Origin of the sequence: Pelagibacterium limicola, assembly GCF_015694405.1 — a bacterium.
GTDB classification, from domain to species: domain Bacteria; phylum Pseudomonadota; class Alphaproteobacteria; order Rhizobiales; family Devosiaceae; genus Pelagibacterium; species Pelagibacterium limicola.
On record NZ_JADQDB010000006.1, the window covers coordinates 278,032 to 325,889 of the forward strand.

The following is a 47,858-nucleotide window of genomic DNA, read 5'->3' on the forward strand; positions in this document are numbered from 1 at the left end:
CGAAAATGCCGAATCACGCCGGTTCAACCAGGCCGCGCTGGTCGCGATGGACACAGAGGGCCGGGTCCGGGCGCTGGTCGGCGGCGTAGACTATACCCAAAGCCAGTATAACCGGGCGGTCACCGCGCGGCGCCAGCCGGGCTCGACCTTCAAGCCCTTTGTCTATCTCGCCGCGCTGCAGCAGGGATACACCCCCGACACGCTGATGATCGACGAGCCGTTCGACTACAATGGCTGGTCGCCCCAGAACGCGAGCAACAGCTATGTCGGCCCGGTTCTGCTGCGCGATGCACTGGCCTTTTCGATCAACACGGTCGCCGCGCGGCTGGCCATCGATATCGGCCCGCAGAACGTGGTCGAAACCGCCTATCGCATGGGCTTTTCCTCGAACTTCATGGCCGTGCCCGCCATTGCGCTCGGTACCCAGGAAGTTTCCCTGCTTGAACTGACCGCCGCCTATGCGCCCTTTGCCAATGGTGGGCATGGCGTCATTGCCAACGTCATCACGCGCATCACGACCACCGAGGGCGAGGTGCTTTATGAGGCTGTGCCCGCCGGGCCGGGTCAGGTGATGACCGACGAGCAGGTCGGCATGATGAACGACATGCTGCGGGCCGGCGTCGAGGCGGGCACCGGCCGCGGTGCCCAGCTGGGCGGCTGGCCGATGGCCGGCAAGACTGGCACCTCCCAGCGCAGCCGCGACGCCCTGTTCGTGGGTTACACCGCGAGCTGGGTCGGCGGGGTGTGGCTGGGCAATGACGACGATACGCCCATGCGCAACATGTCGGGTGGCGCGATCCCGGCCCAGATCTGGCGCAATTTCATGGCCAAGGCCCATGAAGGTCTGCAGGTCGCCAACCTGCCCGGCACCTATGTCCGGCTCCAGGACCGCGTCGCAGACCCCAACACGGTCTATATACCGCAGGAAGGCCAGGCACCGGCCGATGACAATATCGGCAGCCTGCTCAACTCCATTTTCGGCAACTGAAATATAATTGAACGAATTGAACGTTTTCCGTTCAATTCGTTCAATCAAAAATACGCGTCACCCAATTCTCATCAATTGCTGCCCATTGGCCTTGAGCCAACGCCGCCCCTTTTCGTAATCGGGAAGCGCGCGCCCCACCGTACGCCAGAACACGGGCGCATGGTTCATTTCGAGGATATGGGCCACCTCGTGCGCGGCGACATAATCGAGAACGAAAGGCGGCGCCATGACGAGCCGCCAATTGAAATTGAGCCGTCGCGCCGACGAGCATGATCCCCAGCGTGAAGATTGGTCGCGCAGCGAGATGGCGGCAACCTTGACCCCGAGCGTGCCCGCATGGATGGCGCAGGCCGCTTCGAGGTCGGCGCGAGCCTCGGTCTTGAGCCAATCGATGAGCCTGCGCCGGCAATGGGCTTCTCCGCCCGGAACGTGAAGCTCGGCACCTTCGATTCCCCGAGTTGGTGTGACCAGTCCGCGCGCCCGATCGAGGGCGATGATGCGGTGGTCCTCCCCGCGTAGCGGGATAATGGCACCATGCGCGATACGCGGTGCTTCGCCAGTGCTCTCGAGCCGGGCGTCGAGCCACCCCGCATGGCGCGAGAGGAAGGCTTCGGCATCCCTCCAGCGCCCGAGGCGGGGGACGGTGAGAACCGGGCCGTGACGCGGCGAAATGGATAGCCGGTAATTCTTTGCGCGGTCCGAGACCCTGACGGCAACGGTAATCGCACGACCGCCGAAATCGAGATCGACGGAGGCGGGTGGCCGGGGCTGAAAGAGCGTCCTGAGCCCCATGAGGCCACCGGTCCTTTCAAAGGTCTATTGCGAATCGGATTGCGCCCATTATGCCGGGCGCCGGGCATCGGGGGAATAAAAGAACGGCACACGCCGGCGGGAGGGCGCGTGCCGTCAGATGGGCCTCGGAAGGGGGCCGAAGGCCCGGGGTTTTCAGTATTGCCGGTCCTCGTCGGACGGCCGCTGGGTGCGTTCGCGCATGAAGCGGTCGAACTCTTCGCGGTCGCGGGCCTTGTGGAGGTTGGCGAGGTATTCCTCGAACGCTTCGCGTTCCTCCTCGAGCCGGCGGCGCTCCTCTTCGAGGCGCTTCAATTGCTCTTGGCGATAGTCGTCGAAAGCCGCGTTGCCGGTCGCACCGCGATAGCCGCGGTAGTGACCATTGTGGCAATGACGGCCCTTGAAGCTATGCTTACGCTCCTTGAGCCAGCTTTCCGCCCTCTCCTTGGACCCACCGAAATATTCGCCCCAAAGGATATAGGCGAGGACGGCAAAGCCCAGGGGCCAGAAGACGATGAAGCCAAGCACCATCAGCGCGATGGTCAAGGCTGACCATTCGGGTTTGATCAATGCAGTGTTCATAGGGTCTATCCTCCAGTCTCGAACAGGCAATAACTGGGGATCCGCGCCCCCCAATCAAGTGAACCGATGACGATTTCTGCATCTTGAAATCCTGTGCTAGAAGGCCCATGCGCATCCCGCGCACGCCGGTCCCGAGGCCTCCTCATGAGCGTTTTTTCCCCCTCAGAGCCTTTTTCGGCTCCGCGCGCGGCGCGCCCGTTGCGGCTCGGAACGCTTGTCCTCTTGCGCTGGCTGGCCATTGTCGGCCAGCTCGCGAGCGTTCTCATCGTCCACTTCGGGCTGGGATACCGGCTGCCTCTCTTTGAGTGCCTAGTCCTCATCTTCGCCTCGATCACCATCAACACGGGCCTCCTGATCCGCTACGGGCCCGGGCACAGGCCGAACGCAAGGCTGGCATTCTACCAGCTCGCCTATGACTGCGTGCAGCTTGGCGGGTTGCTCTATCTGACCGGCGGGCTGGGCAATCCCTTCGCGCTGCTTTTGCTTGCGCCGGTTTCGGTCTCCGCCTCGACGCTGCCCTCGCGCGAGACGCTTCTGCTGGTGGCCCTGGTGACGATCATCGCAACGCTGCTTGCGCTCTATCATCAGCCCATGCCGTGGGACTCCGCCGTTCCGTTTTCTCCGCACCCGCTCTACCTTCTCGGCGTATGGACGGCGATCCTGTGCGGGGTGGGGTTCATTGCCGGTTATATCAACAAGGTTGCCCACGAGGCGCGCCAGCTCGCGGACGCGCTCACGGTCACCGAACTGGCGCTCTCGCGCCAGCAGCAGCTTTCCGCGCTTGATGGGCTGGCCGCGGCCGCGGCCCACGAACTGGGCACGCCGCTCGCCACCATCGCCCTTGCCGCAAAAGAAGTCCGGCGGGACGCGAGCGATGCGGACCTTGCCGCCGACCTCGACCTTATTCTCGAGCAGGTCGCGCGGTGTCGCGCCATCCTGGGGAAGCTGAGGAGCCTCAAGCCGTCGGGCGCGGACATCTTCGAGGACGTTTCGCTCTCCGATGTCATTGCCGAACTGGCCAAGCCCCACGAGGCCTCGGCGGCCGGAGCGGGCAAGACCATCACCATCACCCGTTCGGACTTCGGGGGTAAGGAGCCCGTCATCCTGCGCGATGTCGGCCTGCTATACGGGCTTGGCAACCTCATCGAGAATGCCGTGCAGTTCGCGCAAGCGACGGTTACTATCGGCGCCGGCTGGGATCACAAACGCGCCGTCATAACGATCACCGACGACGGACCGGGTTTTGCACCCGAACTCCTGAGCCGGCTGGGTGAACCCTTCCTCACCTCGCGCTGGCGAGAGAAGGGCGATGGCGACCCGCGCGACCCCGATGGGGCCGGGGGGCTGGGCCTGGGGGTCTTCATCGCCAAGACCCTGCTCGAGCGGACCGGCGCCAATCTGCGCTTCTTCAATGCCAAGCCCACCGGCCACGCCTGCGTCGAAATCTCCTGGCCGCGCGCAACGCTCGAAGCCCGCCAGGACGACGAGCGCGGCGGGCGAAAGGTGCCGGATCGGGATGGCTTTGACCTTTGAGCGCTTTTTGGCGATAAAAGCGGCACCCTGAAGGAACATGATTATGACCGACCTGTCCGGCCTTGCCGAAAACGATCGTACGCTGCTGCTGGTTGATGATGACCAGCCCTTTTTGAGCCGGCTTGAGCGGGCAATGGACAAACGCGGGTTTATCGTGACGATCGCCGATTCCGTGGCGGCCGGTCTTGCAGCCGTCAAATCCAATCCCCCGGCCTTTGCCGTGGTCGATCTGCGGCTCGAGGACGGAAACGGTCTTGAGGTCGTTTCCGCGCTGAACGAAAGGCGCCCCGAGGCACGCGCAGTGGTACTGACAGGTTATGGCAACATCGCGACCGCGGTGACCGCCGTCAAGCTCGGGGCCGTCGACTACCTTGCCAAGCCCGCCGATGCCGACGATATCGTCAAGGCACTTCTGGCCGACGAAGCGGTCAAGCCCGAGCCGCCCGAAAACCCCATGAGCGCGGACCGGGTGCGCTGGGAGCATATCCAGCGCGTCTACGAATTGTGCGATCGCAACGTCTCTGAAACTGCGCGCCGGCTCAATATGCACCGCCGCACCCTCCAACGCATCCTCGCCAAAAGAGCCCCTCGCTAGGCAATGCCTCGATGACCGTCTCGCTTTCCTTTTTCGGAGCCGCCGGGACGGTGACCGGCTCGTGCTACCGCATCACCCATCCCAAGGGATCGTTCCTCGTAGATTGCGGCATGTTTCAGGGGAACAAGTCGGTCAGGGACCTCAACTACAAGCCCTTCCCCTTCGCGCCGGGCGACATCGATTACGTCCTCCTGACCCATGCGCATATCGACCATTGCGGCTTGCTGCCCCGGCTCTATCGCAAAGGGGCACGTGCGCGCGTCTATGCGACCGCCGCGACCAACAGGCTCTTGGAGTTCGTGCTTGCTGATGCCGCAGGCATCCAGGAAAGCGAAGCCGAGCGCGAAACCAAAAAACGCAAGCGCCGGGGCGAGGCTCCCGCCGAGCCGCTTTATGAACTCAAGGACGCTGAAGAAACGCTCAGGCACCTCACCGACATAGCCTATGACGAATGGTTCGTGCCGGGACCCGGGGTCCGGGCCCGGTTCTGGAACGCGGGGCACATCCTGGGCTCCGCATCCATCGAGATCGAGATCGAGGATGGAAACGGCAGTCCGGTGCGTATCCTGTTTTCCGGCGATATCGGCCCGGATGAAAAAGCCTTTTACCCGTCTCCCGAAGCGCCCGCCGGGCTCGATTATCTCGTCTGTGAGGCAACCTATGGCGGACGGGAGCGCGCAGCCTATACGCTCGACAACCGCCGTGCGGCCCTCGCAGCGGAAATAGCCGGCGCGATGGAACGGGGAGGCAATCTCATCATCCCCACCTTCGCCGTCGAGCGCAGCCAGGAACTGCTGCACGATATCGGCGTCCTCATCAAGCAAGGTACGATCAACCCCAGCCTCGTGGCGCTCGATTCACCGCTCGCCAGCCGCGTGACGGGACTCTTCGGGAAATTTGCCGCCGGGTTCGAGGACGTCGAGTTGAGCGCGGAAGAGCTTTTCGCAGATCCGCGCTTCCGCATCATCGAGGACGTCGAGGAATCCAAGGGGCTCAACGCGATCCATGGTGGGGCCATCATCCTTTCGGCCTCGGGCATGGCCGAGGCGGGGCGCATCAAGCATCATTTGCGCAACAATCTCTTCCGGCACAATGCAACGGTCCTGTTCGTCGGTTATCAGGCGCAGGGGACGCTGGGGCAGATCATCCAGTCGGGTGCCAAGGAAGTGCGCATTCACGGCACGCTCGTGCCGGTCCGGGCGACGATCAGGACCATCCAGAACTATTCGGCCCATGCCGACCACTCTGAACTCCTCGCCTGGATCAAGGCCCGCCAGCCGGTTTCGGGCGCCGCCTTTCTCGTTCATGGCGACGACGAGCCCCGCGCCGCGCTGCGGGCAGCCCTCCTCGCGCTCGGCATGGCGTCCGATCAGGTGATCGTACCCGAACTCGACGACATGGTGACGCTCATGGCAGGGGGGCAAACCGCGCTCGCACACCCCGCCGCCCCGCGCATCAGCCACGCGCAATTGAGTCACGATTGGCACAACGCCTATGCCGAATTCGTCATCGCGCTCTCGGACCGCCTGCGTGGCGCCTCCAGCGACGAGGATCGTGCAAGGATCATGGAAACGCTCAAGCAAACCCTTGAGCGCCGCTAGCCGATTTTATTCGGCAGCGTGCTGGCCCGTTTCGGGGCCCGGCGCATCGGTCCTGGGACCGGCGATCAACAGGCGCTGCTTGCGTTTCTTGCGGGTGATGCGGACCTGACGAACGCGGCGGGCGTCGGCACGGGTGATCTCGAACTCGAAACCCTTGAGTTTGGAGACCACCTCCCCGCGCACCGGGACGCGCCCGACAAGGGCAAAGACCAGCCCGCCAAGCGTATCGACATCCTCGGCGTATTCGCCCGGATCGAAGTCGGGCCCGACGGCGGCGATCAATTCGCTGAGCTCGACCCGCGCGTCCGCAAGGAAAACGTCCTCGCCGACCGTCTTGAGCATCGCGGCCTCGTCCTCGTCGTGCTCGTCCTCGATGTCACCCACGACGGCCTCGAGCAGGTCCTCGATGGTCACCAGCCCATCTGTGCCGCCATATTCGTCGACCACCACGGCCATGTGGATGCGGGTCGCCTGCATCGAAGCCAGAAGATCGGTGACCGGCATTGAGGGCGGCACAAACAGAACCTTGCGCACGAGATCGAGCTTGCCGATCTTTTGCTTGAGGGCCGGGGTCACCAATTTTACCGGGCTTGTCCCGTTTCCATTGCCGTTCCCGTTGGTGCCGGCCGGCGGCTTGGCCTTTTCGGTGATGCGGTCGAGAACATCCTTGATGTGGATCATGCCCACGACATTATCGAGACTTTCCTCGAAAACCGGCATCCGCGAATGCCCGGCTTCCCGGAACCGGGCGATGACCTGACCGACCGCGACCTGGGCCTCGACCGCCTCGATATCGGCGCGCGGGACCATGACGTCCTCGACGCGCATGTTGCCCAGCTTCAGGACATTTTGCAAAATCGTCCGCTCAGATGCCGAAAACCCGTCTTCGGACTTGGCTTCGGGCGCCTCAAGCGCTTCCTGGATCTCATCACGCAGCGAAGGCGCGCGCGCGGCGAGCAGCGCACGCAATTTCGCCCATAGGGACGGGCGCTTTTCGCCATTGGTGGGTATCAAACTGTCGCCCTGTGGGCGATGCGGCCTTTGCGCCGCGGCGCTAGGTTGATCGATATCGGTCATTGCGGGGTGCGGAGAACGGCATCGCGTCCTGTCCGGCGGCACTCCATGTCACATTGCGCAATGTGCCAGAAACGGTGGCACGGCCTCATATCGGCTCCTGCCCATCATAAGGATCGGCATAGCCCATTTCCAGCATAATATCGGTTTCATGCTTTTCCATGACAAGGGCCTCGGACCGTTTCTCGTGATCGAACCCCAGCACATGAAGCATGCCGTGCACCAGAAGATGGACGAAATGGTCCTCAAACGGCTTGGAAAGCGCGGCCGCTTCCTGCACGAGCGTCTCATGGGCCAGCGAGATGTCGCCCAGAAGCCCTTCGAGCGGATCGTCGGGCGCAACTTGCGGAAAGGAAAGGACGTTTGTGGTTTTGTCCTTGCCTCGCCACTCCCGGTTGAGCGCGCGCTGATGGGCGTCATCGGTCAGAAGCACGCTGATTTCGGCAGGCCCGGAAAGCGCGCGGCCCGAACCCGCGAGCGCCGCGCGCAAAGCTTTTTCGGCTAAGCGCTCGAGGGTTTCCGGCCACTCTCCGGCCTCGATCGACATTTCGATATCGAGGGGAAAGCTCAAAGCGCGAGTGGCCCTTCGCCGGCCGGCGGCTTGCCGGTGGCGCCTTCATAGGCCCTGACAATCCGCGCGACGAGTGCGTGGCGCACCACATCCTTGTCCGAAAAGCGCGAGATATGGATGCCATCGACGCCCGAAAGCAGATGCAGGGCCTCGACAAGCCCCGATTTCTCGCCACGCGGCAGGTCGACCTGGGTGGGATCGCCCGTGACGATCATTTTGGAATTTTCACCCAGCCGGGTGAGGAACATCTTCATCTGCACCGAAGTGGTGTTCTGCGCCTCGTCGAGAATCACCGCGGCGTTGGAAAGCGTGCGCCCGCGCATGAAGGCCAGGGGTGCCACTTCGATGGCGCCGGAGGCAATGCAGCGCTCGACCACTTCGGCCTGCATCATGTCATAAAGCGCGTCGTAGAGGGGCCGGAGATAGGGATCGACCTTTTCCTTCATGTCGCCGGGCAGGAACCCCAGCCGCTCGCCGGCTTCGACAGCCGGGCGGGAAAGGATGATACGGTTGATCTCGCCGCGCTCGAGGAGCGTCGCGGCATGGGCGACGGCAAGATAGGTCTTGCCGGTACCGGCCGGGCCGACGCCGAACACCATCTCGAAACGATCCATGGCGCGGATATAGCCGTCCTGGGCTGGGTTGCGCGCGACGATGGTGGCCTTGCGCGTGGCGATCTGGGCCATGCGCACCTTACCCTTTTTCTCCAATGTGGGGAGCGAGAGCTGGCTGTCGTCGGTCTCGATCATGCGAATCACCGCATCGACATCGGCGGGCGCGACGGGCTTGCCCTCCTCGAGCATGTCATAGAGCGATTCGAGTGCGCGGCGCGCCTGGTCGACCGAACCGGGCATCCCTCGCAACATGACGTGATTGCCGCGCGAATTGGCCTCGACCCCCAGACGCTGCTCGAGGAGCGCGAGGTTCTGGTCAAATTCCCCGTAAAGCTGGGATACGAGCCGGTTGTCCTCGAAGGCAAGTTCGAGATGGGCGGCGGTGGACTGGTCGGGTTGCGACCGCAGGTTCCGTGTCAAACGCTTAAAGCTCCGCAGCAGCGTTGCGACTCTAGATAGACGATAACGATATCAGACAGCGATTCGATCCGCTGTGACAATTCTGCCGGTCAGGGAATTTTTCCCCGTCGCAAGGATTTCCACTGGTAGGATCTGCCCGATGAGGTTCTGGTCCGCCTCGATATGAACGGCCTGCAGATAGGGAGAGCGTCCCGCGACCTGACCTGGGTTGCGACCGGGCTTTTCGATGAGCACCGGCAGGGTGAGCCCTACGCATCCCGAATTGAAGCCCTGCGACTGGCGCGTGATTTCCCCCTGAAGGACTTCGAGGCGCTCGGCCTTGATGGCCTCCGGCACCTGATCGACCATCTCGGCGCCCGGCGTGCCGGGGCGGGTGGAATATTTGAACGAGAAAGCCGAGGCGTAGCCGACCTTCTTGACGATATCGAGCGTCGCCTGGAAATCGGCATCGGTTTCGCCGGGGAAGCCGACGATGAAATCTCCCGAAAGCGCGATATCGGGACGCGCGGCGCGGATGCGGTCGATCAATTCGAGATATTGAGCCGCCGTATGCTTGCGGTTCATGGCCTTCAGAATCGCATCGGACCCGGACTGGATGGGCAGATGGAGATAGGGCATCAGTTGCGGCAGATCGCGATGGGCAGCGATCAGCTCGTCATCCATGTCGCGCGGATGCGAGGTCGTGTAGCGGATGCGCGCAAGCCCCTCGATTTCCGCAAGCCTGTGGCAGAGTGCGCCGAGGCCAACGGTTTCCCCATTGTCGCCGAGCCCGTGATAGGCATTGACGTTCTGCCCTAAAAGCGTGATTTCCCTCACCCCGGCATCCGCCAGCGCGCGGGCTTCGCTCAGAACCTGCGCGACCGGGCGCGAAACCTCGGCCCCGCGCGTATAGGGGACGACGCAGAACGAACAGAACTTGTCGCAGCCCTCCTGGACGGTCAGGAAGGCCGTCAGCCCGCGCGAAATGGTGACGTCCCTCTTGGGCGCCGGAAGATGGGCAAACTTGTCTTCTTCGGGAAATTCGGTGTCGATCACCCGCGCGGTCCGGGCCTTGGCCACAAGGCTTGGCAGGCGGTGGTAGGATTGCGGGCCGACGACCAGGTCGACGGCCGGAGCACGGGCCATGATCTCCTCGCCCTCGGCCTGCGCAACGCAGCCGGTGACCCCGATCAGCATCTTTTTTGCGCCCGGACCGCGTTCATCGCGGAAATCGCGGATGCGCCCGAGCTCGGAAAACACCTTTTCCGAAGCCTTTTCGCGGATATGGCAGGTATTGAGCAGCACGAGATCGGCGTCGTCCATCTCGGCGGTCTGGACATAGCCGTGGGCGCCCAGCGCGTCGGCCATGCGATCGCTGTCGTAAACGTTCATCTGGCAGCCATAGGTCTTGATGAAGACCTTCTTGGCCGGGGCGGGGCTGGACGGGTTCTCGCTCATTGCGCCCCTTTACAATAAACCCCCTCGCTTGGCAAAGCCTGCCCGCGATTGAGCGCCACGAGCATCGCACGCACCTGATGCTCAGCCCGGCTCGACACCGTCTTGCGCGCGCCGTTTGCCGGCATCGGAGAGCAGAAGGCGATGGTGACCGATTTAGGGCCCGAGGCGAGGATATGCCAAAGGTTGTCGCCGAGTCCCATGTTTCCGACCCAGGCGATCCTGGGGCGCTCATGGCGCGAAAGCGGAAGGCCGGAGATCGCGGTATAGGCGATGGCCATGGGCTGGATGACGACTTCTTGAGAGCCGGCATCGCCCATCGCCTTTTCGGCAGCGCCGATCAATGCCGATTTGAAGGGCAGCACATGCGTACCGATGCCCGACGTGCCTTCGGCAAAAAGCAGCACCGGGTCGCCGGCAGCCAGCGCATCGCCCATGGCACGCGCGGTGCGTCCCGTATCGGTCCTGCGGGTGCGGTCGACAAAGATCGTTTTCTGCAGTCTCGCGAAAAACCCCACCAGCGCCCAGTTTGCCACGTCGGATTTGGCGACGAAGCGGACCGGGATGACGGAGGCGATGGCAACGATGTCGAGCCAGGAGATGTGATTTGCAACCAGCAGCACCGGCACGTCCGTGGCGGGCCGGCCGTGGACGGTGACCTTGAGGCCGAGCGCGAAGGCAAGGAGCCTGAAGAACAGCCCGGGAAGTACCCCCCAAGCGCGCGGGGCAAATCTCAAAAGCACGAGCTGGAAAGGCAGGCCGACCAGGGCGAAAGGCACCACGACCAGCGCGATGAAGGCCAGTCTCAGGACCATTGACAGCCTAGCCGTCCTTTTCGGCCAGCGGCACCGCGTAGAGTTCGAGCCGGTGATCGACGAGCTTGTAGCCGAGTTTTTTAGCGATCAGTTCCTGGATGGCCTCGATGTCCTCATTGCGGAATTCGATGACCTTGCCCGAGCGGATATCGATCAGGTGGTCATGGTGCTCGTCGGGAATCTGCTCGAAACGCGCGCGCCCATCCTTGAAGTCGTGCTTGGTGACGAGCCCGGCTTCCTCGAAAAGATTGACCGTGCGGTAGACGGTCGAGAGCGAAATTCTGGGATCGATGGCCGAAGCGCGGCGGTAGAGTTCTTCGACGTCAGGATGATCCTCGGCGGCCTCGAGCACGCGGGCGATCACCCTGCGCTGCTCGGTCATGCGCATATTGCGCGTAACGCATTGTTCCTCGAGCGTTGCCTCGCCGGCCGGCCGAATCCCCATGCCGCTCCCGCCTTTGTCGTATCGCTATCGGGTTAGCCGAGATCGGCGCGCATGACAAGCGCGGTGGCTGCCTGGCCGTCGGGGCGGGGATAGTAGCCCTTTCGGGTGCCGATCTGGGAAAAACCGAAGTTTTTATAAAGCGCGATGGCGCTTTTGTTGGTCTCGTCGACCTCGAGAAACAAGGTGCGCACCGGCGTCATCATCAGGTCCGCAAGTCCGGCGGCCAACAGGGCGCGCCCGATCCCCTTGCCGCGCCGGGCCGGATCGACCGCTATGGTCAAAAGTTCGGCCTCTTCGCCCGAAAGGCGCAGCATCATGAAGCCGTGGACGGTGCGGCGGCTATCGACGGCGACATAGGCCGGCGTCGTCGTGGGATCGGCCAGATAGGCCTCGAAATCGGTGCGCGGCCAGCCTCGAAAAAATCCGGCCGCATGGATTTTCGCCATCGCCTCGGCGTCACGGGTTTCCCCGAGCGTGACATGGAGCCCCATCGGGGCCATCCAGATGCTCATTGGCGCGCGACCTTTCCCTTGATCTGCGGCTTGGCATCGGCTGGCCGGATATAGACCGGATCGGGAGGAAAGCGGTCGGCGTCCGCGAGCGCGGCAAATCGCGCCACTTGCGCAATATCGACCCGCCAATCATCGGGAGCGGTGCGCGCGGCGGCTTCGAGGCAGTGTTTGAGATCGGCGAGTTGCGCCGCATCCAACGGCATGCCGGGCGCAGAAAAACTCTGCCGGTAGGCCTCGTTGCGGCCCGCATCGAGGATGATTTCGCTTCCCCCCGGCCGGGAGAGAGAAATGGCAAAAAGGGTCGGCAAACCGATGACCGGAATCGCCCGCGCCAGCCCCAGACCGCGCGCCACCGACAGCCCGATGCGCAATCCGGTGAATGAACCCGGGCCGGTGGTGACGGCAACCTGGTCGAGATCGAGGTAATCGTGCCCGTTCCGCGCCAGCAGCGCGCCGATCCGGTCCATGATGATCTCGGCGTGGCCCTTCGCGATCTCCTCGACTGCCGTATCGACACGGTCATCGCGCATCGCCAGCGCCAGTTGCAGGCGCTCGCGGGATGTATCGATGGCAAGGGTCAGGGGCGAACTCATGTCGTGAGCGATAGTGCCAAAAGCAAAGCCCCGCAAGCCGGTTACGCGGTGCGGGGCCTTGTGCGGGTGTGAGGCCGGAAAGTGCTGGCGCTAAATCTGCTCGACCTGCTCGACGCCGGGGACGAAGTGGCGCAGGAGGTTCTCGATGCCTGATTTCAGGGTTGCAGTCGAGGACGGGCAGCCCGAACAGGCGCCCTGCATGTGGAGAAACACCGTACCCTCGCGATAACCGCGGAAGGTGATGTCGCCGCCATCCATGGCAACGGCAGGCCTGACGCGCGTCGCGAGCAGTTCCTTGATGACTTCGACGGTCTCGGCGTCCTCCTCGTCGAAGAATTCTTCGGCGGAAACGGGCTCGACCGCGGCGCTGTCACCCAGGATCGGCTTGCCGCTCATGAAGTGTTCCATCACGGCGCCGAGAATGGCGGGCTTGATGTGCGACCAGTCGATCGCGTCTTCCTTGGTTACCGAAACGAAATCGGACCCCAGAAACACCCCGGAAACACCGTTGACCGAAAAAAGCGCCGACGCCAGCGGCGAGACGCGGGCCGTCTCGGCGTCGCGGAAATCGCGTGGTTCGCCTTCCAGCACGGAGCGGCCGGGAAGGAATTTGAGCGTGGCCGGATTCGGGGTTGCTTCGGTCTGGATAAACATGGCGGGCCCCTCTGGGCTTCAATCGCATTTAGAATGGTTCCAAAATAGTCTTTCGCCGCGCGATTGCAAGGGGCTTGCTCGGCCCTTTTCAGCACAATGCCGCGAGGTCGCTATCCGAAATCGTGCCTGGCACCACGGTCACCGGCACGCGGAACGCGTTGGCGCCGCGCGCCGCAATGGAGGAGACAAGCGGGCCCGGACCTTCGGCGGAATCGGCGGCGGCCAGGACGAGGATGGCGATATCGGGGTCTTCGGCGATCAAGGCTTCGATGGCGTCGACTTTGCTGCCTTCCTTGATCACCTTTTCGACCTTGATCGAACCGAAGGCCGCGATCCGCGCCGCCTGCCGTGCCTGCAATGTCTCGAGCGCACTCCACGCCTCGGCGCGCATGATTTCCTCAACGCCCAGCCAATGATGGTGATCGTCGGGCTCGATGACCGAGAGCAGGACCACGGTCCCCCCGGTGCGGCGAACGCGCAAGGCGGCAAACGTTACCGCCTTGGCGCATTCCTGGCTGTCGTCGACGATGACGAGAAATTTGCGTTTGTATTCGTCGGTGTAGCGGTCTTCGGTATCGGGCAAGCGCGACTGTCCCCCGCCTGTGCATCCTGAGGTGGTCATGCTGCCACACGGGAAGCCCGCCGCGCAAGCTGGCCGTTAGACAGCAAAATGGCAATGGTCAGCCGATGAAGCCGACGATGCTGCGCACCTCCTGCATGGTCCTTGCGGCGATTTCCCGGGCCCGCTCGGCGCCATTGCGCATAATTGCCTCGATTTCTCCTGGGTCGGCCACGAGGCGCCGCATCTCGTCGGCCTGTGGTCCCAGTACAGAAACCGCCAATTCGGCGAGGGCCGGCTTGAAAGCGCCGAATCCCTGCCCGCCAAATTCGGCTATGACTTCTGCAGTGCTTTTATCGATCAAGGCCGCGTAAATGCCGACGAGATTTGCGGCCTCGGGCCGGCCCTCGAGTCCCTCGGCGGTCTCGGGGAGCGGCTCGGGATCGGTCTTGGCCTTCTTGATCTTGCGCGCGATCGTATCGGCATCGTCCATGAGATAGATCGTCGCCATGTCCGAGGCTGTTTCGGACTTGCTCATCTTTTTGGTGCCGTCGCGCAGGCTCATGACGCGTGTGGCCGGGCCGGCGATGACCGGCTCGGTCAGGGGGAAGAAATCGTCTTCAAAGCCGTTGGCCGCAATCGAGGTGGCATAGTCGTTGTTGAACTTCTGCGCGATGTCGCGGGTGAGTTCGAGGTGCTGCTTCTGATCGTCGCCCACAGGGACGTGGGTGGCCTTGTAGAGGAGAATGTCGGCTGCCATCAGCGATGGATAGGCGAAAAGCCCAAGCGAGACATTCTCGGAATTCTTGCCCGCCTTGTCCTTGAACTGGGTCATGCGCGCCATCCAGCCCATGCGCGCCACGCAATTGAAGATCCACGCCAGTTCCGCATGTTCGGCGACCTGGGACTGGTTGAAAATGATCGATTTTTCCGGGTCGACGCCCGCCGCGATATAGGCTGCCGCAATCTCGTAGGTCCAGCGCTTCAGATCGGCCGGGTCTTGCCAGACGGTGATCGCGTGCATGTCGACGACGCAATAGATGCAGGGCATCTGGTCCTGAAGGGGCACAAAGCGCCGGATAGCGCCCAGATAATTGCCCAGATGCAGGTCACCCGAGGGCTTGATGCCGGAAAAAACGCGATTTGTGGCTGGCATGGTTGGTCTTTGGGTTGGGCGGTTCTTGAAAAGCGAAGCCTAGTTAGCCGCTCTGTCCTTTCGCCGCAAGCGCGAGAAGAGCACGCTGAGCCGCTGGACGCCGGTGAAGTGGATGAGGCCGAAATAGATGGCCATGCCCCCACCCACCAGCAGCAAAAGCGCAAGTGCCTTGACCATGAGCGCTGATTGTGGCGCGAGCCAGGGCGCAAGGAGCGTCGCGAGCCCCCAGACGGCAAGCGCCATCAAAAATGCCGCGATAACGATGATGCCATGCCGCCGCGCCTCGCGCGCCGAAAGCCGGAAATGACCCCGCCGCCAGAGAATCGCAGCAAGCATGAACGCATTGATCCAGGCCGACAGAGTGGTGGCGATGGCGATCCCCACATGCGCGAGGAAGGGGAAAAGCGCCAGCGAAATGGCGATGTTGACGACAACCGATATGGCGGCGAGGACCGTGGGCGTCATCGTGTCCTCGCGGGCAAAAAAGCCCGGCTGGAAGACTTTGATCAGCACAAAGGCCGGCAGCCCCCACGCGAAAGCGACAAGTGCCGCCGCCGTCGCCGCCGTCGCCGTCGCATCGAAGGCGCCGCGCTCGAAGAGAACCGAGACGACCGGAGCGGCCAGGACGCCAAGAGCGGTTGCCGCCGGAAGGCTCAGGAGCATGGAGATCAGCAGCGCCGATTCCTGGGACTGTGTGGCCTCAGCCTCGCGCCCCCTTTTAAGATGACGCGCCAGCTCGGGCAGCAGCACGACCGACACGGCAATGCCGATGATCCCGAGCGGAAACTGATAGAGCCGGTCGGCGTAATAGAGGTAGGAAATGGCGCTTTCGGCCTGCGAGGCGATAATGGTGCCGACGAAAATATTGATCTGGGTGATGCCGCCGGCAAAGATCGCCGGGACCGCAAGGAGCCAGAACCGGCGCACGTCAGGGTCGACGCGCGGGAACCGGAACCGGGGCATGAACCCGGTTTTCCTCACCGCCCACACAACCAGCCAGAGTTGAACGACGCCCCCCGCCATGACCCCGATGGCGACCCAGATGGCGTCCAATTGCGGATCGCCGCTCCGATAGACAACAAGGCCGGCCAGGACAATGATGGTGGCCACGTTCAAAAGCACCGGCGCAAAGGCTGCGGCGAGGAACTTTCCCAGCCCGTTGAGAATGCCGCCATAGGCCGCCATCAGCGACATGCAGGCGAGATAGGGAAAGCAGATGCGGGTGAGGAGCACCGTCAGCTCGAACTTTTCCGGATCGGCGAGGAACCCCGGCACAAAGGGGACGAGGATCCACTCCATGAAGATCTCGGCAAGGATCGTGACGATCACCAGGAAAACGATCAGCCAGGAGATGATGCGGGTTGCAAGATCGCGCGCCGCCGCCTCGCCCTGCTGCTCGAGGGATTTGGCGAAAAGCGGCACGAAGGCGGTGTTGAAGGCCCCCTCGGCGAAAAGGCGCCGGAAGAGATTGGGAAACCGGAAGGCGGCGAAAAAGGCGTCTGCGGCGGGCCCCGTGCCAAGCACGCCCGCCATCATGATGTCGCGCAAAAAGCCGAAAATCCGGCTCAAAAGCGTCAGGGCTGAAACCGAAAGAAAGTTCCGGTAAAGACTCAAGGTCTCATGCCTTCTCGTGACCGGCAGCAAAAACCGCTTCCAGCGCCTCGCGGATGCGCTTCTGGCGGGCCGGTGCGGTGATCTTGGCGCCAGTGAGGTCGGTGACATAGAAAACGTCCACCGCCTTTTCGCCATAGGTGCCGATATGGGCCGATCCGATGGTGAGGTTAAGGTCGGAAAGCGCGCGCGTCAGGTGGTACAAGAGGCCCGTCCTGTCGAGCCCGGAAATCTCGATCACCGTGAACTTGTCCGATAGCGCATTGGAGATGAAAATCTCGGTGGGGACCGAGAAGGGCTTGAGACGCTTGTTGTAGCGCGAATCGTAACCGAGATCGGCGGGAAGATATTTGCGGCCCTCGAGCAGCGACCTCACCGTATCGATGATGCGGTTGGCGCGCAGCTTTTCGTCTTCGTCGGCGGTAAAGGCACGGCGAAGCCTGAAGGTATCGAGCGCGTGCCCGTCGCGGGTGGAAAAGATCTGCGCACCGATGATCGAGGCGTCCGCCATCGTGCAGGCCCCGGCAATCAGCGATAGCAGGCGCGGGTGGTCGGGCGTGTAAAAGGAGACTTCGGTGATCGATTCGAAGGTCTTGATGGCGATCGACCCGGCAAAGGGGGACCCGGACTTCTGTGCGCCTTCGATCATTTTCGCATGGGCGACCTGGAGTTCGGGCTCGGCCCTCAGCCAATAATTGGGGTAGTGGCGCTCGAGATAATCATCGAGCTTTTCGGCCGGCCAGTGTGAAAGCGCTGCGCGCAGGGCATCCTGCGCCTCGATGACCCGGTCGCGCTGGGAGACCTGCGAATGACCGCCGGACAACAGGGGTTCGGTGGCGTAATAGAGGGCGCGCAGGAGGGAGCCTTTCCAGCCCGTCCAGACGCCGGGACCGACCGCGCGGATGTCGCAGGCCGTGAGGATCATCAGGAGTGCGAGACGCTGCGGGCTCTGGACGGTCTCGGCGAAGGCCTTGGCGGTCTCGGGGTCCTGGATATCGCGGCTTTGCGCGATTTCGCTCATCAGCAGGTGATGGCGAACGAGCCAGGCGACGGTTTCGGTTTCCGCCGCCGACAGCCCGAGCCGGGGGCAGAATTTCCGAGCGATCGCTTCACCGGCTTCGGAATGATCCTCAGGGCGCCCCTTGGCGATGTCGTGGAGAAAGAGCGCCACATAGAGCAGGCGCACGTCCGATAGATGGGGCAAAAGCTCGTAGGTCAGGGGCAGTTCGTCCCTGAGCTTGCCGTTCTCGACCTCGGCCATCACCCCGACGGCGCGGATCAGATGCTCGTCCACCGTATAGTGGTGATACATGTTGAACTGCATGAGCGCGACGATCTTGCCGAACTCGGGCACGAACTTTCCCAAAACGCCCGATTCGTTCATCCAGCGCAGCACGCGCTCGACCGATTCAGGCGAGGTGAGGATGTCGAGAAAGCAGGCGTTGGCGTCCCGGTCGTTGCGCAGCTTCGCATCGATCAGGCGCATGGAGCGGGTGATTTGCTTGAGCGCATCGGGGTGGAACATCACACCCTCGCGGCCCGCCACATGGAAAATGCGGATGAGGTTGAGGGGGTTTTGCTCGAAGACGTCGGGCCGGGCCACCGTGATCCGTCCGTGTTCGAGGAGGAAATCGGCCTCGCCCCGGATCGGGGTGCGGGCCTTGCGGAAACTGTCAAAGACCCGTCCGAACCCGGAAACCTTCTTGGCGTGGGCAAATTCGAGCGAGGTGCAGAAAATGCGGGTGAGGTCGCCCACATCCTTGGCGACGAGGAAATAGTGCTTCATGAACCGCTCGACGCCCAGCATACCGGCGCGTCCGGCATAGCCAAGCCGCTCGGCCATCTCCTGCTGGATCTCAAAAGTCAGCCGGTCGTCGGCCCGGCGCAGGAGAAAATGCAGGTTGCACCGCACCGCCCAGAGGAAATCTTCGGCGCGCTCGAAACGCCGATATTCGGCGCGCGAGAAGACGCCCTTCTCGATCAGTTCCGCCGCGGTCTGAACGCGGTAGAAATACTTGCCGATCCAGTAAAGCGTGTTGAGGTCGCGCAAGCCGCCCTTGCCGTCCTTGACGTTAGGCTCGACGACATAGCGCGTATTGCCCTGCGCCTCGTGCCGCGCATCGCGCTCGGCCATCTTGGCGGCGATGAACTCCGAGCCCGTGACCGCGACGATCTCGGCCTCGAACCTGCTCCGCATCTGCTCGAACAGGCGCTTTTCGCCGGTGAGGAACCGGCTTTCGAGCGTTGCCGTCCGGACCGTCATGTCCGAGCGCGCCATGCGGATCGAATCCTCGACCGACCGCACAGCGTGGCCGACCTTTTGCCCCAGATCCCAAAGCATATAGAGCACGAATTCGGTGACCGACTCGCCCCACGGGGTCTGCTTGTAGGGCAGGATGAATAAGAGATCGATGTCCGAACCCGGTGCCAGCGTCCCGCGCCCGTACCCGCCGACGGCAGCGATGGCCAACGCCTCGGCCTCCGAGGGGTTTTCCCGCGGGAAAACATAGCGCGTGGCCCACAGATGCGCGGCGCGGATGATTTCGTCCTGTGCGGCGCAAATCGCATGCGCGCAGCGCCTGCCTTTACGGGTCTCGATGAGTTCGGCCTCCGCCGCCTTGCGCGCCGATTTGAGCGCATTGCGCAGATGCTCGAGAACGACGGCCCGCGCCTCAGGCCCGGCGGGGGCGGTCTCGCCCAGCCGGTCGCGGATCTCGGCGACGAGGTTTTCCGCATTGAGCGCGGTACCGGCGCGCGGTTTTCCGGTTTCGCGGTCAGCGAGCGCCGTCGGCATGTCGGGCCTTTTTCAATTCATATATCCATTCGAGCGCTTCGCGCGGCGTCATCTCGTCGGGGCGAGCCTCGTCGATCATAGAAATGAGAGGGTTATCACGAGGTTGAGGCGAAAGCACAGGGGGCGGGCTTTGTGAAAACAGTGGCAGGTCGGCCAGAGCGGAAGCCGGGTTGGCCATTCCACGCTTTTCCAGCGTATCGAGCACGGCCCGGGCACGCGCGATGACCGGACCGGGGAGCCCGGCAAGGCGTGCGACCTGGATGCCGTAGGAGCGATCCGCGGCACCGGGGCCGACCTCGTGGAGAAATACCACTTCGCCCTGATATTCGCGGACCTTCATCGTATGGTTCGAGACGCGTTCGAGCGTTGCCGCGAGCGCCGTCATTTCGTGGTAATGGGTGGCAAAGAGCGCGCGGCAGCCGGTTGATTCATGCAGCGCCTCGACGCAGGCCCATGCGATCGATAGCCCGTCGAAAGTCGCGGTGCCCCGCCCGATCTCATCGAGAATGACCAGGGAGTGGCGTGTCGCGCGGTCGAGGATCGCCGCGGTCTCGACCATTTCGACCATGAAGGTCGAACGCCCGGACGCGATGTCGTCCGATGCGCCGACGCGCGAAAAGACCCTGTCGACGACCCCGATATGGGCCGAGCGGGCGGGAACGTACGACCCCATCTGCGCGAGAATGGCGATCAGCGCATTCTGGCGCAGGAAGGTCGATTTGCCGCCCATGTTGGGCCCGGTCACGAGCCAAAGCTGACCGCCCTCGCCATTCGTTCCCGAAAGCGCGCAATCATTGGCGACAAAGCTCTGCCCTTCGCCCTCCAGCGTCCGTTCGACCACGGGATGCCGGCCTCCTTCGATCATGAAGGCAAGCGAATCATCGATCTTGGGCCGCGCGAAACTGCGTTCGGCGGCGAGCAAGGCCAGCGCAGCGGCCACATCGAGCCCGGCGAGCGCGTCGGCGACGGCTTGCAGCAATGGGGTCTCGACCAGGACAATTTCGCGCAGCCGCGTAAAAATCGCGGCCTCGATTTCGAGCGCGATATCGTTGGCCCGCGCGATGCGGCCTTCGAGATCGGCCAACTCGCCGGTGGTGAAGCGCATGGCATTGGCCAGCGTCTGGCGATGGATGAAGCGGTTGTCAAAAGCCCCGTTCATGAGCCTTGCGCCGTGGCTGGCCGGAACCTCGACGAAAAACCCCAAAACGTTGTTGTGCCTGATCTTCAAGGCCTTGACGTCGGTCAGATCAACAAGCTCGGCCTGAAGCTGGGCGATGATCTTGCGGCTTTCCGAACCGAGCCTGCGCTGCGTGTCGAGCTCGGCTTCATAGCCGGTGGCGACAAACCCGCCGTCACGGGCAAGGAGCGGAACGTCATCGGCCAGTGCACGCGCCAGTTCATCGGCAACGGGCTGGGGGGCGGCATCGAGCGTGGCCGCGATCTCTTCGAGCCCCGGAGGCAAGGGCGCCAGGTCCGAGATCGAAGCCTTGAGGGCGCCGGCGATGGTGCGTGCCTGCGCAATGGCACGGCCGACAGCTGCGAGATCGCGCGGGCCGCCGCGGTCGAGATGGAGCCGGGTCAGCGCGCGGGCGATATCGGGGGTGGTCCTCAGCATCCCGCGCAGGGCCGATACGAGCGTCGTATCCGCGACCAGCCGTTCGACCATGTCGAGCCGCGCATTGATCGCCGCGGGGTCGACCAGCGGGGCCGCGAGCCGCTGCGCAAAGGCACGCGCCCCGGGTTGGGTGACCGTCAGGTCGATGGCGTGCCGGAGCGCACCGCGGGTTTCCCCGCGCTGGGTGACGAGCAATTCGAGTGAGGCGCGTGTCGCCATATCGATGCGCATATGGGACACGCCCCGCTCGACGAGCGGCGGGCGGAGCGCGACCCCCGAGGACTTCTGCGTTTGGGCTACATAGGCGAGGAGCGCGCCGAGTGCGGCGCGGGCCGGTCGTGAAAACGCGGTGGGATCGACCAAGCCCGCGAAAGTCTCGCGCAGGAGCAGGGCTCCGGTTTCCGAATCCGAGGCATCGGCCGGACCTTGAACAAGCCGGGCCACAACCGTCTGGGGCAGGCCCGCTTCGGCCTTGAGGGTCTGGAAAAGCGCAGGTGGGGCAATGATTTCCGCGGGATCGATCCGTCCGATCTCGTCGGCCAGTGCCTCTGGCTGGCAATCGGCCGCGAACATCTCGCCGGTCGAAATGTCCGTCCATGCGAGGGCATAGCCCTCATCGCCATGCCGGACGCGCGCCAGCGAAAGGAGGAAATTGTTCCCGCCCTGGGGCAGAAGGTCGTCCTCGGTCAGCGTGCCGGGGGTCACGAGCCGTACCACGTCGCGTTTGACGACCGATTTCGAGCCGCGCCTTCTCGCTTCGGCGGGGTCTTCGACCTGCTCGCAGACCGCAACCCGGTGGCCGAGCCCGATCAGTTTCTTGAGATAATCCTGTGCGGCATGCACCGGAACCCCGCACATGGGGATGTCGGCACCCTGATGCTTGCCACGCCGGGTCAGCGTGATGCCGAGGGCTTGGGCGGCAATTTCGGCGTCCTCGAAGAACAGCTCGTAAAAATCGCCCATGCGGTAAAACAGGAGATAGCCGGGATTGGCGCCCTTGATCTCGAAAAACTGCGCCATCATGGGCGTGACGGCTCCCGGATCGGAAGCGAAATTGCCAGCCTGTTGCGCCGTGGTGTCCATCAGGATTTGAAGCGGTCTCGCATGGGGAAAGTCAGGGAACCTAGAGTATATCGGAACCGATTCCAACCGTTAGACGCGGCTTGTCAAAGCCGGTCCCGGTCGAGGTTCAAAGCGCCGCCGCCAGGGGCGTGGCGCATCGGCAAGGGGCGCGACAACGAGGACATCGATGGTCCCGAAAACGGGATCGACAAAGGCGGTGCGCCCGATATGGGCGCCGATTTGCAAGTAACCGCGGACAAGGGCCGGCATCTGGCGCATGGCGAGCCGACGGTCGAGCGCTTGGGGCGCAACGAGGTCCATGGGAACGGCGCCCCCGGACCGGGCCTCGGCATGCCATGCCGGTCCTCCAACCTCGTGGTGACAAAGCCAGGAGAGAGCCATGGCGTGTGCCCTCGGGTCGGTCCCCGGAAAACTCGCCACGCCGAAATAGACATCGATTCCGTGCCGCGCAGCGTAAACGAAAAGCCCGCGCCAGAGCGCATCGAGCACGCCTAGCGCGCGATAAGGTTGTGCAACGCAAGAGCGTCCCACCTCGCAAAAGCGCAAATGCGGATGGCGTCCAAAAAGCTGGGCGAGATCGAATTCGGCGTCCGAATAAAAGCCGGAAACCGCCGCTTCCGAGCGCAAGGCGCGATAGGTGCCGACGACGGGCGGTCTCCCCTCGGGCGTTTTCGCGCTACGATCGCAAACGATGATGTGATCGCAAAAGGGGTCGAATCGGTCGGCCTCGATCCCCGAGGCCAGCGGGGGAAGCTGTGCTTCGGTGCGGAACACCTCATGCCGCAGCTGCTGGGCGGCGCGAACTTCCGCTTCGCTTGCCGCAAGGCGCACCTCAAACGGCCCCTGACGGGCAAGGATGTGATCGTCGGCAGCATATCTTAGAGCGGCTGGGGCCAAAAGGTCCTCCGTTCCGGGACGTGCCGCCGATCATAAGCAAGACCGGCGAAAGACAAAACCGGTCAATTGGGCGCGATGGCGATCCTGCACCGGTGACGATAGGGATTGTCCGGCGTGATGATGATCGAGGGGAAATGAGGATGTGCAAGCGCGCCGGGAAACGCCTGGTCCTCAAGACAAAGCCCCGAATATTTTCCGTACCGCCTGCCCTCGAGCCCCGGCACCGGGCAGTCGGTCATCACGCCGTTATAGAACTGCACCCCAGGCCGGTCGGTAAAAAGCTCGAGCCGCAACGCCTCGTCGGGCCCGACGACCGACGCAACCGGCTTTGCCGGATCGCGGCGCGTGGCCAGGGCCAGGTTGAGGTCGTAATCGACGGGCGCCCCCGAAGCATCGCGCAGGGTGCGCGGCGTCCTGAGATCGTAGGGTGTGCCGGAAACCGGAAGCAGTGCGCCGGTGGGCAGGAGCGCATCATTGACCTCGCTATAGGCGGGAGCGTCGATCTGGACCGTGTGATCGAGCACGTCAGGACCCGTGCCGAGATTGAAATAGTGGTGCTGGACGAGGCTCAGCGGCGTCGGGCGGTCGGTGGTCGCGGAAAGATCGAGGCTGAGGCTGTAACCCTCGAGCCGGTAGACCGCTTCCACTTTCACCCTGCCGGGAAAACCCATTTCGCCATCGGGCGAGGTATAGGTGAAGCTGATCGCATTGCTTTGGGTGTCGGGCTCGATATCCCAGTCGACGCGCCCAAGGCCCCCCGGGCCGCCATGGAGGCAATTGGGGCCTTCATTGGCAGGCAGGGAATAGGTCTTGCCGTCGAGCGTGAATTTCGCATCCGCGATTCGATTGGCGACGCGCCCCACGAGGGCCCCGAAATGCGGGCTGTGGACCGGATAGGGATCGAACGTCTCGAACCCCAGCGCGACCGGACGCAGCACCCCGCCCACGGGCACCCGCCAGTCCCGTACCGTAACTCCCCAGGTGATGACGCTGACCTCGACCCCGGTCGTCGAAACGAGCTTGGCCTCGTCCACCCCGTGGCCCTGCCAGGTGCCAACCCTTTCAATTGCGATGGTCATCAATACCCCCTCTTTGCCTGTTTCCCCGCCGCAGACTTGACGGATTCGCAGCAAGGCTGCAATGAGTACCGTACCTCGATTGGCTTGGGGAGGCCGATTTGGCAATCGAACCTGCTGGCGGACGGGTTACGGTGCACGATTTGGCGCGTGCGGCGGGCGTGTCTTTGGCCACGATTGATCGCGTGCTCAACGCGCGTCCCGGCGTGCGGCCCGCCACCGCGGCGCGGGTCGAGGAGGCAATAGCCCGGATCGGGTTCAAGCGCGACATGACGGCGTCGATGCTGGCGCGTGCCCGCGATATCCGGCTGGCCTTCATCTTGCCCGAAGGCACCAACCAGTTCATGACAAAGCTCGCCGAGGCGGTGGAGACCATCGGCGCGCAGGCGCGGGCCGAGCGCGTGGTCTTTGATCTCGACCGCATCCGGTCGATCGATGCGCAAGCGCTATCGGATGCGCTCGATGCGCTCGACGCCGATACCTATGATGGCGCGGCGATCGTTGCCATCGACAAGCCGGCGGTCCACGCGGCGGTGGCGAGGGCCACGGGGCGCGGGCTCAAGATCATAACGCTGGTCTCGGACCTTCCCGGATCGGCCCGGCGGGCCTTCGTGGGGATCGACAACGCGGCGGCGGGCCGCACGGCAGGAAGCCTCATGGGCCGTTTCTGTCCCCAAGGCGGCAAGATCATGCTGGTCGCGGGCTCCATGGGCCTCATCGACCACGCCGAACGCATTTCGGGGTTCCGCAGCATCGTCAGTAGCGAATTCCCCGCCGTCTCGGTTTTGGGTCCGGTTGAAGGGCAGGACGAATTCACCCTGACCTACGAACGCACGCTCGCCTTTATGGGCGAGCATCCCGACATCGTCGGCGTCTATAATGTGGGGGCGGGCAATGCCGGGCTCGTCATGGCACTGACCGAGGCAGGGCTTGCAGGCAAGGTGCGGTTCGTCGCACATGAATTGACCGGGCCGACCTGCGCCGGCCTCAATTCGGGAGTTATCGATGTGGTGATCGTTCAGAGCCCGGAAGACGAGATCCGGGCCGTATGGGCGGCGGCTCGGCGGCTGGTGCTGGGCCCCGACGCGGCGCCACCCGAGTCCCCCATCGAGATAAAGGTTTTCTTGCGCGACAATCTGCGCTAGGTGAAGAGCCTCACATGGCAGGCAAGCGATAGCGATGTGCCCGGAAAATGGTCTGTTCCACGCCGGGACTAGCTAAGCTGATAAAAATGAGGTACGTACGTCAAAAATGCAGTGGAACTGCATGGGTCCGGCGTAGGGAGGAGTGAAGCGATGACCTATCTCGGTCTCGATATCGGCACATCCGGTGTCAAGGTGATGTTGATCGATGCAAACGGGCGGGCGCTCGCGGAGGCCTCGGCCCCGGCGGTCGAGCCCGTCCGGCCCAGGCCGGGCTGGTCGGAACAGAACCCGGCCGACTGGTGGTCCGCGACGTTGGGCGCCATCGACGGGCTCAGGCAAAGCCATCCCAAGGAACTGGCCGCCGTCAAGGGCATCGGGCTCTCGGGTCATATGCATGGCGCGACGCTCCTGGGAGAAAATGACGACGTTCTGCGCCCCTGCATCTTGTGGAACGACGGGCGGTCTGCCGCTGAATGCGCGGAAATGGAAGCAGCGCTCCCCTCGTTGCGGAATTTGGCGGGCAACATCGCCATGCCCGGCTTTACCGCACCCAAGATTGCCTGGGTGCGCAAGAACGAACCCGAAATCTATAAGAAAATCAGCAAGGTCTTGCTCCCCAAGGCCTATGTGCGGCTCCTCTTGACGGGCGAGCATGTGGAAGAAATGTCGGACGCCGCCGGAACCCTCTGGCTCGACGTCGCTAGGCGTGACTGGTCCGACGAACTCCTGGGCGTCACCGGGCTGACCCGCCAACACATGCCGCGCCTTGTCGAAGGCTCGGCATCGTCGGCACAATTGAAATCCGAACTCGCGGCCCGCTGGGGCATGTCCGGCGCGGTTATCGTTGCCGGCGGAGCGGGGGACAATGCGGCGGCGGCCTGTGGCATCGGGGCGATCCGGCCCGGCGAGGGTTTCGTCTCGCTCGGAACGTCCGGCGTGCTGTTCGTCTCGAACGAGAAATTCTCGCCCAATACCGATGGGGCGGTTCACGCCTTCTGTCACGCGATTCCCGACACCTGGCACCAGATGGGTGTCATTCTCTCGGCCACGGACTCGCTCAACTGGCTCTCGCGCATCACCGGCAAGAAGCAGGCGGCGCTCTCGGGCGAGGCTGAAAGCCAGTTCACAGGGCCGGGGGAAGCGATTTTCCTGCCCTATCTTTCGGGCGAACGTACCCCCCACAACAACGCCAATGCGCGGGGATCGTTCGTGGGGCTTTCCCAATCGACCGACACTGCCCAACTCGCCCAGGCGGTGATGGAAGGGGTGAGCTTCGCCATGCGCGACTGCCAGCGGGTGCTGTCGGATGCAGGCACGCGGATCAATCGCCTGCTCGCGGTGGGTGGAGGCTCGAAATCCACCCTTTGGCTCAAGATGCTTGCCACCAATCTCAAGATGGAAATCGCGCTTCCCGAGGACGGCGATTTCGGCGGTGCGCTGGGGGCGGCCCGTCTTGGCCTGTGTGCCGCCGAGAATGCCGATCCCGCGCAGGTGATGTCCATGCCGCCGATCAAGACCACCATCGCGCCCGACGCGTCGCTGTCGGGGGCTTACGATCAACAGTACCAGCGCTATCGCGCGCTTTACGAGGGCATCGAGGAGGCCCGTATCTAAGATGAGCGATTTTTTCAAAGGCCTGTCCAAGGTCAAATATGAAGGCTCTGAGAGCAAGAACCCGCTGGCCTATCGCCATTACAACAAGGACGAGATCGTCGCCGGCAAGCGGATGGAAGACCATATCCGCCCGGCAATCGCCTATTGGCACACGTTTGCGGCCGAAGGCGGCGACCCGTTCGGCGGTCGGACTTTCGACCGCCCCTGGTACGACAAGGGCATGGAAGGGGCGAAATTGAAGGCCGAAGTGGCCTTCGAGTTCTTTGACCTCCTGGACGTGCCGTTCTTTTGCTTTCACGATGTCGATATCGCCCCCGAAGGCGCAACGCTCGCCGAGAGCAACAAGAACGTGCGCGAGATCGGCGACATCTTTGCAAAGAAGATGGAACAGACCGGCACAAAGCTCCTCTGGGGCACCGCCAACCTCTTTTCCAACCGCCGCTACATGGCGGGCGCGGCGACCAACCCCGATCCGGACGTCTTCGCCTATGCCGCCGGGCAGGTCAAAAACGTGCTCGAGTTGACCCACGAACTGGGCGGGCAAAACTATGTGCTCTGGGGCGGCCGCGAGGGCTATGAGACGCTTTTGAACACCAAGGTCGGCCATGAAGCCGACCAGATGGCGCGCTTCCTCCATCTCGTGATCGACCATGCCAAGAAGATCGGCTTTGACGGCACGATTCTGATCGAACCCAAGCCGCAGGAGCCCTCCAAGCACCAGTACGACTTCGACGTCGCAACGGTCTACGGGTTCCTCCAGCGCTATGGTCTCGAAAAGGAGGTCAAGTGCAACATCGAGGTCGGGCACGCCTTCCTTGCCGGCCATTCCTTCGAGCATGAACTGGCCATCGCCTCCTCGCTCGGCATGCTCGGCTCGGTCGATGCCAATCGTAACGACCTGCAATCTGGTTGGGATACCGACCAGTTCCCCAACAATGCCGGGGAAATGGCACTGGCCTTCTATTACATCTTGAAACAGGGCGGCCTGGGCAAGGGTGGCTTTAACTTCGACGCCAAGGTGCGGCGTCAGTCGCTCGATCCCGCCGATCTGCTTTACGGGCATATCGGTGGCCTCGATACGCTGGCGCGCGGCCTCAAGGGCGCGGCTGCCCTCATCGCCGACGGCGAGTTCGACCGGTTGCTCGACGAACGCTATGCAGGCTGGGACAGCGGCATGGGCAAGGACATCCTCGCCGGAAAGCTCAGCCTGGCCGAGATCGCGGACCGGGTTCATGCCGAGAACATCAACCCGCAGCCCAGGTCGGGCCGTCAGGAATATCTCGAGAACCTCGTTAACCGCTTCGTGTAGCAGCAGGCATAGCTGCAACCCCTCGCGAGCCTCCCTCTCCCGCAAAGGGACAGAGAGGCTCGTGAGGCTGACATACCGCCGCTTCCAGGACGATAAAAGGGGAGGAGACCCTAACCATGCCGATGCGCCCCAATCCCATCCTGCCGGGGTTTAATCCAGATCCCTCCATCCTCAGGGTCGGCGACGACTACTATATCGCCACCTCGACCTTCGAATGGTATCCCGGCGTCCAGATTCATCATTCCAAGGACCTTGCGAACTGGACGCTCATCACCCGTCCGCTGACGCGCAAGAGCCAGCTCGACATGCGTGGCAACCCCGATTCATGCGGGATTTGGGCGCCGTGCCTTACCCATGACGGGGAGAAATTCTGGCTGGTCTATACCGACGTCAAGCGCAAGGACGGCTCGTTCAAGGACGCCCATAACTATATCGTTACCGCCGAAGACATCATGGGGCCGTGGTCCGATCCGGTCTATGTCAATTCCTCCGGTTTCGACCCCTCCCTGTTCCATGACGACGACGAAAAAAAATGGTTCGTCAACATGCTCTGGGACCACCGTGGCCGCACGCACAAATTCACAGGCATCGCGCTCCAGCAATTCGATCCGGTGGCGGGAAAGCTGGTGGGCGACCGCAAGAACATCTTCAAGGGCACCGAACTGGCGCTCGTGGAGGGCCCCCACCTCTACAAGCGCAATGGCTGGTATTACCTGCTGACCGCCGAGGGCGGGACGGGATACGAGCACGCTTGCACCTTTGCCCGATCGCGTTCGATCGATGGTCCCTACGAGCTTCATCCCGACAAATATATCGTCACCGCCAAGGACACCCCGCTCAATCCGCTCCAGCGCGCCGGACATGGCGATATCGTCGAGACGCCCGACGGGCGGACCTATATCGTGCACTTGACCGGCCGCCCCACTACCCAGAAACGCCGCTGCGTCCTGGGCCGCGAGACCGCCATCCAGGAGGCGGTATGGAAGGATGACGACTGGCTCTATCTCAAGCATGGAACCAACGTTCCGGCGTCCGAGGTCGAAGTGCCCGGCGTTTGGGACGAGGACGGGTTCTATGCCGAAAAGCGCTACACTTTCGAGACCGGTAAACCGCTCGATATCGATTTCCAATGGCTCAGGACGCCGGAAACCGATCGCATCTTCCAGATCGCCGACAACAAACTGCGCCTCTTTGGCCGCGAGTCGATCGCCTCGTGGTTCGAGCAGGCCCTGGTCGCGCGCCGCCAGCAGCATTTCAACTATGAGGCGGAGACCGAACTAACATTCGATCCCACCGACGAGCGCGAGTTCGCCGGGCTGATCGCCTATTACGGGCGCTACAACTTCCACTATTGCGCGGTGAGCGGGGACGAGAACGGCAATCGCGAACTGCTCCTGATGAGTTCGCTCGTCAGCCACCCGGATGGAAATCTCTCCTTCATGGGCGAACCGATCCCGCTGCCCAAGACCGGGGCAATTCGTTTGAAGGCGGTGATCCGGGATTCCCAGCTCCAGTTCTATTGGGCCGAAAAGGGCGGGGACTGGCAGAAGGCTGGACCGGTACTCGACGCCTCGATCCTTTCCGACGAGTGCGGTGGACATGCCGAACACGGCAGCTTCACCGGTGCCTTTGTCGGCATGGCGGCTCACGACCTCAACGGCACGGCACGGCCCGCCGATTTCTCGTACTTCACCTATCGGCCGACAAGAGGGTGACGGGGAGGAGGCGTTCTGCACAAGCCGGAACGCGCCAGATTGCACGAAAGGCGAATCCCGGAAACGGGATCCGCGTTTCGTGAAAGGCAGTAGCGCAGGGCGAGGAGGCTGCCGTTTCGGGGCGTTCAGGCCGGCCCTAGATTAGATCCGGGTGCCGGAAAACCAGCGTTGCGTTGGTGCCGCCAAAGCCGAAACTGTTCGAAAGCACGATGCCCAGGTCCACGTCGTCGCGGCGCGACCTCAGGATCGGCATGTCTTCAAATTCCGGATCGAGCGTTTCGATATTGGCGCTTTCGCAGATGAAGCGGTGCTGCATCATCAAGAGCGAATAGATGCACTCCTGCACCCCCGTCGCGCCGAGCGAATGCCCGGTCAGCGATTTCGTGGCCGATAGCGGCGGGCACTTGTCCTCATTGCCGAAGACCTGTCGCAGCGCTTCGATTTCCTTCTTGTCGCCCACCGGTGTCGACGTGGCGTGCGGGTTGATGTAGTCGACCTTTTCCTTGACGGTCTCGAGCGCGATTCTCATGCATCGAACCGCACCCTCGCCCGAGGGCGCCACCATGTCGTAACCGTCCGAGGTCGCGCCATACCCGACGATTTCTCCGTAGATCGTCGCGCCCCGCGCCTTGGCGTGTTCGAGCTCCTCGAGCACCAGAACGCCCGCGCCGCCGGCAATCACGAAACCGTCGCGATTGGCGTCGTAGGCCCGCGAGGCGGTCTGCGGGGTCTCGTTGAAATTCGAGCTCATCGCCCCCATCGCATCGAAAAGGTTCGACATCGACCAGTCGAGATCCTCATGCCCGCCTGCAAAGACGATGTCCTGCTTGCCGAGCTGGATCTGTTCGTAGGCATTGCCGATGCAATGCTTGGACGTCGCGCAGGCCGACGAGATCGAATAATTCACTCCCAGAATGCCGAACTGGGTGGCCAGCGTCGCCGATGCGGTCGAGCTCATTGCCTTTGGGACGGCGAGGGGGCCGATGCGCTTGGGGCTCTTGTTGGTGCGGGTGATGTCGGCGGCTTCGACGACGGCACGAGTCGAGGGCCCGCCCGACCCCATGACGATTCCGGTGCGCGGGTTCTTGATGTCGTTCTCCGCAAGTCCCGCCATCGCGATGGCCTCGGCCATGGCGATGTAGTTCCAGGCCGCGCCCTTGGCCATGAAACGCGTCGTGCGCCGGTCGAGAACCGAAAAGGGGTCGAGCGAAGGCGCGCCATGCACCTGGCAGCGGAAGCCGTATTCTACATAATCCTCCGCACGGGAAATGCCGGGCCGCGCGGCCTTGAGACTATCGAGCACCTCGGAGATGTTGTTCCCGATCGAGGAAACGATCCCCATCCCGGTGACCACAACACGCTTCATCTTTGCCTCTTGGAATTCGTCAAATCGTTCGTTTCCGGACGGTCTCCCCGGGACGAGCCTAGAACGCGCTCGTGTCGGTAAAAAGGCCGACCCGGAGATCGTTCGCCTCATAAATGAGCTTGCCGTCAGCCTTCAAGTAGCCGTCCGCAATGCCGAGCGCCAGTTTCGAGCGCATCACGCGCTTGATGTCGATCCCATATTCGACCAGTTTGATCCCCTCCGTCACCTGCCCGCGGAACTTGATCTCGCCGCCGAGTGCCCGCCCCCGTCCGGGCGAGCCGCCCCAGCCGAGGAAAAACCCGGTCATCTGCCAGAGCGCATCGAGCCCCAGGCATCCCGGCATCACGGGATCGCCGTCGAAATGGCATTTGAAGAACCAGAGATCCGGGGTCACGTCGAGTTCGGCGCGCACCTGACCCTTGGAAAAGGCCCCGCCATTGTCATCGATCCGCGTAATACGGTCAAACATAAGCATCGGCGGCAGAGGAAGCTGCGCATTACCCGGCCCGAACAACTCTCCGCGTCCGCACGCCAAAAGCTCTTCGTAATCATAGGAATGGGCGCGATCTGCCATGAGCTCCCCTCAATTATTGAAACCTGTGTAGAGGGCATTGGCCAAGGGGGTCAATAGATCATTTGGGTTTATGGCGCAGGGGCGCGGGGCTTTTCCACGAGGTCGGGAGGCTTGGTTGCCTCGGGCGGGTTACGCAAGCTGCATTTTCTTCTGGCGCCGCCGGACCACGGACGAGGGAATGTTCATCCCTTCGCGATATTTGGCCACCGTGCGCCGGGCCACGTCGATCCCCTGCTCCTTTTTGAGAATCTCGGCGATGGTGTCGTCCGAAAGCACAGCCTCTGCCGGCTCGGCGTCGATCAGCTGCCTTATGCGGTGGCGTACGGCCTCCGCCGAATGGTCCTCGCCCCCGCTCGCCGAATTGAGCGCCGTCGTAAAGAAGTACTTCATTTCAAATAGCCCGCGCGGGGTGGCCATGTACTTGTTCGCAGTCACGCGCGAGACCGTTGATTCGTGCATTTCGATGGCGGCGGCTACCGTCTTGAGCGTCATGGGCTTCAAATGGGCGATGCCGTGGGTCAGAAAGGCATCCTGCTGCTTTACGATCTCGGTGGCCACCTTGAGAACGGTCTGGGCGCGTTGGTCGAGGCTCTTGGTGAGCCAGTTGGCCGTGTTGAGGCAATCGACGAGAAAGCTCTTTTCACCGGCGTTGCGCGTCTTTTTCGCAACCGTCGCATAATAGGTGCGGTTCACCAGAACCCGCGGCAGCACCTCGGAATTGACCTCGATCTGCCAGTCTCCCTGAGGCCCGCGCCGCACGAACACGTCGGGGACCACCGCTTGCACCGGCGCGCCGTCAAAAGCGCGGCCCGGATTGGGGTCGAGCGCGCGCAATTCGGCCAGCATATCCATCAGGTCCTCGCGGCTCGCGCCGATGACCTTGGCAAGCCCCATGAGATCGTGGCTGGCGATCATGTCGAGCCGGACGAGAAGGGCCGCAATCATCGGGTCTAGCCGGTTCTTCTCGCGCAGCTGGATGGCAAGGCATTCGGACAGGTTGCGCGCAAAAACACCCAGAGGGTCGCAGCCCTGGACCTTTTCGAGCACCGCTTCGACGGTTTCGGGGCGGGCGCCGAGCTGCTCGGCGATCTGCGCGCAATCGGTAACGAGGTAGCCCCGCTCATCGAGATTGTCGATGAGGTTGCGGGCGATAAGGCGGTCGACCGGATCCTTGACGATCAGCGCCACCTGCTCGGCCAGATGGTCGGCGAGCGTCGGCCGGCTCGAGACATATTGGTCGATGTCGGGCGCATCGAGCCCGGCGAAGGTTGACTTGCCCTCGGGCCAGGAACTCGACTGGCTGAGCGAATCCTGACCGGTCTGCTCGGGAAACACGTTTGCGACATCGGTATCGAAGCTGTCGGCGATCGAGGCCGCGCTTTCAAGGTGGGACGCCTGTTCGACGACGTCCCGGTAGGGGTCGATCTCGACGGCGCGTTCGCGTTCGAGCGGACTATCGCCGTCGCCTCCGTCCTCGCGTTCGAGCAGGGGATTGCGCATGAGCTCGGCGTCGACGAAGGCGCTCAATTCGAGATGGCTCAACTGCAGCAGCCGGATCGAAGCCATGAGCTGCGGCGTGAGCGTCAGCGTCTGGGACTGCCGGACATCCAGCCGCGGCGATAGAGCCATAGTCGTCATAATCCCCTGTGTCGTTCCAAGCCGGAAGGCGTCAGAACCGCCCGGCTTGCGAAGGCGACACTAGGGGATTTTCCCCGCGCATACAAGTTTCATGCCAGAGCCTGGAGAGGTGAAGATTCGATTGGTTAAGAGACGGCCCCGCAAGGACCCTCATAGCGAAAAACTCTCGCCGAGATAAACCCGTCTGGCGTCCGGATCGGCCATGATCGTCTCGGGCCGGCCCTGGATCATGACCCGCCCCCCGTGGATCAGATAGGCGCGATCCACCAGCCGGAAGGTTTCGCGCACCTGATGATCGGTGATCAGCACCCCGATGCCGCGCTGGGTCAGCTGCCGGACGAGCCCCTGGATGTCGGCGACCGCGATGGGATCGACGCCCGCAAAGGGCTCGTCGAGCAGCATGAACTTGGGGTCTGCAGCCAGCGCGCGCGCGATCTCGACACGCCGTCTTTCACCCCCCGAGAGCGCCAGCGCATCGGCATCGCGCAGATGCGAGACGGAAAATTCCTCGAGCAGCGCATCGAGCCGCGCAAGGCGTTCCTTCTTGTTCCGGATATGGCCCTCGAGCACGGCCAGCACGTTGTCCTTGACGCTCAGTCCCCGGAAAATCGAGGCCTCTTGGGGGAGGTAGCCGATGCCGAGCCGGCCGCGCTGATAAAGCGGGAGATGGGTGATCGGCAGCCCGTCGAGCAGCACCTCGCCCTTGTCGGGCGGCACCAGCCCCATGATCATGGTGAAAACCGTCGTCTTGCCCGCCCCGTTGGGCCCGAGCAGCCCCACTGCCTCGCCCCGTCGCACGGCGATGGAGACGTCGCGCACCACGACGCGCTTCTTGAAGCTCTTGGCCAGCCCGTGCGCGACCAGCCAGCCGGTCTGGTCGATCTTGCCGCTCATCCGCCGCCCGGGGTGAAAACGCCGGTCACGCGGCCGCCTCCGCCCGCCCCGCCCGAAAACGAGGAGGTGCCCGCACGCGTATCGATGACCAATCGTGCGCTCTCGACGGTCCCCGAAGCGTTGACGACGACCACATTGCCCGTGAGCGTCAGTGTCCGGGAGGAAAAATCGTAAAAGGCTTCATCGCTCTCGGTCGTCTGGTCGTCAAAAACCATATGGACGCGGCCGCCTGATGCGGTGAAATTCTCGAGATCGCCTGGCCCGCCCTCGCCGTAAACGGCGAGAACCTGGGGCGCGCGCATTTCCATTGTGCCCTGAATGATGAGGACGTTGCCGGTAAACAGCGCAGTGTTCTCGTCCTCGACGATCTCGAGCGCATCGGCGGTAATGCTGACCTGTTCCCCGGCCTGGGTCGAAAGCCCGCCAAACCCCGAGGGGTCCGAGGCGGTTTGCGCCAAGGCGGGCGCGGCGGCGAGCAGAAGTGTAAATGCAGCGGCGTATACGGATTTCATTGACCGGCCTCCTCGGCGAACGGGTCGCGCTCACGTCCATCGTCGGGCGCCGGGATCATCTCGAGGCGCACCCCTTCAAATTGCCAGATCGCGGCGCCCATGTCGTGCACCATCGTTGCCGCATCGAGCCGGTTCCCGCCTTCGAACACGAAATGCACCGGGCCATCGCTGGTGATGACCTGGGACGGCCAATCGATCTCGATACCGGCCAGAATCCCGCTCGCCCCGGTGGAATCGGCGACATGGACATCCTCGTTGGACACAAGGCGCTCCTGGCTCATCGTCCATTGCGCTGTCGTGAATCCGACCCGCGCGCTATAATCTGCCCCGTCGGACAGATCGATCCGGAGGTCGTAGAGATCGGCAATATCGAGGTTCCCGATCCGGCTTTCGGCGCGATCCGCCGTCATCCTGTAGACGGTGCCCGTTGCCGTACGTCCATCAAAGCGGGGCGCATCGATCACCAACGTATCCGCATCGAGCCGGATCCCGGCGATTGGGAAGCTATCCGCCAGCGTTGCGAAGACAACCTGGACAATGGGGACCGAGAGGATCGCGACGACGATCACCGGCACGGCCACCCGCAACATCCCGATCCGGCGGTTGTGCCGGGCAAGTCGGGCGTAAATGGCGTGCCGGATCTCCGGGGTGGCGGCGCTCATGGGCGTTTGCGCTCAGCTATGGGCAAAAATATCGGTTTCGGACCAGCCGGCCAGATCGAGCCGCACGCGCGCGGGCAGGAAATCGAAGCACGCCTGCGCCATTTCCGCGCGGTTTTCGCGCAACAGCATCCGGTCCAGATGCCGCCGCAGGTCGTGGAGATAGAGCACGTCGGAGGCGGCATAATCGAGCTGGGCCTGGGTGAGTGTTTCCGCGCCCCAGTCCGAACTTTGCTGCTGCTTGCTCATGTCCGCCCCCAGGAGTTCGCGCGCGAGATCCTTAAGCCCGTGCCGGTCGGTATAGGTGCGCACAAGCTTGGAAGCGATCTTGGTGCAATAGGCGGGTTCGGCCATCACCCCGAACGCGGTATAGAGCGCGGCGAGATCGAAACGCGCAAAATGAAAGAGCTTGGTCACCTCCCGATTGGCGAGGAGCGCCTTGAGATTGGGCGCGTCGGTCTGGCCCGGCGCGATCTGGACGACATCGGCGGTGCCGTCGCCGGGTGAAAGCTGGACCACGCACAACCGGTCGCGGGCCGGGTTGAGCCCCATCGTTTCGGTATCGATGGCCACCTGGCGGCCATAACGGGAAAGGTCGGGCAGATCGCCCTTGTGCAGCCGCACGCTCATGATCGTTGTCGGTCTCCGGCAAGAAAGGATCGAGGGGCTTGATGCCACAGGCAAAGCCCCTTTGCCTAGAGCGGCAGCGGCGAAAAGCGGCAATTATGCATTTGAGGATGGTGCCCAGAAGAAGACTCGAACTTCCACTCCCTTACGGGAACCAGCACCTGAAGCTGGCGCGTCTACCAATTCCGCCATCTGGGCAACGGCGCAACTCACTAGAGGGGGGCCGGGGGTTTGTCAATCCGGCCTGCGCTCCCGAGGGCACGATTTGTTTCAGAACGAAGCCCCGTCCCAATGGGTAACGGCGGCAGAATCGTAGCTGGCGCCCTCAAGGCAGCTGACGTTGACCATATAGAGCGCATTGCCCGAGCCGTCTTCACCGCTGGCGAACGCCTCGATCCCACACACCGAGCAGAAGGTGTGGTTGATCGCCTTCGTGTTGAACCGGTAGCTGGTGAGCCTGTCGGCCCCGCTCGACAATACGAACTTTCCGGCCGGAACCGATTGCATCGTCCAGCCCAGCCGGCGGCAGCGCGAACAATTGCATTGTGCGGGGCTTTCGAGTGCTGTTTCCACCGAAAAGCGCACCGCCCCGCAATGGCAACTTCCTTGGTAAACGTGTCCCGCCATAGGCATTCTCCTCCCGTCGCATAGAACAAAAGTAGAACATCGGGATCCATGGAGTCAAGGGCCCCGCGGCATCAAAGTCATTGAACCGCGGCGGGCGCAGGGCTAAAAGCGGCAACGGACAAGGCGCACAGCAAACGGCGGGGAAATTTCCATGAGCGAAACGGGCAAACTGGTAACGGTCTTCGGCGGCTCGGGCTTTGTCGGTACCCAGGTGGTTCAGGAACTTGCCCGGCGCGGTTACCGCGTTCGCGTGGCGGTTCGCCGCCCTGACCTCGCGGGCCATGTGCGCATGTATGGCTTTCCCGGGCAGATCCAGCCGGTCCAGGCCAATCTGCGTTATCCGGATTCGGTTCTGGCCGCGGCGCGCGGCTCTTCGGTCATCGTCAACCTCGTGGGCATCCTGTTTGAAAAAGGCGGCCAGAAATTCCGCGCTGTCCAGACGCAAGGTGCCAAAAATGTCGCCGAAGCCGCCAAGGCCGTAGGCGCCCGGCGGCTGGTCCATATGTCGGCGATCGGCGCGGATGCCGATTCGCCATCGGCCTATGCGCGCTCGAAAGCGGCCGGGGAAATCGAGGTCCTCAAGGCTTTTCCCGGAGCGGTGATCGTCCGGCCCTCGATCATCTTCGGACAGGGCGACAATTTCTTCAACCTGTTCGGCATGCTCGCGCGCATCTCGCCGGTTCTGCCCCTCATTCACGGCGATACGAAATTCCAGCCGGTCTATGTCGGCGACGTCGCCCAGGCGATCGCAAATCTGGTCGATGGTACCGGCAAGGCTGGCGAGACCTACGAGTTTGGCGGACCCGAGATCGAGACCATGCGTGGCGTCCTTGACCGGGTTAAGGCCGAAACCCGCCGCAACCGTCCGCTTCTTCCCCTGCCCGCGGGCCTGGCCAGCGTTTCGGCATCCGTCCTGGCCTTGCTGCCGCGGCCGCTCCTCACTCCCGATCAGGTTGCCCAGCTTGCCCGTGACAACGTGGTGTCTGCCGAGGCGATCAGGCAAAAGCGGACGCTTTCGGGCCTGGGCGTTGCGCCCACCGCGATGGATGCCGTGATACCGACCTATCTCTGGCGCTTCCGCAAGCACGGGGAGTTCGACCGCCAGATCGAGGCCTAGTGTTAACAATCGCTTTACCGACATTCGCCAATTGACGGCAAAAAGCGTCTGGCGGGCACAAAAAGACCTTGATTGAGGGGCATGAGCGGCCCTTATTCCGTCAAGGAGCGTTTTCGGGGAGAGTGGGAGCCACTTTTCCGGTTCGAAAGCGCTGCCCGAGAAAGACGTTGCGTCCCGATTCCAGGTTTTTGGTGAGCGAACGACCCGCCCATGCCACAGCTCCTGCATCATAAGCTCGATCCCAATTCGCGTATTGTCCGCCTGATGCTGGCCGAATACGGCATCGAGGTCGAGCTGGTCGATACGGCGCCCTGGCGGCGCGACCCCGATTTCCTCGATATCAATCCTGCTGCGACGGTTCCGGTCATGCTCGATGAGCCCTTTGCGCCCATCGTCGGCATTCTCGCGGCCATCGCCCACATCGAGGCCAATTTCGGCCCGGAGAATCACGTCGAGCCATTGGTGCCCGAACATCCCGGCCAGCGCGCCGAAACCTGGCGGCTCGTTGAATGGGTGCTTTTGAAGCTCAATACAGAAGTGACCGCCTATCTCCTCGAGGAAAAGCTGATCAAGCGCGATCTGCGCTCGGGTGCGCCCGATCCGGCGGTCCTGCGCATCGCCAAGGCCAATCTCAACGAACACCTGGCTTATTTTTCCTGGCTGCTCGCCACCCGCCGCTGGCTGGCGGGCGACGTGATGACCGTCGCCGATTTCGCCCTCGCCGCACATTTCTCGATTCTCGACTATATGGGGGATATCGACTGGGCCAAGGCCGGCGAAGCCAAGGACTGGTATGCGCGCATCAAGTCGCGCCCGGCCTTCCGCCCGCTCCTGCTGGACCGGATTGTTGGAATGCCCGCGGCGCCGGCCTATGCGGACCTCGATTTTTGAGCCGATCGGCTGCAGCGCTGATCGCTGAACTGCGCGAACGCGCGCGGGCACTCGGGTTCGACGCCTTCGGCATCGCTTCGGCGTCCGCCCGTCCTGACCTCGAAGGCAAGCTGCTCGCCGCACTTGACCGCGGATGGCATGGCGGGATGGAGTGGATGAGGGAGACCGCGCCGCGTCGCGCGCGTCCCGAAAACCTCTGGGCGGACGTCAAATCGGTCATCATGGTCGGGATCAACTACGGGCCGGAAACCGATCCCATGGAGCGGCTGGCCGACAACGGTCTCGCCAACATCTCGGCCTATGCCCGGATGCGAGACTATCACGACGTGGTCAAGGGCAAGATCAAGGAACTGGCCGGGCTCCTGGCCCGCCGTGCCGGGGCGGAGGTCAAGGTTTTCGTCGATACCGCCCCGGTGATGGAAAAGCCGCTCGCCGAAGCGGCAGGCTTGGGCTGGCAGGGCAAGCATACCGTGCTTGTCTCGCGCGAATTCGGCTCCTGGCTGTTTCTCGGCGCGATCTTTACGAGCGCCGAGTTGCCCGCGGATGCGCCGCATCCCGAAAGCTGCGGCCGATGCACGCGTTGCCTCGATATTTGTCCCACAAACGCCTTTCCCGCACCCTTCCAGCTCGATGCCCGCAAATGCCTTGCCTATTATTCGGTCGAGCATAAGGGGCAGATCCCCGTTGAGATGCGCGAACCGATGGGGAACCGCATCTTCGGGTGCGACGACTGCCTTGCCGTGTGTCCGTGGAACAAGTTCGCCTCAAAGGCCCGCGAGGCCAAATTGCAGGCGCGCGCCGATCTCGAACATTTCGGGCTTGCCGATCTTCTCGCACTCGACGACGCTGGCTTTCGCTCGCTTTTTTCGGGCACGCCGGTGCGGCGGCTGGGCTGGGTGCGGCTTATGCGCAACGGGCTGGTGGCCGCGGGCAACAGCGGGGACCGGCGTCATGTCGGGCGCGTTGAATCCTTTGCAGATCACCCTGAGCCGCTGATCCGCGGCATGGCGGCCTGGGCGCTCAAAAAGCTCGATCCGGAAAGGGCCCGGATGCGCAAGGCCCGGGCGCTTGCGAACGAAACCGATCCGGAGGTGACGGACGAATGGCTGGCATGAACGTTCTGGTCTTTGGCGCGGGATTTTCCGGGCGCGCCGCAATCGCCGCCATATGGCGCCATTATCCCGACGCAACGGTCGCGGGAACGACACGCGACGTGGAAAAGGCTGCCGCGCTCGAGGCTTCAGGCATCGAGACACATGTCTTTGATGGCAACGTTGATACCGCGCTTGCCGCAGCGATCGGACGCGCGACCCATATCCTCGCATCGATCGCCCCCGGCGCGTCCGGCGATCCGGCGCTCGAAGGGGCGGCGCATCTCATCGAAAAGGCCCAAAGACTGTCATGGATCGGCTATTATTCGACCATCGGGGTTTATGGCGATGCCGGTGGGGAATGGATCGATGAAACCTTTCCGGTGGAAGCCCACAACCCCCGCATCGGCTGGCGGCTTGCGGCTGAAAGCGCGTGGGCGGAACTGGCGGCTCGGCTTGGCATCCCCCTCGCCATTCTGAGGCTGGGCGGAATCTACGGGCCGGGGCGCTCGGGGCTCGATAAACTGCGCAACGGAACCGCGCGGCGGATCGTGAAGCCCGGGCAGGTCTTTAACCGCATCCACAGCGAGGACATAGGCGAAATCACCGCGCTTGCCGCGGGCAAAAAGCTTTCCGGAATTTTCAATATCGTTGACGACGAACCCGCACCGCCGCAGGTTGTAATCGCCTATGCTGCCGGTCTGCTCGGCCTGGAGCCGCCTCCTGAGGTCGATTTCGAAACCGCCGATTTGCCGCCGCTGGCCCGTTCCTTTTATGAGAACAACCGCAAGGTGAGGAACGAGAGGATCAAGGACGCGTTGGGCTACACCCTGCGCTATCCGTCCTACCGCGAGGGCTTCGGCGCGATCCTGGCCGATGAGCACAGGCGTTGACGGAAGCAAAAGAGAGGCTTATCTGCCCGGCATGGCAAAAAAGGCAAAAACATCGGCACCCTCCCAGCGCATGCTGCGCGTCGGCGAACGCGTACGTCACGAGATTTCAGCGCTGCTGTCGCGGGGCGAGATCATCGACCCGCTGATCGAAACCGTTACGGTGACCGTGCCCGAAGTGCGCATGACGCCCGATTTGCGCATTGCCAACGTCTATGTGATGCCCCTTGGCGGGACCAATGCCGAGGACGTGGCCAAGGCGCTCAACGCCCATGCCCGCTTCATCCGCGGCAGGGTGACCCCCGCCCTCGATCTCAAATACGCCCCCGAATTCCGCTTTTTCGTCGACACCACGTTCGATGAGTACGGCAGAATCGACGCGCTCTTGCGTTCCGAGCGGGTCAAGCGCGATCTCGACCCGCGCGACGACGAAGACAACTAGAAAGAAGCGTGCCATTGAGCGAGAATAAGCAAAAGCGCCAGAAGCGCGATCTTTCCGGCTGGCTGGTCTTCTCCAAGCCCTATGACATGTCTTCCACTGAAGCTGTGGGCAAGCTGCGCTGGCTCTATGGGGCCAAAAAGGCCGGCCACGCCGGGACCCTCGACCCCCTCGCGACCGGCATCCTCCCCATCGCCTTTGGCGAGGCGACCAAGACAGTCCCGCATGTGCAGGATGGCACGAAGGTCTATCAATTCGATATCGCCTGGGGCGCGCAGACCACCACCGACGATATGGAGGGCGAGGTGATGGAAACCTCCGAACACCGCCCCGATCGCTCGTCGCTCGAAGCGGTGCTGCCCCGGTTTACCGGCACCATTACGCAGGTGCCGCCAGCCTTTTCGGCCATCCGCATCGGAGGTGAGCGCGCCTACGATCTCGCCCGCGCCGGCGAAAAGCTGGACATGCCCCCGCGCGAGGTGGAGATCGACGGCATCGATATCCTGTCCCATGGACCGGACCGGACCCGGCTCTCGGTCACCTGCGCCAAGGGCACCTATGTGCGCGCCCTGGCCCGCGATATTGCTCTGGCGCTCGGGACCCGAGGCCATGTCGGCGCGTTGCACCGCGCGCAGGTCGGCCGTTTTTCCGACGAGAACGCCATAAGCCTTGCCGAAATCGAGACCGTCGAGGGCGCGGCGCGCGATGCCCTGCTCCTGCCTGTAGCGGCGGGCCTCTTCGACCTTCCCGAAATCAGGGTGGACGACCGTCAGGCCGCCACAATCAGGTTGGGCAATCCCGTGCTTCTTGCCGGCCGGGATGCCCCTGTTTCACTCGACGAGGCCTGGGCCAGCTGCCGCGGGCAAGCGGTTGCCTTGGGTATGGTCGAACACGGCCAGTTCAAGCCCAGGCGTGTAATCCTTTCCAGTGCTTAGCCGTTCCGCTCTTTACCCGGGCGCATCAACGGGTTACGTCTTGTGCGTTGCGAGTTGCATATGGCGGGACCGGGAGGAGCAATGAGCGCTCCAACAGCTGAGACTATTGCGCCTCCAGACAAGGACGGCGCAGCGACCCGCACGGCGCCGCACCGCCGGTCGTACCCGGTTCTGGTCTATCTTATCGTCCTCGTGGGGATGATTGTCGTTCCCATCCTGGGGTTTACCGCGGTGCTGCTCCAGCGCCACAACGTTGCTCAGGAAGAAGTCGTCGAGACATTCACGGTCGCCACCACCCGCTCGGTCGTGCAGGCAGTGGAACGCGAAATCTCGGGCATGTTCTCCACCTTGCGTGTCCTCGGCCGGGCGCAATCCTTGCTGGAGGGCGATCTCGAGCGGTTTCACGCCCACGCCCAGTCCGCTCTCAGTGGCACCGGCTCCTTCCTCATCGTCATCGATGCCAATCTCAACCAGCTTCTCAACACGCGCGTGCCGTTCGGCACGTCTTTGGGCAAGATCGCGGACCCGGAATCCGGAAACCGCGTCTTTTCGACGACCGATGCCATCGTTTCCAACCTGTTTTGGGGTACCGTAGCCGAGCAGTTTGTTTTCAATGTCCTGATGCGGCGCCAGCCGCCTCACGACAACCAGGCGATCATCCTCACCCAGAACGCGGCCGGACTTTCCTCGGCGCTCCTGACCCGCGAACTGCCCGATGGCTGGCATGTGGCGCTGGTCGACGGGAACAACCGTGTCATTGCCGCCTCCCAGGACAGTGCCGAAACGGGTGACACGCTTTTCCTCCCGCTCCTGGAATCGTCCGGCACCTCGATGCGCTGGCGCGAGCGGGAAATCGGGGGCGAAAGCTACAGAACCATTACCCAGCGTTCGATCCTGACGGGATGGTACGTGGTGGCCTGGGCGCCGGTCTGGGTCGTCCAGCAACCCTTGCGCTCTGCGCTCCTTTGGCTGCTCGCCGGCGGAGCCGCGCTCATCGGCATCGCCGCGATCGGCGTCTTCATCCTCGCGCGTCGGATCGCGCGTTCGGTGCACGGGCTGGCGCGCGAGGCAAAGCGTCTCGGCACGGGCGCCGATATCGAGCCGACCCATTATCCCGTCCATGAACTCTCCCAGGTCTCCCAGGCGCTGGCCGATGCCGCGCGCAAACGCAAGGCCGCCGAAACCGAGGTGCGGTTCCTGCTGCGCGAACTGGCGCACCGCTCCAAGAACCAGCTCACCGTTATTTCCGCGATGGCCAAACAGACCGCGCAGGGCGCCGAAACCGTGGCCCAGTTCGTTGAAGGCTTCCAGCACCGCATCTACGGCCTTGCGCGCTCGACCGATCTCCTGCTCGCGCACGGCACCCAGGGCATCGGTTTGCGCGATCTGATCCGGACCCAGATCGATCCCTTCAGGCCCGAGGATCCCGCGCGCGTCACCAAGACGGGCCCCAACATCCTCTTGAACATTCAGTCCGCGCAGGTGCTGGGCATGGCCGCGCACGAGCTTTCCACCAACGCGTCCAAGTATGGTGCCTTTTCGGTTCCCGACGGACGGTTGGTGGTCAACTGGAACCGCGCCGGCGGCGGCCGGCTCCACGTCTCCTGGCGCGAACACGTCCCCGGTTTCACTCCGCCCCAGGAGCGCAAGGGGTTCGGCACCGTCGTCCTCAAGACGATGGTCAGCGGGGCGCTCAAGGCCGATGTCGAGCGCATCCTGCACGAAGACGGCATCGAATGGGTCTTCTCAATCCCGCTCGCCGAAATCGATCCCGACCGCCAGCCCGTCGGGATCGATGGGACCCCCGGGGACAGTGAGGATTGATAGGGTTCGGGGCGAAATAAGGCTTCTCTTTTTTGGACTTTTGCCCTATAGGGACGCCCAGTCGGAGCGGGTTTTTCCGCACCGGCTTTAATTGACCATACCTGGACGGCATCCCGGCTATGGCGACTTTTCTCCTGATTTGAAAGGATATCCCGATGTCGATTACGCCCGAGCGCAAGGCTGCGCTCATCGAAGAATATGCAACCAAGGCCGGCGATACCGGCTCGCCTGAGGTGCAGGTCGCGATCCTCACCGAACGCATCAACAACCTGACCGATCATTTCAAGTCCCACGCCAAGGACAATCACTCCCGCCGTGGTCTCCTGAAACTCGTTTCCACGCGCCGCTCGCTGCTCGACTATGTCAAGCGCGGCGACGAAGCGCGGTACCAGAGCCTGATCGAACGGCTCGGCATCCGCCGCTAGGCCAGAATTTACCGATGCGGGACCGGCCACCGGCCCCGCATCTTCGTTTCCGAGCTCCGCTCTTGGGCAAGCCCTCGTGCCTGTCTGGTCTGGAGATGCGAGAAACGAGTTCACGGAGCATTCCGGCATGGGGCCGGTCTGCTTGCACAAGGCCGGACAAAAGGTCCGGTGCAACTGGCCCTGGCGCCCCCTTTGGGGCATGGCAGGATCGCCGGGGACTTCGAGAGCAGATGCTGTCCGGAGTCCCTCGCCGTCTTGTCCATGTTCCGTCCCGAGGGCGACACGGCCCATATGCGTTCCCTTGTTTTCCGGTGCCGGCCCGATGCCAGGCACCGACGAAGGGCGCATCGAAAGGACGAAAAGCCAATGGCTATCAACTTCGATTATCACAAGGTCGAACTCGACTGGGGTGGACAGCCCCTGACCCTCGAGACCGGCAAGGTCGCCCGTCAGGCCGACGGCGCCGTGGTCGCAACGCTCGGTGAAACCGTCGTGCTCGCGACTGTCGTCTCGGCAAAGGAGCCCAAGGCGGGCATCGACTTCTTCCCGCTGACGGTCAACTACCAGGAAAAATATTTCGCTGCCGGCAAGATCCCGGGCGGCTATTTCAAGCGCGAAGGTCGTCCGACCGAGGCCGAGACGCTCACCTCGCGCCTGATCGACCGGCCGATCCGTCCGCTGTTCCCGGCGGGCTACAAGAACGAGACCCAGGTGATCATCACCGTGCTCCAGCACGACCTGGAAAATGAGCCCGACGTTCTTGCCATGGTTGCCGCCTCCGCGGCATTGACCATTTCAGGCATCCCCTTCATGGGCCCGATCGGCGCGGCGCGCGTGGGCTATATCGACGGCGAATATGTGCTCAATACAGCAATCGACCGGCGTTCGGATTCCAAGCTCGATCTCATCATGGCCGGGACCGCCGATGCGGTTCTCATGGTCGAATCTGAAGCCAAGGAGCTCTCCGAAGAGGTGATGCTGGGCGCTGTGATGTTCGGTCATCAGCAGAGCCAGAAGGTGATCGACGCGATCATCAAGCTTGCCGAACTGGCCGCCAAGGAGCCGCGCGATTTCGAGCCCGAAGACCAGTCGGCCCTCGAAGCGGAAATGCTCGGCTTTATCGAGACTGAACTGCGCGACGCTTACAAGAACACCGACAAGCAGACCCGTTATGCTGCGGTCGATGCCGCCAAGGCCCGGGTCAAGGCCCACTTCCTTCCCGAAAATGGCGAAGGCAAGTACACCCCCGAACAGGTCGGCGCCGTCTTCAAATCGCTGCAGGCCAAGGTGGTGCGCTGGAACATCCTCGACACCAAGACCCGAATCGACGGCCGCGACCTCGAAACCGTCCGCCCCATCGTTTCCGAAGTCGGCGTCCTGCCCCGCACCCACGGTTCTGCGCTCTTTACCCGCGGTGAAACACAGGCGCTGGTCGTCGCTACCCTGGGCACGGGCGATGACGAACAGTTCATCGATTCGCTCGAAGGCACCTACAAGCAGAACTTCCTGCTCCACTACAACTTCCCGCCCTATTCGGTCGGTGAAGCTGGGCGCATGGGTTCGCCCGGTCGCCGCGAAATCGGCCACGGCAAGCTCGCCTGGCGCGCGATCAACCCGGTCCGCCCGTCGGCCGAAGAATTCCCCTATACGCTGCGTGTGGTTTCCGAGATCACCGAATCCAACGGTTCGTCCTCGATGGCGACCGTTTGCGGCACTTCGCTGGCGCTCATGGATGCGGGCGTTCCCATGAAGAAGGCTGTCGCCGGTATCGCAATGGGCCTGATCCTTGAGGGCGAGAAGTTCGCCGTCCTCTCCGATATTCTCGGCGATGAGGATCACCTGGGCGACATGGACTTCAAGGTCGCCGGCACCGCCGATGGCGTGACGTCCCTTCAGATGGACATCAAGATCGCCGGTATCACCGAGGAGATCATGAAGATCGCCCTCGATCAGGCAGGTCGCGGCCGCAAGCACATCCTCGGTGAAATGGCCAAGGCCATCGATACCGCCCGTTCGGAAGTGGGCGAATTCGCGCCGCGCATCGAAACGATCAAGATCCCGACCGATAAGATCCGCGAAGTGATCGGCACCGGCGGCAAGGTGATCCGCGAGATCGTCGAAAAGACCGGCGCCAAGGTCAATATCGAGGACGACGGCACCGTCAAGGTATCGTCCTCCGACGGCAAGCAGATCGACGCGGCCATCAAGTGGATCAAGTCGATTACAGACGAGCCGGAAATCAATGCCATCTACCAGGGCACGGTCGTCAAGACCGCCGATTTCGGGGCCTTCGTCAATTTCTTCGGCTCGCGTGACGGGCTTGTCCACATCTCCCAGCTCGCAGACCAGCGCGTCGGCAAGACTACCGACGTCGTCAAGGAAGGCGATAAGGTCTGGGTCAAACTCCTCGGGTTCGACGAGCGCGGCAAGGTTCGCCTCTCCATGAAGGTCGTCGACCAGGAGACCGGCAAGGAAAAGACCAGCGAAGGCGCCGAGGACGCCGCCGAATAAGGCGTTTCGGCAGTTAGGCATATATCGGGCCCGGCGGATTTGTTGTCCGCCGGGCTTTTTTGTCTCCCGGTGTCGGCGTTCCGCATTTTGTTCCGTCGTTATAACATCGGCAACACATGGCCGCCGGAGGGGCGGCGCCACAAGGGAGAAAGACCATGCGCTTTATGGTGATGATCAAGGCTTCGCCCGACACCGAAATGGGAATCGAACCCGAGGAGGGTCTGCTCCTCGCGATGGGCAAATACAACAAGGACCTGGTGAAGGCGGGCGTGATGCTCGATGGCGCCGGGTTGATGCCTACATCGAAGGGCGCGCGGGTGCAGGTGAGGGACGGCGTGCCGCTCGTGACCGACGGCCCCTTCACCGAAATCAAGGAAGTGATTGCCGGGTTCTGGATATGGAACTGCGGTTCGCTCGCCGAAGCCATTGAATGGGTCGCCAAATGTCCCATTGCCCACGGCCAAGACCGCTTCGAAATCCGCCAGCTTTTCGAGCTCGAGGATTTCGCCACCCAAGGCGAAGGCTACGACCAGCACAAGAAGGTCGAGGCAGAGCTCGCAATGCGGGAAATGGGGGCCTGACCATGCCGCACGTCACCTCTGCAGATGGCACCACGATCGGCTACGAAACTCACGGCTCCGGGCCGACGTTGATCCTTGTTTCCGGGGCTACCCAGTACCGTGCTGTCGACGAAGCAAGTCCCAGGCTTGCCGCGCTCCTTGCCGATGCCTATACCGTGGTTCTTTATGACCGGCGCGGGCGTGGCGAGAGCGGAAATACCAAGCCCTATGCGGTCGCGCGCGAAATCGAGGACATCGAAGCGCTGATCGATGTCGTGGGCGCGCCTGCAGTGCTTGCAGGGGGATCTTCCGGGGCCGTGCTTGCCATCGAGGCGGCGGCGGCCCTGGCTGGAAAAGTGTAAGCTGCAGGTGCTTTCGGGACATCTTCTTTTGAGATTATAGTTTTTCGCGCAGCACCTCGTAAGGGGTTTTTCCGTTGAACGCGCCGTGAGGCCTTGCGAAGTTGTAGAAGCGTTCCCATTCA

At 63.0% G+C, this 47,858-nt stretch carries 45 protein-coding genes, 1 tRNA gene and 1 pseudogene (1 of these 47 running past the window's edge); 19 read left to right on the forward strand and 28 right to left on the reverse strand.

From position 1 onward, the window contains the following. Positions 1 to 988, forward strand: partial view of a transglycosylase domain-containing protein gene (locus I2G20_RS14185; RefSeq protein ID WP_196260380.1) — the 3' end only. Its footprint begins 1,070 nt before the window's first position; 988 of the gene's 2,058 nt are visible here — the last part of the coding sequence; the start codon falls outside the window, past its left edge; the stop codon is at positions 986 to 988. Positions 989 to 1,045: 57 nt separating this feature from the next. Here I2G20_RS14185 and I2G20_RS14190 read toward each other — a convergent pair whose 3' ends face one another. Beyond that, the gene (locus I2G20_RS14190) at positions 1,046 to 1,780 is read right to left on the reverse strand and encodes a M48 family metallopeptidase (protein WP_196260381.1); all 735 of its coding nucleotides are present in this window, start codon (positions 1,778 to 1,780) and stop codon (positions 1,046 to 1,048) included. A 153-nt stretch (positions 1,781 to 1,933) separates the two neighbouring features. Next, positions 1,934 to 2,359 (reverse strand): DUF2852 domain-containing protein, encoded by a 426-nt coding sequence (locus tag I2G20_RS14195; protein ID WP_196260382.1) that lies wholly within the window; start codon positions 2,357 to 2,359, stop codon positions 1,934 to 1,936. Positions 2,360 to 2,503: 144 nt separating this feature from the next. Between I2G20_RS14195 and I2G20_RS14200 the strand changes: the two genes are divergently transcribed. From I2G20_RS14200 to I2G20_RS14210, 3 genes are read left to right on the forward strand one after another with little or no spacing between them, the layout of a single operon-like run. After that, entirely contained in the window at positions 2,504 to 3,892 is a 1,389-nt protein-coding gene (locus tag I2G20_RS14200) for an ActS/PrrB/RegB family redox-sensitive histidine kinase (protein WP_196260383.1), read from the forward strand. A 43-nt stretch (positions 3,893 to 3,935) separates the two neighbouring features. Then, a complete protein-coding gene (locus tag I2G20_RS14205; RefSeq protein ID WP_196260384.1) occupies positions 3,936 to 4,487 on the forward strand; it encodes an ActR/PrrA/RegA family redox response regulator transcription factor in 552 nt (183 codons plus the stop codon). Between the two features lie 11 nt (positions 4,488 to 4,498). Further along, positions 4,499 to 6,088 carry an MBL fold metallo-hydrolase gene (locus I2G20_RS14210; protein WP_196260385.1) on the forward strand — a complete coding sequence of 530 codons (1,590 nt, stop codon included), beginning with the start codon at positions 4,499 to 4,501 and terminating at the stop codon, positions 6,086 to 6,088. Between the two features lie 6 nt (positions 6,089 to 6,094). On the opposite strand, the gene I2G20_RS14215 is transcribed toward I2G20_RS14210, so the two are convergent. From I2G20_RS14215 to I2G20_RS14290, 16 genes are all read right to left on the reverse strand, one after another. Continuing rightward, positions 6,095 to 7,165, reverse strand: coding sequence for a hemolysin family protein (locus I2G20_RS14215; RefSeq protein WP_246473088.1), 1,071 nt, complete (start codon positions 7,163 to 7,165; stop codon positions 6,095 to 6,097). A gap of 85 nt (positions 7,166 to 7,250) precedes the next feature. Continuing rightward, positions 7,251 to 7,709 (reverse strand): rRNA maturation RNase YbeY, encoded by a 459-nt coding sequence (ybeY, locus tag I2G20_RS14220; RefSeq protein ID WP_196260441.1) that lies wholly within the window; start codon positions 7,707 to 7,709, stop codon positions 7,251 to 7,253. Between the two features lie 20 nt (positions 7,710 to 7,729). Continuing rightward, positions 7,730 to 8,767: a PhoH family protein gene (locus tag I2G20_RS14225; RefSeq protein ID WP_196260386.1), complete on the reverse strand. Its 1,038-nt coding sequence runs from the start codon at positions 8,765 to 8,767 to the stop codon at positions 7,730 to 7,732. 51 nt (positions 8,768 to 8,818) lie between these two features. Beyond that, on the reverse strand, positions 8,819 to 10,204 hold the full coding sequence (miaB, locus tag I2G20_RS14230; RefSeq protein WP_196260387.1) for a tRNA (N6-isopentenyl adenosine(37)-C2)-methylthiotransferase MiaB: 1,386 nt from the start codon (positions 10,202 to 10,204) through the stop codon (positions 8,819 to 8,821). After that, a complete protein-coding gene (locus I2G20_RS14235; RefSeq protein ID WP_196260388.1) occupies positions 10,201 to 11,016 on the reverse strand; it encodes a lysophospholipid acyltransferase family protein in 816 nt (271 codons plus the stop codon). The genes miaB and I2G20_RS14235 overlap by 4 nt, the downstream gene beginning before the upstream one ends. Positions 11,017 to 11,023: 7 nt before the next feature. Beyond that, the gene (locus I2G20_RS14240; protein WP_196260389.1) at positions 11,024 to 11,461 is read right to left on the reverse strand and encodes a Fur family transcriptional regulator; all 438 of its coding nucleotides are present in this window, start codon (positions 11,459 to 11,461) and stop codon (positions 11,024 to 11,026) included. Positions 11,462 to 11,493: 32 nt separating this feature from the next. Continuing rightward, positions 11,494 to 11,973 carry a ribosomal protein S18-alanine N-acetyltransferase gene (gene rimI, locus I2G20_RS14245; protein WP_196260390.1) on the reverse strand — a complete coding sequence of 160 codons (480 nt, stop codon included), beginning with the start codon at positions 11,971 to 11,973 and terminating at the stop codon, positions 11,494 to 11,496. Next, entirely contained in the window at positions 11,970 to 12,566 is a 597-nt protein-coding gene (tsaB, locus tag I2G20_RS14250; RefSeq protein WP_196260391.1) for a tRNA (adenosine(37)-N6)-threonylcarbamoyltransferase complex dimerization subunit type 1 TsaB, read from the reverse strand. Before tsaB ends, rimI begins: the two co-directional genes overlap by 4 nt. A 90-nt stretch (positions 12,567 to 12,656) precedes the next feature. After that, on the reverse strand, positions 12,657 to 13,220 hold the full coding sequence (locus I2G20_RS14255) for a NifU family protein (protein WP_196260392.1): 564 nt from the start codon (positions 13,218 to 13,220) through the stop codon (positions 12,657 to 12,659). A gap of 88 nt (positions 13,221 to 13,308) precedes the next feature. Beyond that, positions 13,309 to 13,803, reverse strand: a complete 495-nt coding sequence (locus I2G20_RS14260) for a universal stress protein (protein ID WP_246473089.1) — start codon at positions 13,801 to 13,803, stop codon at positions 13,309 to 13,311. A gap of 97 nt (positions 13,804 to 13,900) precedes the next feature. Then, the gene (gene trpS, locus I2G20_RS14265) at positions 13,901 to 14,935 is read right to left on the reverse strand and encodes a tryptophan--tRNA ligase (RefSeq protein ID WP_196260394.1); all 1,035 of its coding nucleotides are present in this window, start codon (positions 14,933 to 14,935) and stop codon (positions 13,901 to 13,903) included. 39 nt (positions 14,936 to 14,974) lie between these two features. Further along, complete coding sequence (murJ, locus tag I2G20_RS14270) at positions 14,975 to 16,549, reverse strand: murein biosynthesis integral membrane protein MurJ (protein WP_196260395.1); 1,575 nt, start codon at positions 16,547 to 16,549, stop codon at positions 14,975 to 14,977. Between the two features lie 4 nt (positions 16,550 to 16,553). Continuing rightward, positions 16,554 to 19,340: a [protein-PII] uridylyltransferase gene (locus tag I2G20_RS14275; protein WP_196260396.1), complete on the reverse strand. Its 2,787-nt coding sequence runs from the start codon at positions 19,338 to 19,340 to the stop codon at positions 16,554 to 16,556. Next, positions 19,321 to 22,038 carry a DNA mismatch repair protein MutS gene (mutS, locus tag I2G20_RS14280; protein WP_246473090.1) on the reverse strand — a complete coding sequence of 906 codons (2,718 nt, stop codon included), beginning with the start codon at positions 22,036 to 22,038 and terminating at the stop codon, positions 19,321 to 19,323. Before mutS ends, I2G20_RS14275 begins: the two co-directional genes overlap by 20 nt. A 69-nt stretch (positions 22,039 to 22,107) precedes the next feature. Next, positions 22,108 to 22,935 carry a GNAT family N-acetyltransferase gene (locus tag I2G20_RS14285; protein WP_196260397.1) on the reverse strand — a complete coding sequence of 276 codons (828 nt, stop codon included), beginning with the start codon at positions 22,933 to 22,935 and terminating at the stop codon, positions 22,108 to 22,110. Positions 22,936 to 22,997: 62 nt separating this feature from the next. Beyond that, the gene (locus I2G20_RS14290) at positions 22,998 to 24,014 is read right to left on the reverse strand and encodes an aldose epimerase family protein (RefSeq protein WP_196260398.1); all 1,017 of its coding nucleotides are present in this window, start codon (positions 24,012 to 24,014) and stop codon (positions 22,998 to 23,000) included. 98 nt (positions 24,015 to 24,112) lie between these two features. Here I2G20_RS14290 and I2G20_RS14295 point away from each other — a divergent pair, with 98 nt between their 5' ends. The 4 genes from I2G20_RS14295 (at position 24,113) to I2G20_RS14310 (ending at position 29,794) form a co-directional block, all read left to right on the forward strand. Continuing rightward, positions 24,113 to 25,156: a LacI family DNA-binding transcriptional regulator gene (locus I2G20_RS14295; protein ID WP_196260399.1), complete on the forward strand. Its 1,044-nt coding sequence runs from the start codon at positions 24,113 to 24,115 to the stop codon at positions 25,154 to 25,156. Between the two features lie 150 nt (positions 25,157 to 25,306). Beyond that, positions 25,307 to 26,770: a xylulokinase gene (xylB, locus tag I2G20_RS14300; RefSeq protein ID WP_196260400.1), complete on the forward strand. Its 1,464-nt coding sequence runs from the start codon at positions 25,307 to 25,309 to the stop codon at positions 26,768 to 26,770. Between the two features lies 1 nt (position 26,771). Continuing rightward, positions 26,772 to 28,079 carry a xylose isomerase gene (gene xylA, locus I2G20_RS14305; protein ID WP_196260401.1) on the forward strand — a complete coding sequence of 436 codons (1,308 nt, stop codon included), beginning with the start codon at positions 26,772 to 26,774 and terminating at the stop codon, positions 28,077 to 28,079. A 122-nt stretch (positions 28,080 to 28,201) separates the two neighbouring features. Continuing rightward, the gene (locus I2G20_RS14310) at positions 28,202 to 29,794 is read left to right on the forward strand and encodes a glycoside hydrolase family 43 protein (RefSeq protein ID WP_196260443.1); all 1,593 of its coding nucleotides are present in this window, start codon (positions 28,202 to 28,204) and stop codon (positions 29,792 to 29,794) included. A 136-nt stretch (positions 29,795 to 29,930) separates the two neighbouring features. Here the strand turns inward: I2G20_RS14310 and fabB are convergent, their stop codons facing one another. The 9 genes from fabB to I2G20_RS14355 all read right to left on the reverse strand — a co-directional run bounded on the left by fabB (position 29,931) and on the right by I2G20_RS14355 (position 36,691). Then, positions 29,931 to 31,160: a beta-ketoacyl-ACP synthase I gene (gene fabB / locus I2G20_RS14315; protein ID WP_196260402.1), complete on the reverse strand. Its 1,230-nt coding sequence runs from the start codon at positions 31,158 to 31,160 to the stop codon at positions 29,931 to 29,933. Positions 31,161 to 31,218: 58 nt separating this feature from the next. Further along, positions 31,219 to 31,734, reverse strand: a complete 516-nt coding sequence (fabA, locus tag I2G20_RS14320; protein WP_196260403.1) for a 3-hydroxyacyl-[acyl-carrier-protein] dehydratase FabA — start codon at positions 31,732 to 31,734, stop codon at positions 31,219 to 31,221. Between the two features lie 129 nt (positions 31,735 to 31,863). Continuing rightward, positions 31,864 to 33,363 carry an RNA polymerase factor sigma-54 gene (rpoN, locus tag I2G20_RS14325; protein ID WP_196260404.1) on the reverse strand — a complete coding sequence of 500 codons (1,500 nt, stop codon included), beginning with the start codon at positions 33,361 to 33,363 and terminating at the stop codon, positions 31,864 to 31,866. Positions 33,364 to 33,522: 159 nt separating this feature from the next. Then, positions 33,523 to 34,359 (reverse strand): LPS export ABC transporter ATP-binding protein, encoded by an 837-nt coding sequence (lptB, locus tag I2G20_RS14330; RefSeq protein WP_425502648.1) that lies wholly within the window; start codon positions 34,357 to 34,359, stop codon positions 33,523 to 33,525. After that, entirely contained in the window at positions 34,263 to 34,778 is a 516-nt protein-coding gene (locus tag I2G20_RS14335) for an LptA/OstA family protein (RefSeq protein WP_196260406.1), read from the reverse strand. The genes lptB and I2G20_RS14335 overlap by 97 nt, the downstream gene beginning before the upstream one ends. Beyond that, complete coding sequence (locus I2G20_RS14340) at positions 34,775 to 35,440, reverse strand: hypothetical protein (RefSeq protein WP_196260407.1); 666 nt, start codon at positions 35,438 to 35,440, stop codon at positions 34,775 to 34,777. The genes I2G20_RS14335 and I2G20_RS14340 overlap by 4 nt, the downstream gene beginning before the upstream one ends. 12 nt (positions 35,441 to 35,452) lie before the next feature. After that, positions 35,453 to 36,067 carry a ribonuclease D gene (locus tag I2G20_RS14345; protein WP_196260408.1) on the reverse strand — a complete coding sequence of 205 codons (615 nt, stop codon included), beginning with the start codon at positions 36,065 to 36,067 and terminating at the stop codon, positions 35,453 to 35,455. 108 nt (positions 36,068 to 36,175) lie between these two features. After that, a tRNA-Leu gene (locus I2G20_RS14350) sits at positions 36,176 to 36,262 on the reverse strand. A gap of 72 nt (positions 36,263 to 36,334) precedes the next feature. Beyond that, complete coding sequence (locus I2G20_RS14355) at positions 36,335 to 36,691, reverse strand: GFA family protein (protein WP_196260409.1); 357 nt, start codon at positions 36,689 to 36,691, stop codon at positions 36,335 to 36,337. Positions 36,692 to 36,842: 151 nt separating this feature from the next. Here I2G20_RS14355 and I2G20_RS14360 point away from each other — a divergent pair, with 151 nt between their 5' ends. The 11 genes from I2G20_RS14360 to I2G20_RS14410 all read left to right on the forward strand — a co-directional run bounded on the left by I2G20_RS14360 (position 36,843) and on the right by I2G20_RS14410 (position 47,736). Next, positions 36,843 to 37,808: a complex I NDUFA9 subunit family protein gene (locus tag I2G20_RS14360; protein WP_196260410.1), complete on the forward strand. Its 966-nt coding sequence runs from the start codon at positions 36,843 to 36,845 to the stop codon at positions 37,806 to 37,808. Between the two features lie 210 nt (positions 37,809 to 38,018). Then, positions 38,019 to 38,699: a glutathione S-transferase family protein gene (locus I2G20_RS14365; protein ID WP_196260411.1), complete on the forward strand. Its 681-nt coding sequence runs from the start codon at positions 38,019 to 38,021 to the stop codon at positions 38,697 to 38,699. Continuing rightward, entirely contained in the window at positions 38,696 to 39,814 is a 1,119-nt protein-coding gene (queG, locus tag I2G20_RS14370; RefSeq protein WP_207747641.1) for a tRNA epoxyqueuosine(34) reductase QueG, read from the forward strand. The genes I2G20_RS14365 and queG overlap by 4 nt, the downstream gene beginning before the upstream one ends. Further along, positions 39,802 to 40,683, forward strand: coding sequence for a Rossmann-fold NAD(P)-binding domain-containing protein (locus tag I2G20_RS14375; RefSeq protein ID WP_246473091.1), 882 nt, complete (start codon positions 39,802 to 39,804; stop codon positions 40,681 to 40,683). The genes queG and I2G20_RS14375 overlap by 13 nt, the downstream gene beginning before the upstream one ends. Positions 40,684 to 40,714: 31 nt before the next feature. Further along, positions 40,715 to 41,122 (forward strand): 30S ribosome-binding factor RbfA, encoded by a 408-nt coding sequence (gene rbfA, locus I2G20_RS14380; RefSeq protein WP_196260446.1) that lies wholly within the window; start codon positions 40,715 to 40,717, stop codon positions 41,120 to 41,122. Between the two features lie 14 nt (positions 41,123 to 41,136). Then, on the forward strand, positions 41,137 to 42,054 hold the full coding sequence (gene truB, locus I2G20_RS14385) for a tRNA pseudouridine(55) synthase TruB (protein WP_196260412.1): 918 nt from the start codon (positions 41,137 to 41,139) through the stop codon (positions 42,052 to 42,054). Between the two features lie 81 nt (positions 42,055 to 42,135). Further along, positions 42,136 to 43,878, forward strand: a complete 1,743-nt coding sequence (locus tag I2G20_RS14390; protein ID WP_196260413.1) for a sensor histidine kinase — start codon at positions 42,136 to 42,138, stop codon at positions 43,876 to 43,878. A gap of 155 nt (positions 43,879 to 44,033) precedes the next feature. Beyond that, a complete protein-coding gene (gene rpsO / locus I2G20_RS14395) occupies positions 44,034 to 44,303 on the forward strand; it encodes a 30S ribosomal protein S15 (RefSeq protein ID WP_196260414.1) in 270 nt (89 codons plus the stop codon). 366 nt (positions 44,304 to 44,669) lie between these two features. Next, positions 44,670 to 46,814: a polyribonucleotide nucleotidyltransferase gene (gene pnp / locus I2G20_RS14400; RefSeq protein WP_196260415.1), complete on the forward strand. Its 2,145-nt coding sequence runs from the start codon at positions 44,670 to 44,672 to the stop codon at positions 46,812 to 46,814. A 155-nt stretch (positions 46,815 to 46,969) separates the two neighbouring features. Next, a complete protein-coding gene (locus I2G20_RS14405) occupies positions 46,970 to 47,395 on the forward strand; it encodes a YciI family protein (RefSeq protein ID WP_196260416.1) in 426 nt (141 codons plus the stop codon). A 2-nt stretch (positions 47,396 to 47,397) separates the two neighbouring features. Further along, entirely contained in the window at positions 47,398 to 47,736 is a 339-nt protein-coding gene (locus tag I2G20_RS14410; RefSeq protein ID WP_196260417.1) for an alpha/beta fold hydrolase, read from the forward strand. Between the two features lie 34 nt (positions 47,737 to 47,770). Here the strand turns inward: I2G20_RS14410 and I2G20_RS14415 are convergent. Continuing rightward, a pseudogene (locus I2G20_RS14415) lies at positions 47,771 to 47,858 on the reverse strand (IS481 family transposase); the annotation flags it as partial.

What these genes read in the sequence shown, in the direction of transcription:
- I2G20_RS14360 (WP_196260410.1), top strand. Translation starts at nt 36,843, where the DNA reads ATGAGCGAAACGGGCAAACTGGTAACGGTCTTCGGCGGCTCGGGCTTT.
- rimI (WP_196260390.1), bottom strand. Translation starts at nt 11,973, where the DNA reads ATGAGCATCTGGATGGCCCCGATGGGGCTCCATGTCACGCTCGGGGAA.
- I2G20_RS14410 (WP_196260417.1), top strand. Translation starts at nt 47,398, where the DNA reads ATGCCGCACGTCACCTCTGCAGATGGCACCACGATCGGCTACGAAACT.
- I2G20_RS14240 (WP_196260389.1), bottom strand. Translation starts at nt 11,461, where the DNA reads ATGGGGATTCGGCCGGCCGGCGAGGCAACGCTCGAGGAACAATGCGTT.
- I2G20_RS14310 (WP_196260443.1), top strand. Translation starts at nt 28,202, where the DNA reads ATGCGCCCCAATCCCATCCTGCCGGGGTTTAATCCAGATCCCTCCATC.
- I2G20_RS14215 (WP_246473088.1), bottom strand. Translation starts at nt 7,165, where the DNA reads ATGACCGATATCGATCAACCTAGCGCCGCGGCGCAAAGGCCGCATCGC.
- ybeY (WP_196260441.1), bottom strand. Translation starts at nt 7,709, where the DNA reads ATGTCGATCGAGGCCGGAGAGTGGCCGGAAACCCTCGAGCGCTTAGCC.
- I2G20_RS14345 (WP_196260408.1), bottom strand. Translation starts at nt 36,067, where the DNA reads ATGAGCGTGCGGCTGCACAAGGGCGATCTGCCCGACCTTTCCCGTTAT.
- mutS (WP_246473090.1), bottom strand. Translation starts at nt 22,038, where the DNA reads ATGGACACCACGGCGCAACAGGCTGGCAATTTCGCTTCCGATCCGGGA.
- I2G20_RS14235 (WP_196260388.1), bottom strand. Translation starts at nt 11,016, where the DNA reads ATGGTCCTGAGACTGGCCTTCATCGCGCTGGTCGTGGTGCCTTTCGCC.
- I2G20_RS14210 (WP_196260385.1), top strand. Translation starts at nt 4,499, where the DNA reads ATGACCGTCTCGCTTTCCTTTTTCGGAGCCGCCGGGACGGTGACCGGC.
- I2G20_RS14195 (WP_196260382.1), bottom strand. Translation starts at nt 2,359, where the DNA reads ATGAACACTGCATTGATCAAACCCGAATGGTCAGCCTTGACCATCGCG.
- I2G20_RS14340 (WP_196260407.1), bottom strand. Translation starts at nt 35,440, where the DNA reads ATGAGCGCCGCCACCCCGGAGATCCGGCACGCCATTTACGCCCGACTT.
- I2G20_RS14355 (WP_196260409.1), bottom strand. Translation starts at nt 36,691, where the DNA reads ATGGCGGGACACGTTTACCAAGGAAGTTGCCATTGCGGGGCGGTGCGC.
- I2G20_RS14200 (WP_196260383.1), top strand. Translation starts at nt 2,504, where the DNA reads ATGAGCGTTTTTTCCCCCTCAGAGCCTTTTTCGGCTCCGCGCGCGGCG.
- xylA (WP_196260401.1), top strand. Translation starts at nt 26,772, where the DNA reads ATGAGCGATTTTTTCAAAGGCCTGTCCAAGGTCAAATATGAAGGCTCT.
- fabA (WP_196260403.1), bottom strand. Translation starts at nt 31,734, where the DNA reads ATGGCAGATCGCGCCCATTCCTATGATTACGAAGAGCTTTTGGCGTGC.
- rbfA (WP_196260446.1), top strand. Translation starts at nt 40,715, where the DNA reads ATGGCAAAAAAGGCAAAAACATCGGCACCCTCCCAGCGCATGCTGCGC.
- I2G20_RS14190 (WP_196260381.1), bottom strand. Translation starts at nt 1,780, where the DNA reads ATGGGGCTCAGGACGCTCTTTCAGCCCCGGCCACCCGCCTCCGTCGAT.
- I2G20_RS14375 (WP_246473091.1), top strand. Translation starts at nt 39,802, where the DNA reads ATGGCTGGCATGAACGTTCTGGTCTTTGGCGCGGGATTTTCCGGGCGC.
- tsaB (WP_196260391.1), bottom strand. Translation starts at nt 12,566, where the DNA reads ATGAGTTCGCCCCTGACCCTTGCCATCGATACATCCCGCGAGCGCCTG.
- rpsO (WP_196260414.1), top strand. Translation starts at nt 44,034, where the DNA reads ATGTCGATTACGCCCGAGCGCAAGGCTGCGCTCATCGAAGAATATGCA.
- I2G20_RS14405 (WP_196260416.1), top strand. Translation starts at nt 46,970, where the DNA reads ATGCGCTTTATGGTGATGATCAAGGCTTCGCCCGACACCGAAATGGGA.
- I2G20_RS14255 (WP_196260392.1), bottom strand. Translation starts at nt 13,220, where the DNA reads ATGTTTATCCAGACCGAAGCAACCCCGAATCCGGCCACGCTCAAATTC.
- miaB (WP_196260387.1), bottom strand. Translation starts at nt 10,204, where the DNA reads ATGAGCGAGAACCCGTCCAGCCCCGCCCCGGCCAAGAAGGTCTTCATC.
- I2G20_RS14275 (WP_196260396.1), bottom strand. Translation starts at nt 19,340, where the DNA reads ATGCCGACGGCGCTCGCTGACCGCGAAACCGGAAAACCGCGCGCCGGT.
- trpS (WP_196260394.1), bottom strand. Translation starts at nt 14,935, where the DNA reads ATGCCAGCCACAAATCGCGTTTTTTCCGGCATCAAGCCCTCGGGTGAC.
- pnp (WP_196260415.1), top strand. Translation starts at nt 44,670, where the DNA reads ATGGCTATCAACTTCGATTATCACAAGGTCGAACTCGACTGGGGTGGA.
- I2G20_RS14365 (WP_196260411.1), top strand. Translation starts at nt 38,019, where the DNA reads ATGCCACAGCTCCTGCATCATAAGCTCGATCCCAATTCGCGTATTGTC.
- I2G20_RS14205 (WP_196260384.1), top strand. Translation starts at nt 3,936, where the DNA reads ATGACCGACCTGTCCGGCCTTGCCGAAAACGATCGTACGCTGCTGCTG.
- I2G20_RS14290 (WP_196260398.1), bottom strand. Translation starts at nt 24,014, where the DNA reads ATGACCATCGCAATTGAAAGGGTTGGCACCTGGCAGGGCCACGGGGTG.
- xylB (WP_196260400.1), top strand. Translation starts at nt 25,307, where the DNA reads ATGACCTATCTCGGTCTCGATATCGGCACATCCGGTGTCAAGGTGATG.
- rpoN (WP_196260404.1), bottom strand. Translation starts at nt 33,363, where the DNA reads ATGGCTCTATCGCCGCGGCTGGATGTCCGGCAGTCCCAGACGCTGACG.
- I2G20_RS14390 (WP_196260413.1), top strand. Translation starts at nt 42,136, where the DNA reads ATGAGCGCTCCAACAGCTGAGACTATTGCGCCTCCAGACAAGGACGGC.
- fabB (WP_196260402.1), bottom strand. Translation starts at nt 31,160, where the DNA reads ATGAAGCGTGTTGTGGTCACCGGGATGGGGATCGTTTCCTCGATCGGG.
- I2G20_RS14335 (WP_196260406.1), bottom strand. Translation starts at nt 34,778, where the DNA reads ATGAAATCCGTATACGCCGCTGCATTTACACTTCTGCTCGCCGCCGCG.